The sequence below is a fragment of the Leptolyngbya boryana PCC 6306 genome (genome assembly GCF_000353285.1).
Lineage (GTDB): Bacteria > Cyanobacteriota > Cyanobacteriia > Leptolyngbyales > Leptolyngbyaceae > Leptolyngbya > Leptolyngbya boryana.
In genome coordinates, this window is the sequence record NZ_KB731324.1 from 5,447,200 (window position 1) to 5,504,040 (window position 56,841).

The following is a 56,841-nucleotide window of genomic DNA, read 5'->3' on the forward strand; positions in this document are numbered from 1 at the left end:
AAGGGGAGCGGTCTGGATGGGACGCAGGGAGTTGAAAACGGCTTGGGTTTGGGGGGAAGGAGTGCGAGCCGCTAGAGTAGGGCGGAGTATCCAGATTTTGTCTGAGCTTGGGGCTTGTTGAAGTTGGACTTGTTGGGTTGCCAAGGTTTGATTGGGCGCAAGTTCGAGGACAATCCGGGTGGTATCTGGCTGGAATTGGAAGACGCGAACTTGCCGAACTGCGCCCATAAAAGTCTGTTGGGGAGAAATCTGACCTACCTGGGTGTTGGGTAAATCAAGGACGATGCGATCGGGTTTTGAGAGAAGAGAATAGGTCGGTTTGATGCCTGCTGCAAGGGTAACTTCGAGTTGATTGATGTCGGGGTCGAACCGCAAGTTTTCAAGCGGGGCTGCGATCGCGGATACGCTGGTGAGGAGAACGATCGCGCTAATCAATTCGGAGAATGTGAGGGCTTTCTTCAGCATGGCAAGTCAGGAGAAAATTAGCGATCGAGTGGGGGACACTCGGAGAGGAAAGAATTGGGTGGATTATAGGCGAGTTTTTGGGAACTGTAACTGTTTTTGGACAAAAAGATTGCCTAAGCACGTGGCTTAAGCAATCTTCCTAGCAATGCATGAATGTTAGGTTAGAGCAGAACTTCTGTAGAGACGTGTCGCTGAAATGCCGCTACAGGAGTGATTTATTGCTTTTTCTCAGCGGGTTGGGTGATTTTTTCTTTGGCTGCATCACCTGCTTGCTTGGCAGCGACTCCAGCTTGCTTGGCTGCTTCACCGGCTTGTTTAGCTGCTTCGCCGGCTTGCTTTACGCCTTCGCCAGTCATCGTTTTTGCGGCTTCGCCTGCTTTGGTTGCAGCTTCACCCGCTTTGGTTGCGGCTTCGCCTGCTTTAGTTGCGGCTTCGCCTGCTTTGGCTTTTACAGATTCGCCTGCTTTCTTCGCTGCGTCACCCGTTTTCTTTACAGATTCCCCGGCTTTGTTCACTGTCCCGGCAGGTTTTGCAGCGGGCGCGGTTGGAGCAGCAGGAGGAGCAGCCTGCTCGGTTTCAGCACATGCAGTTAAGCCCATCATTAGAGCAAGTCCTGCAAAGACGCTAATTGCTTTGAGTCTCATCATCATGTCAACCTCAATAAATTAGTAGATGTTTCGTTTGGAGAAGCCATCACAATTTATCGCATCTTGGTTAATCCAATGCTTTTGTAATTAATTTTTTATTGTTTATAAAATTTATTCTTTTCAATGCCCGAGTGAGTTACGAGATTTTCTTATTAAACTTTATTGCGCCATAGCTTTTCGAGCATTTCAATTTGCTGTTTCAACGCTCGACGTTTGCGTTTTTTCTGCACAAAAATTGCAACACAAACACCGAGAGGAAGCGCGATCGCAAACAGTCCCTCTGAAATCAGAACGGCATCATTCTCAACGGACCATCCTGGAACTGTGGAGATAGAGCAAATGAGTCGAAAATGGGTTTGCATAATGAAGAGTGGCAGCAAGAAAAGATTGCGTCAATGCCTTCTGATCGGAGTAGATTTTATTTTGTCACTTGATGCTGGAACGCCTTGTATTTCTTATTTTTCTTTAATGTTGAATCTGAGTGTGACGATTGGCAACATCCCGGGCAATTGACCAATCGAATCGGGGAGACGAATATTTTTCAGGGTTTGCAGAATTTAATGTCTAAACATAGAGATTACTGATATTGATGACACAGAGGCATTAGAAAAAGGCGATGAGAATATGGGCGAAGATGCGAAGTCTGGTTTGGTTCCTAACCCACAACCAAGTCGGTTTCAAGCGTGGCAGCAAGTGATTGGGCTAGCAATTTTGCTCGCAGCAGTCATGTTTACTTGGATGATTTATGGAGTGTTTCAACCCAGGATTTTAAGCAGCTTAGGGTTTACAGCCTTGGCGAGTCAGTTGGGGATTTATCAAGGTTTATTGGGCGCGATCGTTGAACCTGTGGTGGGATGGAAATCGGATCAGATTTTTCGGCGGTTGAATACGCGATTTCCGATGGTGACGTTTGGGGTGACGTTGGCGGGATTGATCTGTGTTTCGGTTTCGGTTTTGTGGCAAGAGAAGGCAGTAATGCTGGCGATTCGGAATTTTGTGCCGATTCTGACGACGGTTTGGGTGATCGCAATGATTATTTTTCGCGGACCTGCGATCGCGCTGTTGCGGCAGTTTACTCCGGCTGACTTTCCCTTAGCAAATGCAATTTTGACGCTGGTGTTTGCTTTGATGGGGGCGATGTCTCCGTTGGTAGGTCGTTTGATTACTCAATGGGGGGCTTCGGCAACTTTTCTACTGGGAGCGCTATCGCTGGTGGTGGGGGGACTACTGTTCAAATGGTCGCAGCCGCCACTCCAACTTGCAGAAGTCACGAATGATCCGCCGATCCCGCTGAAGAAGGCGATCGCGATTTTTTGGGTTGGATTGGCAGCGGGAATTCAAAGCACGTTGTTATTTGGTTATTCGCCGCAACTGCTGCATCAGCAAATTCAATGGCTGGAGCCAGCTTATCTAACTTCGGCGATTTTGGTCATTTCTGCGGTGAGTGCTTTGCCGTTAGAACAGTTTGCATTGACTTGGGGGGTGCATCGATCGATGTTGATGAGTTTTTCGGTGATCGCGTTATTGTTAGGCGTGTTGAATGCGCCTGCTAATTGGCTGTTTCTGGTGCTTTTTGGCTTGGCATTTGGATTGTTGTTTATTAGTCAAATTCCTTATGCTTTGGGAGCGGTTCCGAGTAATCAAGCGGGGTTTGGAACGGGACTTTATTTTGGGGGAATTGGGGGTGGATCGGCGATCGTGAGTTGGGCGTTGGGAAGTCAACCTGTGTCAAGTAGCATCATACTCTGGGGATTTTTGGCGACGGTGATCGGAGGGATTGGGCTAATCGGTACGAGACGCGATCGCAACTTGCTCTAAAAAATTCTGAAAGTTCAAACTTGCTTGTGTAGATTAGACTGAGAACGAAGGTTTTCAAATCAGCCTACACAATCTTTATCTGTTTAAGGTGAAATGAATCGAGTGGATAACCCGGCTCCTAACAACAAAGTGCGTCAGAAAGACGAAAATCCCTGGCTAGAGGGACTCAAAACGATCGGTTTAAGTGCCGTTCTAGCGATCGGGATTCGGCAGTTTGTTGCGGAAGCCCGTTATATTCCATCTGGGTCGATGTTGCCGACGCTGCAAATTAACGATCGTTTGATCATTGATAAAATCAGCTATCGCTTCAATAACCCTCAACGCGGCGATATTGTAGTTTTCGCTCCGACTCCTGCTCTAGAGAAACAAAATTTTCACGATGCGTTTATTAAGCGTGTGATTGGGTTGCCGGGGGATAAGGTGCAGGTCAAGGGCAATCGAGTTTATGTGAATGACCAGCCGTTGCGCGAAAATTATATTGGAAAAGATGAAGCGCCCCAGTATGAATGGGGACCGCAAGTGATTCCGCCTGATTCTTATTTGGTGCTGGGCGACAATCGCAATAATAGCTATGACAGTCACTACTGGGGATTTGTCCCACGCGACAAGATTATTGGACGGGCAGTGGTGAGATTCTGGCCTCCGAATCGGGCAGGTGAGATTACGCCAGAGCCTCAGTATTAAAGATTTCTAGGACTCGACCTGTAATTGAGTGGTTGAGCCAAGAGGTATTTGTGGACAGCGATCGTAGATTTGAGTGATCGACTGTCCATTTTTCATTGGGAGCGAACAAGATCAAATCTTTGGACTGAAAAGATTGATTGAGGCACTGGGCTGAGCGTGTGGTTAAGCTTTGCCAGAGCGTTAGGGCAGACCAGCGACCGGATTCGACTAAATTTGACCAGAGTAGGGGTAGAGCGAGTTCTAAGCCGATCACTCCTGGAGGGGCTTCGCCAAATGCGACGGTTTTTTCTTCGTAGGTGTAGGGGCTGTGATCGACTGCGATCGCGTCGATAATGCCATCTTGAACGGCTTGGATTAAAGCGTCTCGATCGTGCTTGTTGCCTAAGGGTGGGTCGAGTCTCAGATTGGGATCATAGGTTCCGACGGCATCTGTATCTAAGAGTAAGTGGAGCCAAGTGGTGCTGGCTGTGACGGGTACGCCTCGTGATTTGGCATCGCGAATCAGTTCGACTCCTCGTGCTGTTGAAATTCGCATGAGATGAACGGGTGTGCCAATTTCTGCGACGCATTCGAGTAGGGCGGACAAGGGGGCTGATTCTGCCATTGTCGGGACTCCAGGCAGACCGAATCGCATTGAGTTTGCGCCTTGTCGGATTACGCCTTTCCCGGCTAGTCCTGGATCACAAGCCCAGAGTGCGACGGGTTTTTGAATGGGGTGGAGATATTCTAGAGCGCGACGAATCAGCGTTAAATTGGGAAGTGCTTTTCCGTCGGTGAATCCAATAATTCCGGCTGCGGCTAATTCTGCGAGTTCGGTCAGTTGTTGACCTTCTGTTCCGAGCGTGAGTGCGCCCCAGCAGTTGACTTTGGGGAATTTGGTGCGAATTTGGGTGACGCTTGCGGGATTGTCGATCGCGGGATGGGTATCGGGGAGGAGATTGAGTTGAGTGAAGCCTCCGGCGATCGCGGCTTGTTCGATCGAGGTGAGCGTTTCGCGTTCTTCAAATCCGGGTTCACCGCTGTGACTGTAGAGATCGATGAGTCCGGGGGCGAGAATTTTGCCAGCGCAGGGTTGAATTTGCGTGTCTGGGGGAATTTCAGAGGGTGCGAATGCGCGGATAATCCCGTCTTCAATTAAAACGTCGGTGATGCGATCGACATTTGCAACCGGATCAAGCGATCGAACTTGCTGGAGCAGAACAAACATAGTTTTGTGCAACGAATAAAACAGGAGAATGAGATCGAGTAGGATGCTTCCCGTTCAATATTTAAGTACGGTTTCGCATCCTATCTTGCACTCTCTACCTTTTTCTTGAGAGATTAAAGTGCGCCTGCGGCAGTCTTGTCTAAAACACCTCCTAAATGGGTTGTGATATTCATTGCCATTAGTAAGGGCGTTGCATCGTTGCCTTTGGGATAGTCGATGACGCTGACGGCACCGTTCCCTTGTTTGAAGTTCCAGAAAGAGGCTGTGGTTAAGCCGGAGATGTAGCAAAGAATTGCTTTATTGATGGCATCGTGTGCAACGACGAGGACGGTTTCTCCGGGTTGGGCATTCTTAACAATCTCGTTCCATCCAGCGATCGCTCGATCCCAAACTTGCTGCAAATTCTCGCCTTCTGGCATTTGGACGGTTTCAGGGCGACTTTGCCATTGCTCTAGCAAACCGGGATAGTCTGCTTCGATTTCAGATTCAAACTTCCCTTCCCAGAGTCCGTGACTAATTTCGCGCAGGTCGTCGCGCAGTTTTAAGTCAATGTCGGGATGATGTTTCAGAATGAGTTCTGCGGTTTCTTTGGGGCGTGCCATTGAACTGCTGACGGCGGAATCAATGGAGACAGATTTAAGGAATTCGCCAGCCTGGGAGGCTTGAACTCGTCCGTTGTCGTTGAGGGGAACATCGATTTGTCCTTGGAAGCGTCCTTGGCGGTTCCATTCGGTTTCACCATGTCGGACGAGTAAGAGGCGTGCGCCTTTGTGTTTGGGACGGAGTTTGGGGATGGTTTCGCCTAAATGAGAGGTGACGTTGAGGGATTCGATTTGAACGGTTTGTCCAAAATCGCCGGAGAAGTTGAGAACGGTGATGCCGCAGTTGGAGATGTGGAATCGTTGATAGTCAGCGGGTTCTAGTCCGATCGCGGTATTGATTAAGGCGCGATTAATGCCACTATGGGCGACGATCAAGAGGGTTTGATTGGCGTGGTGGGGAATGGTCGATCGCCAGAATCGTTCTGCTTGCTCGTATAAGTCTTGAACTGGAGCGAGTTCGCTGCCATCGGGTAGCGTCATTCTGACTTTATGTGGCTCGGTGTGCCAGTAGTCATACATTTCAGGATATTTTTCTTGGACTTCGCTGAAGAGCATTCCTTCCCAAAGAAAAACATTGATTTCTTTTAAATAGTCTGTGACTTGCAGAGCGGGGGGATTGTCTAATCCTTCAAAAATCACTTCGGCTGTGCGTTTTGCACGTTGGAGTGGGCTGGTATAGATGGCATCGAATTGCAAGTCTTTGAGGGCTTTTGCAACCTGGGTTGCCATGATTTCTCCTTTTTCGGTCAAGGTGGAGAGATCACAATGCCCCTGCGCTCTTTTTTCAACGTTGTAGCTGCTTTCACCGTGGCGGACGAGAATTACACGAGTCGTCATAGATTTTGGGGCAAAAAAGTCAGGATGATTCTATCGTGTTCGTGTGTCAAATGATGAGAAATCTAAAGTAGCGATCGAACATAATTGCAGTACCCTTGGATCTAGTCCATCCATCTTCACTAGAGCCATGCAAGTTTTCGTTCTGCTGTTCAATGCTGACACCGATAATCCGGGGATTCATACGATTAGCGTGGGAACTCAGAATTTGGTGTTGATGTTTGCGCAACAAGATGATGCGGAGCGGTACGCGATGATGCTGGAGGCGCAGGATTTTGCGGTTCCGACGGTGGAAAAGATTGATCAAGAAGAGATTGAAGAGTTTTGTCAGGATGCGGGCTATGAGGCGTATCTGATTCCTGAGAATTTTATGCCGCAAAATGAGTTTGAGCGGTTGTTGTTGGCTCCGCCTGAGGCGAATCGTGAAGAGACGGATTGGAGCAGTGAGGATAAGCCGGAACGTGAGGAGTCGGAACTGTCGAATGGGGAACTCGATCGCATTCGTCGCCAGTTAGAAGGGTTGCTTTGAGTTTTAGTCTCAATGTCTCAAACGGGTTTTATCAATAGACTCATTCTGAGTCTCAAGTGATTTGATTAAAGCGATCGTTAGGCTTCTGCGACATGGTATCGAACTCATTGCGTGCTCGAATCTTGACCAACATTGAAAAAGGGGAAGTTTTGAGAAGACGGAAACGATCGAGCACGGGGTAACGAAAGTGAGGCAGGCGATCGCGGCGCTCAACTCTACGATCGCCGTTGATGCTTGAAGCTGAAAGCTTACTGCATAGAATGTAAGCCGAACAGATTGCCTTCGGTATCAGCAACTAATGAGATGAAACCATACTCTCCGATCGACATCTTAGTTTTTTGAATTCGACCGCCGAATTCTTTGACTCTACTTTCTTCTACTGCACAGTCATCGCAACTGAAATAGATCAGAGTACTGTTACCTCCCGATGAAACTCCAGGCATTTTTACTAATGCACCCGCTGCACCTTCGCTTCCCATCTGCATCGGAAAGCTCCACATTTCTAAATCCGGGTTGTTCAGACTTTCTAGTTTGCGTTGAAAAACAGATTCGTAGAAGGCTTTAGCTCGATCCATGTCTTGCACATAGATTTCAAACCAGATGACGGGATTGCTATTCATCGTTGCCTCGCTGAATATAGTACAAGTATATTGTAGAGCGGGTCAGTTCAGCGATCGTCGATCTGTTGAGAATTGTAATACTCGATTTTGAGTCTCGTTTTCTCAAAACTGTTTTATTGCTGGACTTAAAACGAGTCTTGTTTAAGACTTTGCGCGACAAATATGTCTCGCCTGAGACTTACTTTAAGTCTCATAACGTGTCTTAAATAAGAAAAAGATGGTACGAGCCACGTGAACAATCACAATTGAGGCAACGATAGCGCTGTTTGCCTACCCTGGAAAGTTTGGAAAAAGACATCTGCTCTTGTTGGGATGAACTTCTGAAAACAAGCACAAAGTTTCTTTTAGTCTTCTCATCTGTCATCGGAAAACCGCTTAAAGTTAGAAATGGGACGATACACTTTATTCGCTTCAAGAGGTGTACATTATGAAACCTGCAACTTGGTTACCTGAAGAAAAAGACGAAAAAGTAAACCAGTATCTTGATCACATCAATCGTGCTCCATACGCTACGATCGCGGCTGTATCCGTTGGGCTGTTCTGTCTATTTACGGTCATCATTCTGCTAAGCAGTTTCTAGGACTTCAGTTCTGAGACCCGAAATGCTTCTCATCGACTTCTAAAACCACAGACTTAAGGAGGCTGAGATGGAAGCTTCTGAGTACCTGAAAATGATTAAAGAAAGACTCATTTCTGATTCAGCAAGTTGGGGAAGCTTATTCACTCTGGCGCTTGGCATTACTGTGCTTGTAACATTGATGATGTTTTATGCACAGGGATAACTTGTTTTCTTGAATCGCTGAGTCTTGGCATTCTAGGCCACTTCTTCACCTACTCCAATGGTTGAGATTGTTTAGAGTTGGAGTGAAATTATGTTGAGAAAGCTATCTTCGCTGAAAGCGCGATCGCACTTCGCATCGGTATTTACGATCAGTGCAGTGCTGCTCAGTCTCTTACCGTTGACTGCGAGAGCAGGGCAAATTGGAGGACGGAGCTACTTTGAACGTGCGCCTCATCTCGTTCGGACTGCTGCTAGTAACGTTTTAGCTCATACTCCATCGGCTTATGAGTTTACGATTCAAGTGCCATCGGATGCTGGAGCAGCTTTGCAAACGGTTAGAATTGCTCAGGAGGAAAACCTCGATCGTGTCAGCTTCGATCCTTCACAAAGTCGTGCATTTCTAGGAGATCACATGGCGAGAGGGCAATCGGTTTCACTCGCCGCGATCGGTGGTGAACGCCCCAACAATAAGAGTGAGACAACCGTCACATTTAACCCTCCGATTCAACCCGGACAAACTGTGACTGTTGTACTAGATGCAACAGCAAATCCTTGGCAGGGAGGCGTTTATTTGTTTGGAGTCACGGCTTATCCTGAAGGAGATCAAGCTTCTGGATTGTTCGGTAGTGTTCTAGATATGTGGATATATGGCAGAATGAAAACGATGTGTTAGAGGGCTGAGTCGAGATGGTCCTAGAACCTGTTCAATGTCCCGATTGCCAGAGTGTGGATGTCGTTAAGCATGGTCGCAGTGCTGCTGGAAAACAACGGTATTGTTGCCGTAACTTAGAGTGTTCGAGACGATCATTTATCTTGAACTTTAGCTATCGAGGACGACTGCCTGAAGTCAAAGCGCAAATCAGCGACATGGCAATCAACGGCAGTGGTATTCGTGATACCGCCAGAGTGTTGAAGATTAGCCCAACGACTGTGATTGAAACGCTGAAAAAAAGTCAAGTCAACTTGAACAAGTAAACATAAGTCTGCTCGAACAGCACCAACCGGATAACACGGCAGTCATGGTCGTCAGAGTCGAGGCGGCGGAGATGGACGAGATGTGGAGTTTTGTCGAGTCAAAGCAGCATCAACGATGGTTGTGGCACGCGATTGACCATCAAACTGGAAAAGTCCTTGCCTATGTGCTAGCCACCCATGAAGACTCAGCTCTTAAGCAACTTCAGCAACTGTTAGCTCCTTTTTCGATTCAACGGTTTTACACCGATAGTTGGGGAGCTTACTTGCGATTGCTAGATGAGCAGCACCATACGGTTGGCAAAGCCAACACACAGCGCATTGAGCGGAAACATCTAACTTTGAGAACTCGGATCAAGCGGCTTGCCAGAAAGACGATCTGTTTTTCCAAGACTGAGAAGATGCATGATACTGTGATTGGATTATTCATCAATCGTCATGAGTTCGGGCGAGCAGTATAACGTTATGCCCACACATCTAGAACACTACCGATTGTTCTTAGGCTATGGACGCATTCATTTGCAGTCTTACCAGTAGCTTTCTTTCAATCTGATTAGAAACAATGTAGACCCTTTGCCGTCGAGGGTCTTTTCTTTGGTTCATGAATCCATTGCTTGACCTTACCATTGAGATGCGATCGCGCTTGCCAGTAAACCACTGAGCAAAATGATGCTGAACACCTTGAGAATTTTGCTGCTCGATTGCTCCTGACTCCAAATCTCTTGATAAGACAATTCCTGATTCTGAAGCTGAAAGAATGCTGGAGGACTCATACCAGGAAGGAACCGACTGAGACCAAAATGGAGAAAAAACCGCATCATCCACAATCGCGCCTGCAAGCGATTCTGATTGTATTGCCAAGGGGCTGCGGTCTGAGCTAGTCGAACGACTGCCTGGACATCCATGGCTCGAATCGCCTCATACCGTGGAAGTGCCTGTAATAGATCATTTTGGCTTTGACACAGGATGTCATTTAAAACAGACACATCTTCTAATGCTGCATTCACACCTTGTCCGATATCCGGGGGAAAACAATGAATGGCATCTCCTAACAGCACGATGCCAGCCTGAATCGTTTCTGATGGTTCTTGCTTCAAGAGATAGTGTAATCCAGGGCAGAATTGAGGCATTGGAAAAACGCCACCGTTACTTTTAGCAAATCGATCAGCTTCTTCGATCGAGATCATTTGACGAATGGGCAGTTGTGGGAAGTCTTGCTCGAAAAACTGGAGGACTTGCTCACCCGTTTTCAAGCTCCAGATTTGATGATCTGGATGGGTGATGATATTGACGGTGCGCGGCGCGGTGTCATCTTTGAGGGGCAAAAGACCGAGCGTGAGAAACTGAGTGCGACTCCGCCATATTCCCCGAATGGCATAAGCTCTTGTAGAAACAGCCTGGTCTTGATGTTGAGCATCAAGCGGAAAGTTTGGAGGTAGACTCAATACTTTGTAGCGCAATCCAGAACTCGGAGAAGGAAATCGCTGCATCTCAAATCGATCCGTGCGATCCCACTGCTTCAATGTCGTGCGAACAATCGATTGGATTCCATCACAGCCAACTAACAGAAATGGTTCAAATCGCTCAATCTCATGGTTCGATTTCTGAGCGACTACTTCCAGCGTTTTGATGCCTTCCTCTGTGCTGATTTGATTAATCGCTGTGCATTGAGTGTCGAAGTGAACCGTAATGCGGTCTTGCCAGTTGCGTTCGATTTCTTCGTAGAGCAATTGGACAAAGACTCTTCGAGGAATCCAATACGCTATTTTTCGGTTGGAATTGACGATCGGTAATTTTGAGGTTTTGCGCTTACCGTTGGGCTGAATGCGGGTGATGTAGAACGCTGTAGTGGGAACACCGATTTTAGGTAACTGTTCAGTCAGTCCAAGTAAGTCTGTTAATTTTTGACCTCGACCATCAATGAGGTAGTTAAAGGACTTATCTGGCTCGTAGTAGTCGGCAGCCGTGCGCTTTTCTAGCACGGTAATATTTGTCCATCCTCGGTGTGCCAACATGAGTGCTGTCGCGAGTCCTGCGGGACCCCCTCCAATAATTAAGGCATTGGTGTGAGAAAGAACGAGTTCGCTTGGCGTAGGTTGAATCAACATAGAGCGTGTAGAACAAGTGCGCTTAGCTCTCATAACGATATCGCACTCAAAAAAACTAGAGCAGCAAAGCTCGATGGATCGTCTTTAGAAAAGATGAGTGCGGCAAGGAAGGGAGCAAATTCGTTAGAAATTTGCTTTGTTATGACTTGCTTCAGCAGGCGTTGCCGCCCTAGTTTTTGATGGATATGCTGAGTTCAATCACCAATGTCAGGCAGTTCATGAATCAGTCGTCCTGTTTTCCTGCGGTTGAAACACCTTCTAGTGATGCGATATTTTCTCCTTGTCAAAGATATCGCTATGTTCTTTGGCGAAGGTGGGCGAACGATTGGAGTTCTAATTACGCCATGTTTGTTGGCTTGAATCCATCTACGGCAGATGAAACACAGGATGATCCTACAATTCGCCGTTGCATCAAATTTGCGAAAGATTGGGGGTATTCGGGTCTTTGTATGACAAATTTGTTTGCGTATCGAGCAACAAACCCAAAAGATATGATTGCCTCAGTCGATCCAATCGGTTCAGACAATGACAAGTATTTACTGGAGTATTCGGCAAGGGCAAGGATTGTTGTGGCTGTCTGGGGCAATCATGGAACTCATCACGATCGACATCTTGACGTTAAAAAGATGCTTCCAAATCTTTATTGCTTAAGGCGAACTAAGCGAGGAATGCCTTGGCATCCACTGTACCTTCCACAAACACTCCACCCAATTCAGTTTTGATAGTGTGTGTGGATTCCGGAAACTATGGCAGTTGAAAGGAGAAAAGATTCCGGAAATTATGGCAGTCCATTTACTTATGCAATAGTAGGTTGAGAGTTGTCAAGGCTTTTGTCAGTACTATCAGTTTTTTTAGCTTTAGTGGTTGGTGCAGCATCAGGTAGATCGAGGTCAAGTTTACGCCCTTTCAAGCGATAGGAGGGACCAGAAAGCTTGAGATAGTCGCCATGATGGAGAGTGCGGTCGATGATGGCTCTGGCGAGTTCTTCATCATGCAAAACTCTTCCCCATTGAGCTAAAGGTTTATTGGTGGTGAACAAGGTGGGCTTACCTTGATGATAACGATGGTCTACAAGCTGAAACAAGACATCAGCCGCTCCTGCTCCATAGCCCAAGTAACCCATCTCATCAATGACCAGCACATGGGGCTGAAGGTAAGGTTTGAGAGCCGCATTGCGGTCAGGAGCAATCCGCAACTCGTTGATCAAGGTAGCAGCAGTGGCAAATCGAGCAATGAAGCCATTTTGAATGGCTTTGTAAGCAATGGCAATGCAGAGATGTGTTTTTCCAGTTCCGGGTGGACCTTCTAAAATCAAGCAACGATGTTCACTGACTAATTCAGGACCGAGAAAGCGACCGAGCATTTGCCGCTTGAGGTCACTGCGAAACGTAAAGTCAAAGGTTTCGATGGTGGCATGAAAGGGGAACTTCGCACGAGCGATTAAATTGGCAATCCGACCTTCCGTGCGTTGAGCAATTTCTTCACTCAAGAGGCGTTCTAGAAAGGCAGTATAAGACCACTGCTCCCGTTCAGCTGTCGGGATCAATTCGTCAAGAATGCGATGGATGGCATTTAGCCCCAATCGTTTACACAAAATATCTAAGGTCATTGGCTTGTGTTTATCCATGCTAGAGAACGATGAATCAGGCTAAAAAGCTTGACTCCGTTTTGATTGAGCAGAGCAGCGACCCATGAGCGGAAATCAGCCATCAAGCCTGATGGAGAAGCGATAAGAGATCGCAAACTGAAGCGCTTTCCTGAACTATCGCAATCAAGTACTCAGCGCCGAAGCATCGTTGTTCTGTAGCTAATGCAATCGCCGCTAATAAATCGACTCGCCCAATACACTGGTAGAGATCGTAAATCTGCTCAATGTCCTTCTCCCAACCTTGGGGGCGACGATGCACTAGCTCTGTGAAGTACGGTTCTACACTGGGGTCAAGGTCTAGTAGTAATTGACGTTGAGCATACGGCTTCCCGCGACGGAATCGAAATAGCTCTTGAGCATGGTCAAATTGTACACTGCTTTTGCCATTGTCTGGCATCCTCGGATGCTCGCACAGCTTGCGTTCTCCCAAGTAGATCACTATCGACGATTGTTGAAGATGCAACGTTACCGTCTGTCCAATCGTCTCGGCTGGAACAGAGTATTCAATCCCACGATAATGCACCCGTGCGGTCGGTCGAACGACCACACTCACTTTGAATGCATAAGTGTCAGCCGAATGCCCGCAGGGTTTGAGGGATTCTCTCACTAACCGAGCTTGTGGGATTTCTCCAGTTGCATCACAGACTCGCTCAGTGTTGACGTGCTCAACCCAGCTCCGTAACTGAGCTTCGAGGTCGGCGCGATCTACAAAGTTGCGCCCGCAAAAGAAGTTACTTTTGACAAACCCCACTAAGTTCTCCACGGACCCTTTTTGCTGCGGTCGGTAGGGATAGCAAGCCAGGGGAATAAAGCCACAGTCCATCGCAAGTTGCCCAAATCGTTGCGTCCAGTTGACCCGGATTGTGCCATCATCGAGTACCTCGCGCGACTGTACGACCGTACTCATGTTGTCAAACACGCTCATCAGTGGCACTCCACCGAAATGAGCATAGGCTCGTAGTAAGCTTCGGACGACGGTTTCTTGCTGCTCGTTATCAACCACTTGCACATCCACAAATCGCGAGTACTTCAATCGGGAAACAAAGAAGCGCACCACCGCTTGAGTCCCATCGCTATAGGTCACTCGTCGTTGTCCAAAGTCATGCTGGGAAAACTCCCCAGGTAGCCCCTCAAAGCGGACGATGGGAATCGGGGTCTCAGTCGGTCGTAACCGTCGCACCATTTCGTACACCGCACTCTTGCCACCCTTGTAGCCTTTCTGCCGCAGTCGGGCTAAGACTTCGGTGCCCTTCATTTCCCCATCTTCAGGCTTACGTGATTCTGCTAACCATTGGGCGATCTCTGCTTCAAATTCATCGACCCCGCTCGGTCTTCCCACCTTTCGGCTTTTCCGGAATTCCTCTTCGTCTACATCTTCAACTTCTGGCTCGTGTTGAATCCGATGAATTGTTCGCTCACTGGCTCCGGTGAGTTTGCTCACTTCTGCCACTGGCAGCTTTGCTTGCCGTAATTTCTGAACCATATAGCGCTCCAGGGGGCTGTACATCTGAGTTTTTCAAGGAGATCACATTCCCCTTCTTCTGGGTTTTTGCGATCGTCCCTGAGGAGAAACTCATCTGCCATAATTTCCGGAATTCCCTCTGCCATAATTTCCGGAATCCACAGTGTGGGTTTCACATGCAAGCCGATAACCTTTTAGCCCTGTAGATCTAAAACATTCCCAACTTCTGTATGATGAGCGTGTCTCGAATGAGACACAGATTAAGTCTCATATAGCGTCTTAAATGAGAAAAAGTATTATTGGTGAGAAGAGTAAGGTTGGATATAGCGGCGATTTGCTCTGACGTAGCATTTGTAATTTTGTCCAGATGCGCTTCTAACTCGCATCCAGGGATTGCCGTTTTTGTCTTTTGCATTGAGGAGAACTTCGTCTGCGCCGCCACGACCGACATCGGCTTGCAGTAATTCTGAGCGTTTGAACTGTCGGATAATCCGAGACTTTGCATCTGCATTGCTGCGACAGTTTAAGTATGAGACTGTCACTTGCCAGAGTGAGCCGCGCATCAGAGGAGATTGGACTGTGCCTTTGACTGGGGCTTCATTGCTGAAATAGTTACCTTGCCGATCGGGGTTGGAGTTGTACGGCTCGGAAAGGGTTGGAGTTGCAATCGTGATGGTAATGATTGTGAGAGTCAAAATAATGGAGTGTGGTTGTTTCATTGGCTTCCGCGATCGAATTTACAGTTTCAAATAAGACTTAATTTAGGACTCATTATAAGTCTCATATAAGACTAAAGAGGCGATTTACTGAAGAGATCGACGGGTATAATCAGGTCAAATTTGGCTTAAGGGGTGACGACACGACTGAACGGTAGAAAGGATGCCGGATAGCAGCATTGAGAGACAGAAAAAATGAGGTGATTCCACTTGTTTCACCCCATCAATCTAAAAGATGTTGCCCTCATTCTATCAAACCTGTTTACAATCGCAATTAACGGAAGCGCAATTTGTGACGCTAGAAATCTTGGTCGAACTGTTGCAAAAAGAGCGAAGAATTACGATTGAACGGATAGCGACCCTGTTTCCGCAACCGATTCTATTTGAGAGCAGACGGCGGAATATTCAGCGATTCTTGAGTCTGCCGCAACTGACTCCACAAGCGATCTGGTTTCCGATTGTCAAGCAGTGGATCAAACGACATTACTCAGGTAGAACTCCGCTTCACCTGGTGGTTGACCGGACGCAATGGCAAAACCATAACTTGATCATGGTGAGTCTTGTATACCAGAAGCGGGCAATCCCATTGCACTGGATGTGGCTGAACAAGCAAGGACAGAGTTCGCTGGCTGAACAACGAAAAGTGTTATGTCCGGTATTTCATCTGTTGAAAAAGTATCGCTTCATTTTGCTCGGAGACCGTGAGTTTCACAGTATCGAGCTTGCTGCTTGGTGTGTGGAAAAACAAGTCAAATTCGTGTTCCGTTTACCGAAAAGTACGACCATCAAACCGAATGACAGCGATGCGTTTACTCGCCTCGACGATTTGCCACAAACGCCCGGAATCACTGAGCAATATCTGCACATTCAAGTCACGCAAAATCGCGGGTTCGGCAAGCATAATTTAGTCTTGCGCCAAAAACGCGCCTACCGTCAATCGAATTCTGATGCTTGGTATCTGCTGACCAATCTCGTCGGTGCCGAACAAACTCTGAAAGCTTACTCTAATCGCTTCTCCATTGAGCCGCTGTTCAAAGACTACAAATCCGGTGGCTATCATCTCGAAGATTGCCATGCCGATTCACGCCGATTCAATGCACTACTGGTTCTGATTGCCATTGCTTATTCGCTCTCAACGCTTCAGGGACGACGCATTCGCCAAAAGCAAGTGCAATGCTACGTCGGTCGAGTCAAGGAGCCGAAGCGAACCCGAAACCGACATAGCAATTTCTGGATTGGCTTGTATGGCAGGTTGTGGATTGAACCCTTGCAATTGTGGTCAACTCTGGCGACCAAGTTGATGGCACTCAAGCCGCAAAAACGTCCCTTTTTTCAGCGAGGTCTCAATGCCATTTCCTTGATCCAGTCTGCTCTCTAGCTTCGTTGTCACCCCTTGAGCAAATTTGGATAAGCGAGCCGCGATCGAGTCGAAAAATAGAGGTGAAAATTTAGTCCATTTTCAGTCCAGTTAATTTTATAGTCCAAGATTATCGAACTGGAACTCCTGAAAAGTCTGGATTTGAGAAAGTAATTAAAATTTGAACTTCTGCGATAACCGCAGAAGTTCAAAGGGTTCTCAATCTCGATCGATGGTTTAGCTTTTTGATTTCCTGACAGCTTCACAACCGATCCAACATTGAAATCAGTCTTGTCTCAGATAGGCTAAGAAAATCAAGCTTCCCTATCTTTCCACATTAATCTATTTCCCTTTCATCGCTTTATATCCAGCAATCTCTTCAGCAGTCGGCATAAACAGATCTTTTTTGCTCATAAAAAGCTGCTTCTTCTGCTCTGGAGTCATCGACGCAAAAATTTCCTTTTTCGGAAGCGTCTTAAAAACACCTGCAAGTTTAGCCTTCTGATCTGGCGTGAGCATTAATGATTGCATCGCCTTAGGCAGATTCGGCGTTCCTTCTACGATCGCACTCTCAAGCTGCTGTTGCTGCTCTGGAGTCAAAATGCTCTGAAGCTGCGGCAAAATTTGTGTTTTCAGTTGCTCAATCACATCAACTGGAGCCGCTTCAGCCACAGATAAAATCGGAGGAGCAACCGACAAAGGTGTTGCCTGCACCCTTCCTGCAAAACCGAGTAAAACAACTAAACTTGCAAAAACGGACACAAACAATCTTTTCATATCAATCTCCTGCAATGATCCAATACAAACCGCGTGAAATCTGTCTCTGCGATCGAGGAATTTGACGCTCGATCGCACTACCAACCGTTAGATGTCGGCATCCAACGCTAAGAATCAGATTCAGTCACATCAGTAGACTTTTCAGCACCCTTTGCCTTCTCTGCCTTCGCAGCTTCCTTCGCCTTTTTCGCCTCTGCCTTCGCAGCTTCCTTCGCTTTTTTCGCTTCTGCCTTCGCAGCTTCCTTCACTTTCTTCTCTTCAGCCTTCGCTGCAGCTTTTGCCTCCTTCGCCGCCTTCTTCGCAGCTTTCTTCTCCGCTTTTGCTGCCTCTTCAGCCGCCTCTTCAGCCGCCTCTTCAGCGGCTTCAGAATCTACTTCTACACTAGGAGCAGCTTGCACTTCAGACATATCGTCTGCTTTTTGAGCATAATAGCCCTTCGTCTGTTCAAGATCAGTCGTTGCACTTGCCGCTTGAGCTGCACTCATCACTCCAAACGAAAGACTAAAAAATAATAAAAATGTAACTGCTACTGCACTCAACCGACGCGCAATGTGTTTGAGCATAAAACTCCAAATCTCCAATTTCTAACAAACATCAGCCCGAACAAATCAGAACGCTAACGAATCCGGTCGCACAAAAGGTTTACGGAACCAGATTCATCTTTACAAAATTTGCTTCATGCTACGTGAAGCGAATAACGTCCATTTATCACTGTATACCGGATACATTTAAAGACTGCAGCAGAGGCTACGATCGAAGGAAAAATTAGAATTACTTAAACAAGTAGAAATTTTCTATATGACACCTAGAGGAGCAAGCCTTTTGGTGTAGACATAAGGCCAACGAATTGCGCAATTGTGATTTGTTGTGGTTATCGGATGGATGACAAACATTAATCTGCTTTGAGCAGTTCCCCTTTTCAAAAGCCGGAAGTTCGCAACTTAATTCACAATCTTGAACTGTCCTTTCTAGAGCATAGTCGGCATAGAAATCCCGTTTCACTTTAATTCATAGAATCGTAAGGTGAGAATTCCTCCTTAAGGTAGATCTGATTTTTACCCGATTTTTATCGTGTTATGAGACGATCTAAGCCTTGAAGATTACGAACATTCGATGGTATTTCCATTTCGACCTAAACAATCTAAAGGCTCTCGCCAAAATCAAAATCAGAGAGGGAGCTGGCTCGTGAGCCTAGCCGAGCGAAATCCTTTCACGCTATCCCGCTGGATCATTTGTTGGGCGCTCATCGGCGTGGGCAGCGGTTTATTCGCCGGGCTGTACTGGAATCTACTAGAACTTCTGACCCATACTTTACGATCGTTCAGCGGTACTTCACTGCTCATCGTCATGCCCTTTGCGGGTTTCATAATCGGGCTAATCATCCACCTTCTAGGTCATCCGGGTGAAATTGGCTTGATTGTGGATAACATCCATTCTCGCGGTGGGCGAATTGACGTTCGTGAAAATCCTTCCATGATCCTGACCTCGTTAGTGAGCATTTCGGCAGGAGGGAGTTTAGGTCCCGAAGCTCCGATGGTTCAGGTCACAGGTTCTTTTGGAACTTGGGTTGCCGATCGCTTAAAGTTAACGGGAGAAAACCTGCGATCGCTGAGCCTAGCAGCAATGGCAGCAGGCTTTACAGCATTGTTTGGTGCGCCATTGGGGGGTGCGTTCTTTGCATTGGAGATTCTGCATCACCAGCATGTCGTGGAATATTACGAGGCGATTTTACCTGCGATCGTTTCTAGCTGTGCTAGCTACATTGTCTTTGCCTTAATTACGCATTTGGGGCTGAATCCAACTTGGCAATTTCCCCAATACACAATTAATAATGTGGATGATTTTGCTCTTTCTATTGCTTATGGAATTGTTGGAGCGATCGCGGCTTGGATATTTATTAGTATTTTTAGAGGTTGTGCTTGGCTGTTTGCAAAAATTCCGCAACCGATTTATATTCGGACGACCATCGCGGGATTAGTGTTAGGAATTATCGCCATGCTCGTTCCTCTGACACGCTACTTTGGTCATGAAGAATTAAATTCAGTCGTTGAACAAAATCTCGGTGCTTTCACTTTGCTAGGGATCGCGATCGCGAAAATGATTGCGATCGCGGTAACAGTAAATGGCGAATGGCGCGGGGGATTTATTATTCCGCTGTTTTTTACAGGAGCTTGTCTTGGTAAAGCGATCGCGCTACTGATTCCGGGTGTTAATCCTGTACTTCCGATGATTGCAATTATGGCGGCCATGAATGCGGCAGTAACTCGGACTCCGATTAGCACAACACTGCTCTTAACGAAGTTGACAGGCTTTACGCCCTTTGCCCCCATTCTCTTTGCAAGTTTAGTCGGGTTTTTCCTCTCTCCCAAGTTGCCTTTCATTCGCTCTCAGAGTCGAACTCAAAATCAATCGCCATTGTCCACTCTAGAAACAGGCGATTAGTGATCGATCGGTGCCTTTGCCCCGGCACCGCCTTTCCCTAGCAGTAAAAGCAACGGCAACGAACATAGAAAAACCACGCCCACAAACCGAAAAATATCGGCATAGGATAAAATTGCCGCTTGCAGATTGACCAATTGATCCAAAGAGGTAAGAGCTTGTTGTTGGGCGGTTGCTGCATCTGAGCCACGGTTTTGAAATGCACCTGCTAGAGCATTCAGGCGTTGAGTGGTTTCTGGATTGTAAGGAGATAGATTTGTCAACAACATCGCTTTGTGAAATGCTTCTCGTTGAGCCAATAGCGTCGTTAAGATAGCAATGCCAATGCTACCGCCAAGCTGACGAGTCAGGTTATAAAATCCCGATCCAGCCGAAATATCTTGCTTTGGTAGTGATCCGAGAGTTGCTAAACTCAGCGGTAAAAACATCAAAACTGTGGTCGCTCCCCGCCACAGCAAGGGATAAAATAAATCCTCTGTTCCAGTTTGCGGTGTGATATTGGAAAGTTGAAACATTACGAGAGCCGTTCCCACTGCACCGATCGCGATCAGAATTCGCGCATCAACTTTGGTCGAAATCTTACCAAGTAGAATCATCACGATCGCAGATGCCAACGCACCGGGAGCTAACAACCATCCCGTTTGTGTGGCCGTAAAGCGTAATACTCCCTGAGCAAATAATGGAACTGCAAACAAGGCTCCATAAAGTCCCATCCCCAAAATTCCAGAGTAGACACTGCCTGCTGCAAGCGATCGATGTCGTAAGACACGCAAATCCACGGCTGGATCTTTAGTACTGAGTTCGCGCCAGATAAACAATACCAATCCGACCACCGTCGTGATTGCCAACGTTGTGATGAATTGGGAATTAAACCAATCGTCCTGTTCTCCTTCCTCCAAAAAAGTCTGCAAACTTCCGACCGCAACGATTAACAAAATAATCCCAAGCCAATCGACCTTTTGATGATTTTTTTTCCCCTGAACGCGATCGGGCGGCAGAAAAAAGATTGCCATCAGAACTGCTGCAATCCCAACTGGCAAATTGATAAAGAAAATCCAGCGCCAACCCAAACTATCGGTAAGATACCCGCCCAAGGTTGGTCCGATCGCGGGACCAGCAATCACACCAACCCCAAAAACCGCTTGTGCTAGACCCTGTTCTGCGGGCGGAAAGGTTTCAAATAAGATCGCTTGAGCTTTCGCCAACAATCCGCCCCCAAATAGCCCTTGCAGAATCCGAGAAATGACGAGCATCGGCAAATTGAAGGCGAACCCACACATCACCGAGGCGAGAGTAAAGCCTACCATCGAGAACACAAAGTAAGTCTTCTTCCCAAACACATCACCGAGCCAAGCCGAGAGTGGAATCAGAACAACGTTCGCGATCGCATATCCAGTGACGACCCATCCCACTTCACTCACCGTTGCCCCTAGTGTTGCTTGAATATCCGTTAAGGCAACATTCACAATACTCGTATCAATGACTTCTAGAATTGCACCCAGCGATGCCGTGAATGCAATCGCCCATTTCAAGGGTCCTTGTACATAACTAGACTGAGCCTTGGTTGAGTTTGAGTTGTTTTGCATTTTTGAGCGATCGCGAGTAGTAGCCATTGAAGTTTGAATTGAAAACTTGAATCAATTGAAAAAATCCTGAGACAAAAGAAATCAGCAACGATTAGACAAGATCAGTTTGAGAAGCAGGTGAATGTTTCTTGCGCGATCGCAGCTTCGTTTGCCACGCTTCCATATAGGTGTAAAACACAGGCGTCAGATACAACGTGAGCAACTGCGAAAACACCAATCCACCGACAACAGCAAGCCCAAGCGGGCGACGAGCATCTGCACCCGCACCAAAGCCGAGTGCGATCGGTAACGTCCCCATCAATGCTGCCGTTGTTGTCATCATGATCGGGCGAAATCGAACCAGGCATGCTTGATAAATAGCTTGATAAGGACTTTTCCCATCTCTGCGAGCCTCGATCGCAAAGTCCACCATCATAATGCCGTTCTTTTTTACAATCCCGATGAGCAAGATAATGCCCACGAACGCATAAATATTGAGATCCACTTTGAACAATAGCAACGTTAACAATGCACCAAATCCAGCCGAAGGCAGGCTCGATAAAATTGTCAACGGATGGATGAAATCTTCGTACAGAATTCCTAACACAATATAGTGGAACTGCCAAACTTGGAATAATCGTCGCAGAAAGATTTCGCAGAAACAAAAAGATCACAAGCACAACCAGCGCGATCGTCAACATCAGCGTAAATTGCACATCCTCAATCGATTCCTTAATCGGCTGCGATCGATCAAACAAAACTTCCATCGAGATTGCAGCTGGAAGCTGTTTCTGAAAGTTCGGCAGATTTTTTTTAATTTGTGCAACAGTTTCTACGGTGTTCGTACCAGGTTGTTTCTGAATTGCTAATACGATCGCCCGTCTACCCGGAAACTCCCCTGCTTTTGCCTGCTCCGTTTCTCCAGAACCCAAACTGCGCGAGAAATACCAGCTTGCAACTTTATCATTCTCGACGCTATCAACCACCTGCCCCAAGTCACTCAAATGTACCGAAGAACCATTGCGGTAAGAGATCGTTAAATTGCGATAGGCATCTGCATTAGTGAGTTGTCCATTCGATTCGATCGTCAGGTTTTGCTGATTGCCATAGAGATTCCCGGTGGGAAGATTAGAATTGCCTTTGCTAATCGCATCTGCAACTTCATCAATCCCGATTCCTCTAGCACTTAAAGAGTTTGGATCAAGCAATGCTCGAACTGCATACTTCTGCGATCCAAACACGTTAACCTGAGCCACACCACTCACCATCGAAAGTCGCTGAGCTCACTGCGTTTCGGCGTATTTATTGATCGTAGAAAGTGGCAAGATTTCAGAACTCAACGAAAGATAGAGAACTGGCTGATCGGCAGGATTCACTTTCCGATAAGACGGTGGCGTTGTCATCGTCGAAGGCAACTGTTGGATAGCTTTCGCGATCGCGGCTTGTACATCTTGTGCAGCCCCATCAATATTGCGATTGAGATCAAATTGCAGCGTGATCTGAGAACTGCCCAAGGAACTACTCGAAGTCATCGAAGTAATGCCAGCAAAGCAAGAACAACAAACTCCAGAGCTTCCAGCGTTGCTGTCGATTTGCAGGATGGAACAAATTGACAGCGCTGTGAGATCGAGGAGAAGCATAAATAGGCATCATGCAAACCCAGTTTTTTTTGTATGTTAATAGTTAGCTTATCTAACTATTAATTTGACATATTTTTTCTGAGTGTCATACTTCTCAAGGAATAAAAAAATAATGAAACCAAAGATGATCGATCGAGCAATTGGTCTCTTCTCAAGCCGCCGCAGCGTTAATGGAAACCATGCCTGCGATTATGCAATTTGTCCGTAGTGAAATGCGGAATCAAATCAATTGAACTCAATTGAACGAACTCTAGTCGTTAGAGAGATGACTTGCCCAATTTAGTTTCTAGGATGAAGTTGTGAATTTGTTTTTCTTCAAGATTTAGTATTCATTACAGTGAAGTGTTATGGCTAGTATTATTAAACCCCCTCTAGTTTCATTGACCTTAATTCTTGCCAGTCTGAGTACAGGATGTGTTCGGAATCTTAGTGCTCCACAAGAACAAACGGTCACGCCCCAAGCTCAAAGTTCCAATACTCCAGTTCCTACCCCATCCAATCCTCCCGTTGCCAATTCAGGAGGGAATCCAAACTATGTGGCTCAAGTCGTAGAACAAGTTGGCCCTGCAGTGGTTCGCGTTAACTCAACTCGAACATTACAGCAGCCCACCAACGATCCGTACTTAAGACGGTTTTTTGGTGAGCAATCTCCCACTCAGCAGCGAGTGCAGCGAGGTACGGGTTCAGGATTTATTATTAGTCAGGATGGGCGAATTCTCACCAATGCACACGTTGTTGACAATGCAGATACGGTGAGTATTGTACTGAAGGACGGGCGACGATTTGATGCCAAAGTCTTAGGCAGCGATCGCGTGACAGATGTTGCAGTTCTAAAGATTGAAACAACAGGACTACCTACTGCTCGACTCGGCAATTCTGATAATTTGCAGCCTGGACAAGCCGCGATCGCGATCGGCAATCCATTAGGACTCGATAACACAGTGACAGAAGGAATTGTTAGTGCAACAGGTCGTTCTAGTTCGGATGTCGGGGTTCCGGCTGAACGGGTGAGATTTATTCAAACCGATGCAGCCATTAATCCAGGAAATTCGGGTGGCCCATTACTCAATGCCAATGGAGAAGTTATTGGCATCAATACTGCCATTATCCAAGGAGCACAGGGAATCGGTTTTGCCATTCCCATTAACACTGCCCAACAAGTTGCGGAGCAATTGATCACGAAAGGACAAGTTACTCACCCGTATTTAGGGGTGTTGATGACGGATCTCACGCCAGAACTGCGCGATCAAATTAACCGCAGTAATGTTGGCTTTCAAGTCAATCAGACGACTGGCGTACTCATTGTGAGAGTAGCAGAGAATTCTCCTGCGGCACGAGCAGGGCTACGTCCAGGAGATGTGCTTATAAGTATTAATGGCAATGCGGTTCAAAACACTGAACAAGTTCAGAAAACGATCGAAGGGGCACAGTTAAATAATCCACTTCCGATGACTGTCCAACGCAACGATCGTAGCGTTGCAGTTAATGTACGACCTACCCAACTTCCGCCACCCGATGCATCTTAATTCAAGAAGAGAGCTAAGAGAACAAAATCCCGAATCACATCGGATTGAGGTTAACCCTTAATCCGATGTGATGAGGTTGACTGTACTCTCTTCGGTAATGAGCGCTTAACCAAACACCATGAATCACTAAATTTGTTACTAAAAACGATGTTTGACACAACCAGAAACCGAGCGTCAGTTCTAGCTGGCATATACGATCGCAGGCACTCGTTTATAAGCGGGTGTCCCCGATCGCGTTTCGACCTTTGCACTAAAGATTCGATTCACTTCTGGATAAAACATCACTGCCGCTCCCGGACGCACAGCTCCATAAATCAATTCCACCTGTTCTAATTTGCCTGCATTGCCTTGTACAGTCACGCGCTGATGTTGCTTCAATCCTGCTTTCTCAGCATCAGTTGGGTGCATCAAAATACAATTACGATGCGGCATTCCGCGATACTTGTCGCCATCTTTGTACACGACCGTATTGTGCTGAGAATAGCTGCGCCCCGTCATGATCGCCACCACAACACTGGGGATCGAGTCATCAACACTGAACGAAGCGCGATCGGGCAATTCCAACCGAGGCAACGGGGTACTAAACATCTTTGCTTTTCCCGAAGGCGTGGGAAACTTCGGTTCTGTGATAATCCGACCCTCGATCGTAAACTCCTCGCGAGTGTCATCGATCGTTGCCATCTTCGAGAATCCAGGAACCATTTCTGCAATCAATTGCCGCACATACTTTGGATCGCGTAGGTTTCGCCACTCTACCGGATAAGAACCGTGAACTCGATGTGCGAGTTCGGTCAGAAAATCAATTTCAAGAATGACATCTGCGTCTTTCAAATGGGTTTTGCCAGGATCATTCAACCGCACAAAATTGTTGCCAGATTCAACCGTGGTTCGATAAGGGGTTTCAAACCGATTGAACACCGGAATGATAATCGTGTTGTGCTGAGCCAGCCCGTTGAAGTGCCCAATATTCGGCTTAGTTGCCAGATAAATCACCGTTTCGATTTGCGCGATCGCTCTCTTAGCTTGAGTCGAATCCGGATTCGCACCATAGAGATTGCCACCTAAGCAAATCAACGTATCCACCTTACCTTGATCGGCAGCTTCAATCAGAGCGCGAGTGTCATAGCCTTTCACGCTACTCAATGGCTTTCCGAGTAGTTTCTCTAGCGACTCTTGCAGCCCTTCTTTTAGCTTCTGAGTCGTCACCCCCATTGAGCCAAATCCTTGAACATTGGAATGTCCGCGAACAGGCATCACACCTGTTCCTTCTCGCCCAATATTGCCTGAAATTAGAGCCGTATTCGCAATGCTCAAAATGTTATCTACACCATTTTCATGTTGTGTGAGTCCCATTGCCCAAGCAAACACAACTGATTTCGAAGTTCCAATAATCGTTGCAGCAGCTTCTAGTTCTTCCTGAGTCACTCCACAAGTAGAAGTAATCGTTTCCCAGGATGTTGCACTTGCTTGCTCTAAGACCGCTTCTGCATTCTCGGTGTGAGCATCGAGAAAGGCGCGATCGACAGATCCCTGCTCAATCAGCGCCTTTTGAATCCCAAGAAAGACAGCGACATCACTGCCAGGAATCGGCTGTAAATACAACGAAGAAATCTCTGAACCTGGAATCAATGATTTCACTGGAAACGCAGGTGAGCCAAACTTGACCAATCCAATTTCCATCATTGGATTGATCACAATCACTCTGCCGCCTCGATCATCTCGGAGCTTGATCAACTCATTCATCAAGCGCGGATGATTGTAAGCAGAGTTTGCACCTGCTAGAACCACACAATCTGCTTTCTTGAGACTCTCCAATGACACGATTGAGGTCTTAGTTCCAAACATCTGCTGAAGTGCAAAAGTTGAAGGCGCATGGCAAAGATCCGAACAATCCGCGAGATTGTTCGATCCGAATGCCCGCATCATCAATTGCAACAGAAACGCCGCTTCATTCGACGATCGACCCGAACTATAAGAAGCCACTCGTTCTGGCGCTTTCCGAAATCCAGCTTCGGCAATGCTATAAATCTCCTCCCAACTAATCCGCTCGTAGTGGGAACTGCCTGCGCGAAGAATGACAGGATAGCTCAATCGCCCTAAACGATCAGCTTGCATCGAACTCAACTGCTGCAACTCAGTAATCGAATGCTGTTCAAAGAAATGAGGCTTAATCCCTGGCTTGATTTCTGCTGAGATTGCTTCAACACTCTTCATACAGCGCTGAAGCTTTTCTCCTTCCTCATCAGTAAAGCCTCCTTTCTGCCCGCCCGTTCCCCAAGAGCAGGAGAGGCAAGCGCTGTGGTGGAACAAGGTTTGCCAGATTTTCGCGCCTTCGGGCGAAAGCGTCTTTTCTGCCCAGAACTGAATAACAGGCAATCCACCGCCAATGTCCAATGCCTCTTCATTCTTTTCATTAAACGGGGGCACAGGTTGGATGTCTTGCGGATTGGCACTCATGGTTTAAGGGTGTTTAGCTACTTCCGCAAAGTATCCCGAATACGATCGCAGCAGAATGTGTCCACAGAGAGATCTGAGCTTCTATCGATCGAGGGATTTAGCTCAGGTTTAATTTCTGTTCTACGACGGGTTGTGATAACTGTGCGATCGCGTGATGAATATTTTTAATTTCATAAGCAATTTGATCTAGCCCCACAGAAACAGGGGCGCGTTCCCGGACGGCATGAAATATCTGAGTCGAAGTCCTTGAACCAGGCGTAACAGAAGTGTGAGCCGTTTGCAGTTGATTGAGGTGATGGTGAATTCCGTCGAGCACACGATCGAGATCAGGCAAAGACTGGAGAGTTTGCCGCTGTTGTAAAGAATCAGCCCCGTTCTCTAAAACCTGAACGACCATATCCGCAAATTGTGTGAACTCTGGACATTGATACTTCCCGCTTAATTCCTGACGATGGTCTGCAAGCGCTGTCACGGAATTGAACAAGCGGCGAATATAGAAAATCAAAGTTGTGATCGATTCAACATCACCTTGAACATTCCGAGGCTCACTAAATAACCGTTGTGCTGAAGCTGTAAGGTTCGTATTTTCTAACGCAGCTTGACGGCGTGGAAGCGCAATAGATTGAGCAGATCCAACTTTATCGGGATGAAGATAAGCTGCAATCACCTGCTGAAAGTAAATCAGATTAGCGCGGATCGTCGTTTCTAGCTGAGCAGGAAGCTGTTGCCGCTCCCATTGAGGAAACAATAGAAAGCTACCCAACAATGCGAGAACCCCACCTGCTAGACTATCCGCAATTCGTAAAACCCCGATTTCCCATCCCCCTTGACTTGTCGCATTCAAAAGCAAAATGATAGCAGGAGTCAGAAGCGTAATAAATAGAATAATACTGAGGGGCTGAACTGCCATTGCGCCCATAATGAGTAAGAGAAGACAGACACTAATCACCCAAGAGTTGTGAATTAAAGCAACGATCGCGATCCCAATCACACCCCCAATCACCGTTCCAATCACCCGTTGCAGGATCATCTGAGAGGTACCACCATAGTTCGGCTTGAGAGCAATCACAGCCGTAAGCGTCACCCAATAACCTTGAGGAATCTGAAGTTGAGCGGCAAGAACTTCCGCAATCGTAGCAACGATCGCTAACCGCAAAGCATGACGAAAAAAAATCGAATGAACCGTGAGATGGTCACGCAGAGGAGTGAAAACTTCAGCGAAATTAGCTGGCTTTGGAAAAGAGAGCCTAGAACGAGTTCTAGCTGACCTCACTCTTCTATGAACCGTTTCTTGTTCCAAGGCAGTCATCAACTCGACATCGGTATAAAGTTGGCCTGATAGTCGCGTCAGTATCGTGGAAATCTTATCCAAACTTGTTAATGCAGTCTGATGATCCGGCGGAGTCGAACCGAGGTTGGAATGGAATTGCGTGTGTAAGATTTGCTGTTGATGTCTGAGCGCTTCAATGGCGCGATCGAGATCACCTAAATGTATCGAGGATCGACCTTTCGCGATCGCAGTAGACATTTGTTGCAATACAACTGCTAACTGTTCGAGACTTTGCTGAATAGCGGGCTGTAAGGATTGAAATAAAGAATGATCAGAAACAACCACAACCTGTTCAACCAAAGTAACCGTGTAATTTGCAATCGTTGGAGTATCTTCGATCAAAATCAGCAATTGGTTGCCTGCAAGATTTCTCGCACCTTCTGTCCAAGCAGCTGACCAGCGATCGCGTGCTGCCGTGAGTGCTTGCGTAAAACTATCTTGAGCTTGAAGAAAACGAGTGAATTGAGCGCGGCGATCGTCAGGATAGGCAACTCGTCCCTTTGCAGCATCGATCAGTTGATTTAGAGCTTGATAACAGCTAGAAACAGATTGGATAACAGGTTTATAGGGATTGAGTTGCCAGATCCCTAAAGCAACAATAATTGACCATATTCCTCCCCCAAAACATAGAAGACACTGCTGAAGCACCGTAGACAAGTTGGGAAAGGTAGCAAATTTTGCCAGTGCTACGATAAACATAATCGAAGCAGTTAAGCTGATGGCAGAGGCTGTCGCGCCCCACAACCCGGCAAACCCAAGCAAAAACATCACGAGAAACGTCGTCAGTACTGATAGCCAGAGAATGCCATGCACCAGATTTGCCAGCAGCAGCATTGCAGTAATACTAATGATTGCGACAAATTTTGCGGTTGCCTGCTGTCGATACACCCCTTCTACATTCACGATCGCCACCATCCAAGCGCCCATAATTGCGATCGTGCTTTGTGCTGGTTGTCCGATCACGATTCCTACTATTAATGGACCTAGAACTGAGAGCAGCACTTGGAAGCTAACCGCGATCGCGGGCTGACCAGGCTTAAGCTGAAACTGCTGAAGAAACCCATTACTTAAGGCGAGAAGTGTAGAAAACATAATTCTGGCAGGAGCCGGGATTGTAGATGAAAATCCATCAGCCAGATGAATTTTATATAGAGTAAGAGCAACACTCAAACCGACTTAAGGCAGATTAATTTGTCCTCCAATACCAAGAATAGAATTAGACGATGTGCGACTTCGCCTTACCAAGCAAAAGCCACCCATCGTCTGCATTCTAAAAAAATATACTTGAGCAAAAACCGTATTTTGTCCGGTACTGAAGTTTTACTTCACTAAAGACAATTCTAAAACCAATGTTTTGGATAGGTTCTTTCTTCAGCTAAGTTATTAAAAACAACAGCACATAAAACTAAAATCAGTGACCCTTCCAAAGCAGGCGTTAACAAAAATTGCCAGTCCGGTTTCGTCATCATGACAACCAAAGCAACAGCTCCTGAGGGAGGGTGTACAGTACCAGTCATTTGCATAATCCCGATCGCAGTCGAAACAGCCATTCCCATTGCCACGGGAGAAGTCCCGAAAACATGCAAAATGATCAGACTGATGATCGCAGCTAACAGATTTCCACCAATGACATTACGCGGTTGAGCCAAAGGACTGTCCGGAACACCAAAGATCAAAACGCTGGTCGCACCAAAAGGAGCCATCAACAACGGGGAATTCGTTTTGACGGCAAGGTAAGAAGTAACCGAGATCGCAACAAAACTACCGAACCAACTCCAAAACACATGTCGATGATGGGGTCGATCAACTGGACAGGTTAGAGGGCAGGATTGCCATCTGCCAAGGGTTTTAAACCAATAACTTTCCCATTTCAACCGAGCTTTCTTATAGTGGAGCATGAACTACCCAATCACCTTTATTTCCTGAAATGAATGCTTCGTTAAAGTTAAAATATCATGACATTTCTCAAGAAAGCTACAGAAAAGTATCTAAAGGTACAGTTTTTTTGTTATCTCATTACAAGAATTTACAGCAAAAATCAGAAAATACTATTCCAGTTTTTCTCTGTTCAATCAATTGAAACCTCATTAGATACAGTGAAATTGCCCTGAAAACTTTCCTGCGGTAGAGAGCAAATTAAGCCATCCGATAGACGCGATCGCTATAGAGCCAATCCGGTCTGATCACAGCTATCTGCCGAAGGTAAGGTCGATCGTGACAGAACAATTCCAACCCGAATTAAATCTTGGAGCGAATAATTTACCCTATTCAGTTCCGATTCACCTGCAGTTTGTCCACATGACACTCGGCTTGTTTATTATTGCCATTATTTTTGATATTGCTGGAACACTATTTCCCTTAGAAAAACCGATCTTCAAATTTTTTGGTTTGACTGCTCTGCGATCGAGTTTATTCACCGTCGGTTGGTACAACTTATTCGCGGCTACAGTAATCACGTTTTTCACTGTTGCAGCAGGCTTTTTTGAGCTTTTCCTCGCAACGCCACCACCAGGAACCAGTGCTTGGGGCTTGAGTGCAGGCACAACGATGTTAATTCATGGAGTCGCGGGTGTCTTCATCTTGACGGCGATCGTTGGTATGACCCTATGGCGAGGACTCCAACGCTACCGTTGGCGCAGATCTGCCCGACGAGAAGTGCAATGGAGTTACTTGCTAGTCGGAATTGCCATGCTCGGAATCCTCTTCATTCACGGCACTTTAGGGGCACAGCTCGGTGATGAGTTTGACATTCACAACACTGCTGCAAACTTAGTCCGACAGGGACAAAATCCGAATCTAGTTTTGAAATAATCTGCAAGCTTATGTTTTCTAACGTATCGATCGCTAAAACACGATTACGATGGCAATCTTTGCAGCCATCTACTTCTGGTTTCCTAAAATTACTGGACATATGTATGCAGAGGGTTGGGGAAAGCTACATTTTTGGTTGACTTTCTTAGGTGCAAACTTAACCTTCTTGCCAATGCATCCTTTAGGTTTACAAGGAATGGTACGCCGAGTCGCAGCATATCCCCCCGAATATCAAAATTGGAATGTAATTGCCAGTTTAGGCGCATTCTTGCTCGGACTTTCGACGTTACTCTTCATTGCCAATGTGGTTGCATCTTTATTTTTAGGATCACGAGCCAGTGACAACCCTTGGGAAGCAACGGGACTAGAGTGGATGACTTCTTCTCCTCCGCCTAGAGAAAACTTTGAAGAGATTCCTCAGGTCATGTTTCCGCCCTATGACTACGGCAATCCTAGAGCCTATGGCGAGAACGATCCTCCTCAAGAGCCATCGTAATTTATTAGTTGAGCGGTGTTATGACTAGAACGATTCGTCCGCTTAGTTCGATCGTTTCGATCGGATAACTACAATCAAGGTCACTTTGGAGTGAGTGCAACGACATTGTTCTGGCATTTTGTCGATGGCATTTGGGTGATTCTGTTTTCGCTACTCTATTTGTGGAAAGCTTAGGGAGCGATGTAGATTCAAAAGCTTAGACAAGAAATCGAGAGTGAATAAGCGACCGTTCTAGATCTCAAGCTCTAAAGTATATCTGTGGGCAATCATCCTGTTGTTCTATCCAGCTTTAGCAGTAGATAGCAATATCTTCGCCGCACACGTCAGCTAAGTAACACAAAGCTTTGAACCGTAGTCCTACTAATTGTTCATAAAACGGATTGAGTTTGCACATTGGCGGAATGTGGAGCAGGACTCGACCAAAGAAACGGATATCACGTTCAAAAGGACATTGAGAAGGAATGAGGCGACAGAAGAAATGAGCCGCTTCTGGGCTACGGATTTCCACTGCGTCGAGTTTTGCAGCAATGGGTTGAAGGAGAGAAGTGATGAATCTGTGAGAGGTAAAGTTCAACATGGTCTGATCTCCTAGATGCCAGTAGTGTAGAGCGCTGTGGCTTTGTCTGATACTAATTAATACGGTTGAATTCAATCATTTATGCAACGAGTGTGATCTCGTGATGAATCAATCAACATGCTCAAGCAAAGGTATTCCGAGATGGGTCGTGACAGTCTGTAGATTGACTGATGCAGAACACTCACCCAATCACGAAAACCCCAACCAAAAGCCAGGGTTCGTTCTAATTCATCAAAGTGCTTCACGTCAATTTAGCGATCTAGAGACTGAGGAGAGACAGCCTCAGAAGCTTCTAGCTTGCAGCCAGCGCCATCAAGAATGTAAAAGTGATCAGTAAAACAGCGATCGCGCCTTGTGTGACGTAAGTTTGCTGCTGCTCAGAGGAAGGAAATTCAGCAAAGTACATCACAGGCTCCGAAGGGTAGTTATTCAGGATTCCGTCTTCATTCCGAGTCGTATACATTGCAATTGCCTCTAAAAAGGTAATTTGTTTCGTTCTGTAAACTAATGTAACAGTATTGTTACAAACAGTCAACAAAATTCAATTTTTCTGATATAGGGATTTACTCTTCCTCTGATAAGGCGTGCTGACCTATCCTTGGAGGGCGATTCCCGAATATGCAATATGTCCCTTGCGCTCGCACGCTCTCCAATGTGAAGGTGAGCGGCTCGACACAATTGAGTCAAGTGATTAGTCCTCGTGCCATACCTCGTCTTTAGCGCCAAGAACTGAGAATCTGAGTAACGCAGCTAAAGGCTTGAGGAGTACGGACAGAATAGAGTGTTGAAGCAATTTAGATTTTTGAATACGCTTCGCTACTCTTGGCGAGAATCGGTAATAAAGCTGAACCGCTTTCCTGCCGATAGAAGAATGCAACAGAATTTCGTCTCTGAACTTATAGAAGGTGTCCAAAGTTCCTGTATCGGCGTTACACGCAGTAGCGATGAAACATACGCCACTATTTCTTCTGTTCAAATCATAGATATTGTTATCCAAAGGTTGGGAACGGTTGATTCGTTGACCACATTGGGAACAAAACTCTCCTGACATCGCTATGTTTGAGAAATTCGCAGAACTTCCAATGGGCGAGTCTATATTGATCTTCGGCGGTTTTATATTGATTTTCGATGGGTCTATGTTGATGTTCGGCGGGCTGAAATAATCGCGATCTAGAGGAATTTTCACGCGATCGGCTGTGTAATTGGGAGCCGTTTGTTTTAGCGAAGCTCCACAGTTAGGACAATAGTTGCAGGTTGATGAGACTGTTTGCTGACATCGAGGGCAATTACTAAAGGTTGGGATTTGAAATCTGTCGGATGTATAGAACGACATGATGCACTCCTTTTCCCTATGTGTTGTCTCGATAATAAAAAACGAATTTGAGGAACTTGTGAGACAGTGCTGGTTCAACAGTCTTCACCATAGACCAGCATGCCGGAAGGGCACTCTAACCCAAAGTAATTGCCTCGATCTCAATGCAGATTAACGCGAACCGAGCCGAGCCGCTCGAAGTCGAGCATCAATCGCAGAATGACCTTGAGCTGTCGGAGAGGCAAGCTGTGTAATTTTTTCAGTTACCCACGGCATCAAGCGATTGCCCAAAACTGCAAGATAGCTTTGCCATCCCACCAAAATCTCGGTCGATCCTCTCTCTAGCCCTGAAACCAAAGTCTGCGCCACTTTTCGCGGCGTAGTAGGCATAATCCAGCGAAACCAGTGGAAGTTCTGCACCATCTCCGTATCAGTCAGCGATGGCAGTAAGGCGACCACCCGAATGTTATGTGCTGCCAGTTCTCCCCGCAGTGCTTGAGTAAATCCCAAAATTGCAAACTTCGTTGCAGAATAAGTTGCCATTGTGGGAGCCGCAATTTTCCCCATCAGGCTCGATACATTCACGATCGTTCCTTGTTGATGCACTGCCATTCTGCGAGCAATCAGGCGGGTAATGTTGTACATCCCCATTAGATTCAGTGACATCTCCTCTTGCATTTGAGACGACTGGGAGAGGAGAAACGGAGTTTGATAAGCAACGCCTGCACAGTTGATCAGAATGTGAATCGGAGCATAATCGCGCCATACTTGAGCGATCGCAATATTGACCGCCACACAGTCAATCAGATTGAGCGCAACTGGAACCGCTTCTACTCCGAATGCTCTGATTTCATTCGCAACTTCTACAAGTCGATCGTGCGATCGTGCGACTAAGATCAATCGTCGCGCGCCTTGTCGAGCAAATTCCAATGCAATTTCTCGCCCAATGCCACGAGAAGCCCCGGTAATTAGGGCAGTCTTTCCCTGAATATTCATCGTAAAATCTCCACGGTTAGGGTTCTATCAGGCTCTTTGTCTTTAACTAAACGGATACGGGACAAGAGCTGAAATAAATCTTTGAGTTGTGCTTTGAGAGAGGTACCTGATGTTCGATCAAGCGATATTTTGTTGTGCTTTGATGCCGCAGACTCATTTGATATTTACGAAAAATGGTCAGCAGTGAGATTGAAACAAAGCATAAGATACGTCACTCCGAACGATAGGAATCAGTCAACGCAAATTGACATGCACACCCTAGCAAGGGAATCAAGACACCGCAACTTTTATTAATAGAAACCTACGATCGTAACATTTCGAGATGAAGTACTCAGAAATAACGTGGATTCGGCAGCCGATTCATCATCGATCTAACTCGATGATCATTGTGATCCCCTTGAATCGTCGGGATGCCATCCTCATATGCTGAAAATGAGAAAACTTGAACTGCGGAAGCTGATCTGAGTGGAGCGAAATCTGCCAACCGCAATCTGAGTCATTTCGATTGACTCGTCATCCAATGATGCAGAAATGAGCAAATCGAATAAGCCTTAGAGGATGTTTTAAAAGCTATCCCACCCCAGAATTCTATTCTAGGCTAGTAAGGCGAAGCCTACTAAACCTTACTATGCAAGAGTTTGAGCAATTCAGTCCTCTTTAAAGGAGTTCGCACAGTTAGCCCGGAATTCTATTCCAGGGCGGGTGAATGCATCTCAACGAGCACCTTTAAATACACAAGGCAACACTAGACCTGATTTCGGAATAAAATCGGCGTAGGAATTTCATCAAAATCGCTCCTAAAAATAAAATCAGGATGAAAAAGAGCTTTGTGCCTGTTGCTAGTACGCTCACAGTGCGTCTTATAGGGTGCTCTCAAACGTTCTAGTTTCGTCGTTGCGAGTGCAGAATCCCAAACGCAATACCGTCTCGATCTCGCTCTGAGCCGCGTTATGCATTGTTGTGCAGTTCAGAGTTGTGCAGTGAAATCAAGCCTACCCTGACCCTAAATTGCTTTCACTCTATCGCATACAGAGGAATACACGATTTGTAAACTACGGTATCTCAATCGCTTAATCGTTATTTTTCAGAGCCATGGCCTTGTTTTTCTCTCAGAATTATGGCAATTTTATAAATGAAAAGTCCTTTATCTCGATCAGTTTGCCGTAGTATAAACGGCGGAGATTTTCCATGCGCCACACTTTCTTTTGGACAAGGCTGAGAAAGCCGAAATTTTTTGCACTCGCTGCAGCGATCGCGATCGCGTTTGCTGTCATTCCTGGGATGGCATCCTTTGCCGCAAGTCCGAAATCTACAATTCAGTTCGTATCACCGAGTTGGGTCAGTGCGAATGTGAACGATCCCAATTTACGCATTTTGGATGTGCGGACTAGCCCTCTGGATTATGTTGAAGGGCATCTTCCAAAGGCAGTCAACATCGCAGATAGCAATTTTCGCGGTCCGAATGGATTTCTGCCTGTGCAGTACTGGGATACCAGCAAGTTAGCTAATTTGTTTACGCAAGCAGGAGTGACCAATAAGAGTAAAGTTCTCGTTTATTCCGATGGGCGAGATGTCTTAGGTGCAACCATGGTTGCTTACTTGCTAGAGCGATCGGGCGTGCGAGATATTGCAGTGTTAGATGGAGGATACGCAGGCTATAAAGCCGCAAATCAGCCTGTTACCAAAGAGTTTCCTCGTTATCGCCCTAGTCAATTTGCATTGCGCGATAATCCATCGATTCGAGTAGATTTGAATGGTGTCAAGCAACTCATCAATAAGCCAGGTGTCGTCTTCATTGATCCCCGCCCCCCAGAATTGTTCCGAGGCGAGAAGAATATTTGGGTACGAAACGGGCATATTCCAGGTGCTCGGAACATTCCTTGGCCGACTTTCACAGAATCGAACAATGCACAAGACGCTTTGAAGAATCCCCACAAGCTGAAGTCATTAGATGAAATTCGCAAATTGCTTGCCGATCGCAATATCAAGCCGTCGGATAACATCATTGTCTCATGCAGTACTGGGCGAGAAGCAACTCTACAGTACGTTGTGCTGAAGCATTTGCTCGGCTATCCAAATGTGCGAATTTATGAAGGGTCTTGGACAGAGTACAGCACAACTGATTTACCCGTTGCCACAGGTCCAGAGCAAGCAGTTTAGCTTCAAGGTTTGATTGATCGCAACTGATATAGGCTTAGTAGTTCTATCAGAGTTAATTTTGATCAGGGCTACTAAGCCTAATCGACTCATTAGGAGAGAAAGTTTTATGTCTGATCAGTATCAGTTTGAAACACTACAGATTCATGCTGGACAAACGCCTGCTCCTGGAACGAATGCACGTGCAGTTCCAATCTATCAAACGACCTCTTATGTGTTTGACAACGCTGATCATGGAGCGAAGTTATTCGCGCTGCAAGAGTTTGGCAATATTTACACGCGGATCATGAATCCGACAACAGATGTGTTTGAAAAGCGAATTGCAGCACTAGAAGGAGGAGCCGCAGCACTCGCAACATCCAGTGGACAAGCTGCTCAGTTTTTAGCAATTAGTACGATCGCAGAAGCAGGCGATAACATTGTTTCAACGAGCTATCTGTACGGTGGAACTTACAATCAGTTCAAAGTTGCTTTGCCTCGGTTGGGTATTCAAGTCAAGTTTGTCGATGGCGATAATGTTGAGGATTTTCGACAAGCGATCGACGATCGTACCAAAGCACTCTATATCGAAACAATCGGAAACCCCCAGTACAATGTGCCTGATTTTGCAGCTTTGGCACACGTCGCTCATGAACATGGCATTCCATTAATCGTCGATAATACCTTCGGCTGTGCAGGATATTTGGCACGTCCAATCGAGCATGGCGCGGATATTGTTGTGCAGTCAGCAACCAAGTGGATTGGCGGACATGGCACTTCGATCGGGGGTGTGATCGTCGATTCTGGTCAGTTTGACTGGGGAAATGGGAAGTTTCCAGTGTTTACTGAGCCTTCGCCGGGGTATCACGGCTTGAATTTCTATGAAGGGTTTGGTCCTGAGAGTCCATTCGGCAATATTGCTTTTATTATTCGCGCACGGGTTGAGGGACTGCGAGATTTTGGGCCGAGCTTGAGTCCGTTTAATGCGTTTCTTCTTTTGCAAGGCTTAGAGACCCTATCCTTACGCGTCGATCGACATAGTAGTAATGCGTTGGAACTAGCTCAATGGTTGCAACAGCACCCGAAAGTTGAATGGGTGAACTATCTCGGTCTGCCGGAGCACCCGTATCATGAACGTGCAAAAAAATATCTTCGGCATGGTTTTAGTGGAATGCTCAGTTTTGGGATTCAAGGAGGTCAAGAAGCAGGACGGAAATTTATCAATAGCGTCAAACTTGCAAGCCATCTGGCGAACGTTGGAGATGCAAAAACGCTTGTCATTCATCCCAACTCAACCACACACCAACAGCTCAGCGATGCAGAACAGCGATCGGCAGGTGTCACTCCGGAGCTAATCCGAGTTTCAACAGGGCTTGAGCACATTGATGATATCAAAGCTGACTTTGAACAAGCGTTCCAGAACATTCCAGCATGAACTATTGCTCTATCATTTCGCCTCAAACGCAGTTCTATCAACTGTCTGACCCGTTCTTTCTAGAATCAGGACAAGTGTTGCATGGGGTGCAAGTTGCTTATCAAACCTGGGGAAAATTGAATGAATCGGGCAATAATGCAGTGCTTGTATGTCATGCCTTCACAGGCTGGGCAGATGTCGAGGCTTGGTGGCAACCCCTTTTTGGAAGTGGGAAAGCGCTAGATTTAGAAACGAATTTCGTCGTCTGTAGCAATATTTTAGGCAGTTGCTACGGAACAACCGGTGCCACGTCAATTAATCCGAGTACTGGAAAGCCTTACGGAGATAGTTTTCCAGCGATTACGATCCGAGATATGGTTCATCTGCAGGCTCGATTAGTCGAGGCACTGAAGATCCAATCGCTAAAATTAGTCATCGGCGGATCGCTCGGCGGAATGCAGGTTCTAGAGTGGGCATTGCTGTATCCAGAGAAAGTAGAATCAATCGCTGCGATCGCAGTTTCCGGTCGTCACTCGGCTTGGTGTATTGGACTCAGTGAAGCTCAGCGCCAAGCCATTTATGCTGATCCGAATTGGAACAATGGCAACTATGCTCCGGATCACCCCCCGGCTCACGGACTGGCTGTGGCACGAATGATGGCAATGAACACTTATCGATCGTGGGCAAGCTTTGATCAGCGCTTTGGGCGAAATGCTGAAACCGAAGAATTTACGATCGCTCGCTATTTGCAACGTCAGGGGCAAAAATTAGCCGATCGCTTTGACGCAAATACCTACATCACATTAAGTAAAGCAATGGATTCTCATGATCTAGCTCGCCCGGATCAAAGCTATCAAGCAACGTTACAAACAATTCAGCAACCTACCCTGATTGTCGGAATTCCGACAGATATTCTCTATCCACCTATCGAACAACAAGAACTCGCTGATTTCATTCCTAACTCATCCCTAAAATGGTTAGACTCTCCTCACGGTCATGATGCATTTCTGATAGACATGACTGTGCTGAATGATTTGATTGTGCAGTTTCGTCAGAGTTTAACCAGTCAGACTCTTTGTTCTCATCGAATGTAGGAGCCAGTTTGATGCAGTCAGTTTCTAGATACGATCGTCACATCAGAGTTCGCATTCATCTACAGATTCCGATGATCTATCGACATCAGCCTGTAATTTCTGATTTGATTTCAGTATCGGGTTTGGCTGTGAATATTACAGCGGCAATGCTCGGGAGCAATACAGACGACTGTGGTTACTTTGATTTAGAACTCAGAGGCACACCCCAGCAGATTAGTCATGGACTTGCACATCTAAAATCACTCGATCTAAAAGTCATTGGAAAGCCGAACTCGGATGGAGACGAATGGCACTATTGAAAGATGAATCAGTTAAGTTTGAGCTTTCAGTAAGCTGAGAAATGTGTGAGTCTTGTTTTCCCAGAGAATGTAAAATCCCAGTGCAATCAAAACAAAGGGGATAATCCGATGCCCATAATTCATCAGTGGACGAGCAATCAGACGATGCGTAGCGAGATACTGTGCGATCGCACACCAAATTGCAATCATGATGAGGAAAACGACCAAAATCACAATTAACTCAAGCCAAGTACTACTGGCAAATAGAGGAAGATAAATGCCAATATTGTCGCCGCCGTTTGCGATCGTGACTACAGCAACTTGATAAGTTTGAGGATTCAGAAATTGAGCAAAAACAGAGCGAGATGACTGAGAGACAGTTTGCACAGGTTCATCGTCCTCTTGCTGAAAAAAGCTAGAAATGCCGATTGCGATAGGAACTAAGCCCAGTAGCCCAATCCAAGGGCGAGGAATGAGCAATCCGCCGAAGAAACCCGGTAAGCTAATCAGCAACAGCACAGCAAAGCCAAGATATTGCCCTGTAATAATATGATGCCGTCGGAACGTGCGATCGATTTGAGAAAAGAACAGCATCAAAACCAGAATATCGTCCAGATTAGTTGCTGCAAATGCAGTGATTCCAGTAACTACGGCACGAATCAAAATTTCAGGCATAGGATTCGATAACTTTAATCGATTGAAATAGCATGATTGATAAACTGAGCTTTAAAAGAATACATTCAGATAGAGCCTTCTCAGCATTTGTTGTATATTAGCGGAAACTGCCTCAATCCTTGCTCATGACGAAATCTCTGGACTCTGAACCGTCAAGCATTGCGAATTCAACCCGAAAAATCAGTAAAAAAAGTGGTCGCGACGCGAGTATTGCTATTCAAGTCATTCTGGTCTTGCTTTGTTTAGCATTGATCTCCAGCTTTATCGTGATTGTGCGAGCAGGAGAACGCGGAGTCTTGATGAAATTTGGTGCAGTTCAAGACAGCGTGTTGGGAGAAGGCATCCATTTCATTGTGCCGATCGTTGAAACTGTAGAAAAGCTCAGCGTCCGCGTTCAGAGCCAGGAAATTTCAGCCGAAGCTTCTTCTAAAGATTTGCAGGATGTGTATGCAGATGTAGCGCTGAATTGGCATGTGCTTCCGCAAGAGGCGAATTTGATCTATCAGCAGATTGGGAATCAGCAAGCTGTCATCGATCGCATTATCAACCCGGCGATCGAAGAAGTGCTCAAAGCAGTCATGGCAAAGTACACGGCTGAGGAAATCATTACAAAGCGAGGAGAAGTCAAGACAGGCGTAGATCAGGCTCTAACAGAACGCTTGAAGCCGTATCATATTGCCGTCGATGATTTGTCATTAGTGCATATTCACTTCACACAGCGATTTAGCGATGCAGTTGAGGCAAAACAAGTTGCAGAGCAAGAAGTAAAACGGGCTGAATTTGTTGCATTAAAAGCAGTCAAAGAAGCAGAAGCGAGAGCCAATCTAGCACGAGGAGAAGCAGAAGCTCAGCGACTTCTGCAACAAACGCTCACACCGGAATTACTGCAAAGACAAGCGATCGAGAAATGGAATGGGAGCCTTCCACTAGTCGTTGGCGATGAAAGTTCTACAGTATTGGATCTAAAGAAATTGATGAAAACAAGCTTGCCTGGAAATGCTGCAACAAAATAGTTCAAAATGTATTCCAAGCGTTACTCAACTGATCAAAAAGTTAACGATTTCATCGGACTTTCAACGCCATTTCATCGCTAATATCAAGATATCCTGACATTAGCCGAGCGTTTTTTCTGGTCACTTTGGCGCTGAATCCAGTGTTCAAATATCACAGGTCAAATCTCTCCTAGTAAAGTCAAGATTACAAGCCTTAATGGATAGTAGTTCGAGCTAAAACTCCTGCGACGCATCGTGTTTTTGTTCAATTCCTCTATTTTTGAGAGAGTTACTGAACATTGTAAAAATCGAAGTACGATCGCGCTTGCATCTCCTAAAAACTCGGACTACGCTACAAATCAAAGAACCTCATATTCAGTCCGACGAACAAAGGAACGGTGACAGCTATGACACAATCAATGAGCCTTGAAATGCAACGGGGTCTACAAGCCCTCACCACGTGCAAAAAAACCTGCACGACAACGCTCTCGTACTACTTGCACAGCAACACGCAAGATCGCGATTTGTCATTGATGTGCTTGCTGCGAGACTGTGCAGAAATGTGTCTGATGAGTACTAACTTAATGATCGATGGATCTGAATTCATGGGACGCACATTCTTGATCTGCGCTGAAATGTGCGATCGCTGTGCAGCAGCTTGTGAAATTTACTCAGACGATCCGCAAATGATGGCATGTGCTGAAGCTTGCCACGCTTGCAGCCAGTACTGTAGTTCAATGGGTCGATTATCGAGCGCTTACTTCCGTCGCCCGAATTTCGACACCTTCGAGGCCTTAGTTGCAAGCTAAAAACCCAGGTTCAAATCACGCTATCCTGCAATTCAGGCATCAAAATTTTCTCAAAAGCACAGATCGATTGAGTGCGAAACCGCTTTTGATGCCTGAGTTTGAAAATTGGCTGAATAATTTCTAAAATCGCGCGATCGCATCTTTGGTCATCTTCGATCTCGATCGCCCTAAGCGTTTCCAATTTCAGTTCTTTCTCGACCATCAGTTCTGGTAAAGCTGCGGCTCCAACTCCTCGCTCGACCACAGCTTTGACCATTTCACTCGTACTGAGTACCAAAGCAATTTGCAGTTCAGATAATTCAACACCCCAATCATCCAGCGCTTGCTCGAACATCTTCTGTGCGCCTGAACCGGATTCGCGCATCACCCACGATGTTTTTAATAAGTCTTCTACAGCGATTTGAGGATGGGTAAACCAAGAATGCGATCGACCGACCACAATCCTCAGCCGATCTGTGCCGATCGCTTCTTGCTCTAATAGCTCTTTTAAGACAGGCTTCACATCGCCTGTGACTAATCCTAAGTCAAACCGCCCTAATGCAGTCCCTTCACAAATTTCTTCTGCATTTCCTAACTTACACTGCACCTGAATACCTGGATATTGCTGCTTGAATTGGCTAATTTTGTCAGGAAGCCAATAATTTCCGATCGTTAAACTCGCGCCGATTTTTAGCTCTCCACGCTGCAAATTGTTTAGCTCTCGCAATTGACGTTCTGCGAACTCGACTTGATCTAAGATTTTCTGCGCTTCCAACTGAAATAAACGCCCCGCATCTGCCATTTCAATGCGGCGACCAATGCGGTGAAATAACTTTACGCCATACTCCTGCTCTAAGCTCTGGATAGCTGCACTCACAGCAGGCTGTGTAATGTAGAGAGCTTCGGCTGCACGGGTAAAGTGCAATTGCTCAGCAACGGCTAAAAAAATTCGTAATTGTTCCAGGGTCATAGTCGTAATTGAGGTTGGATGCTTACGCCGTTGGAAATTTTTCAATCATTTTGCGTAATTTGAACGCAATTGTGAGCATAATGACAACAAAACCACATTAAATCGATCAAGATAGAGTAGTTGAATCGTGTTGGCATCTTATCACACCCAGACTTTTTCGAGAAAAAAGCTTCTGGAGTTGCTTACACCCCTCTCATCCATATTGAAAGTCACCATGAAACAGTCTAGTAATTCATTATCTGTGCCTGCCAAGATTGAGTATGCGTTACTGGCGCTCTTAGAATTGGCAAGCCAATTTGACAAAGCAACCCCGCTGAGAATTCACGATATCGCCGGTCGTCAGCCCATTCCAGAGCGGTACTTAGAACAGATTTTTAATCTGCTGCGACGTGGTGGACTGGTTCAAGGTCTACGCGGAGCAAAGGGAGGATATACGCTGACTCGCGAACCTCGATCGATCACGATCGCAGAAATTGTGACATTGATAACGGGAGAACCGATCGAGAATCGATCAAGCGTGAACTTGGAGCGAGAACTCTTATCAGAAGTGTGGAAACAGGCTCAAACCGCTTCTCATGAAGCGTTGCAGCGCTGCACGTTAGAAGATTTAGTCCAGCGCTGTGCTGCTCGCAAGCAGAAATCATCCATGTTTTATATCTAGCACTTGTGATCAGTGGGCTTGTATCTTAGTCTTTGCTTGCTAATAGGGGAATCTAATGAGCTACTGTCTTTGCTGCTCTGAGAAATTACTACGTCATGTGCGATCAACGGGTGTGTATTGGTTTTGCTCGAATTGTCGGCAAGAAATGCCAAATGTAGTTTGCTTATCTCCAAAATCTGCAATCAATTCTCGCGTCACGATCGGAGGGAATCGTGCTGAGATTTGATCCTTTACTTTTACTCACGCTGGTTTGTACAGCAAGTATTGTCATCCTGATTGGAATTGCTTTTATCCCAAAATGGTTCTATGACTTTTTGCTGTAGAATCCTCGATTCGCACCATAATAAAAATCCCCCAAATTCTCTAAATTTGGGGGAAAACAGATACCATCTCGAAATCTAAATCTAAAACTAGCTCACCGACGAAAGTGAGCGGCTTGCACCATTGAGCGGCGCAACTTCAATCTCGGTGAGATCTTTAAACAATGCAGTACTCAGATAGCGTTCGCCAAAGCTCGGTTGTACAAAGACAATCAGCTTTCCAGCATTCTCTGGACGCTTTCCGACCTGAATCGCAGCAGCAAGGGCAGCCCCCGATGAAATTCCAGATAGCAATCCTTCTTCTCTTGCTAAGCGACGACTATACGCGATCGCATCTTCACTGCTAACTTGAATCACTTCATCAATTAACTCAGTGCGCAAGACTTCCGGCACAAACCCTGCTCCAATCCCCTGAATCTTGTGCGCTCCAGGTTGCCCACCCGAAAGAACATGACTCTCAACAGGTTCAACTGCGATCGCTTGAAATCCAGGCTTACGCTGCTTCAAAACTTCTGCCACACCCGTAATCGTTCCGCCTGTGCCAACACCCGCGATCAAAATATCAATCTGTCCATCGGTGTCTGCCCAAAGCTCCTCAGCCGTAGTTTCGCGATGCACTTTAGGATTAGCTGGATTGCGAAACTGTTGCAGCATGTAAGCATTTGGGACTGAATTCACGATTTCCTCAGCCCGTCGAATCGCTCCTTTCATGCCTTCAGTTCCGGGCGTTAGCTCAAGTTGAGCGCCATAGCCTTTCAGCATAGCTCGACGCTCCAAGCTCATCGTATCTGGCATCGTCAAAATCAATCGATAGCCTTTCGCTGCCGCCACCATTGCGAGTGCAATTCCAGTATTGCCTGAAGTTGGCTCAACTAAAATCGTGCGACCTGGTTCGATCAGTCCCGCCTCTTCAGCAGTCTGAATCATACTTGCCCCAATCCGATCTTTCACGGAAGCTGCAGGGTTCATGCCTTCTAGTTTGGCGACGATTTGAGCAACAGCCCCTTCTGCCTGAGGGATATGATTGAGGCGAACTAATGGCGTTTTCCCAATTAACTCTGTAATATTTTTTGCAATTCGCATTGCGCTACTCCATGGTGATGAGGGAGATCAATTCAGTCCCAAACAAATTCAGTCCCAAACAAACGTGCATATCACCCGCCTCTATTTATCATACTCCGATAAATCGATGGGAATTATGGAATTTATGAAAACTTAAGACCGTTTAACGCGCAAAACGGCGAAGATAACGGGATTTCCAAAGAGAACGATAGCTCCAATGCAAAACGTGGAATGTAGAATCTCTCGGTGCTTCAGGAGGTTTGACTTCCCAAATATCTCGAACTCCCGACTCATATTTTTGCGATAATTTCGTTCCCCAAAATTCATCGACTGCAAGTTCTTGCTCGATGCGATCGTAAAATGCCATGAGTGTGTTTCCTTGAGTTCTAGAAAGGCAAACGCTTCTAATGCCAAATATTCCAAGTCTCAGCAAGCTCGATCATTTCCTCGCTGCTCAAGTTGAGAATGACTCCATCCGCAGTACAGATACAAATTCGTGTATTCCCGCATTGTTTTTGCAACAATTGCGCGATCGGCACAAATTCTAGACACAGCATCGGATCAAAGACTAGATCTTCTCTGTTCATCAACAGAAGATTTCCAGTTCTACAAAGGATCAAACTAACGCGAGATTTCCTAAAAAGCTCGGGTGAACATGCAACTAATTGTTGCATGACCTGTTGTTCGTAGAATCTATCTGTCATATTCAGACCTCAATCGACAGTCGCCGGTGTACTACTTTGCTTTGGAAATTTTTCGTTTGCAACAATCTCTCCGAATGGACTAAACATCACCTGCTGATCGATTGGCTGTGCATGACTGAGAGGAAGTCTAGGGAATAACAGTTCTGCAACTCGATAGGCTTCTTCTAAATGCGGATAGCCTGACAGAATAAAATGATCAATTCCTAGCGCTGAGTATTCTAGGATTCGAGCTGCAACGGTATCGGGATCGCCGACCAGTGCTGTTCCCGCTCCTCCTCGAACTAAACCTACACCAGCCCACAGATTCGGACTAATTTCTAAAGCTTCACGGCTACCATTGTGCAACTGAGTCATTTGACGCTGCCCTTGAGAATCCATGCGGGCATAGGCTTTTTGTGCTGCCGCGATCGCATCTTCATCCACATAGCGAATCAACTGATTTGCAGCATCCCAAGCTTCGCTCTCAGTTTCTCGCACAATCACGTGCAGGCGAATACCAAACTTCAGCGATCGTCCTTGTTGTTCTGCGAACTGACGCACAGATTTGATTTTTTCAGCAACCTGACTAGGAGGTTCACCCCAAGTCAAGTAAGCATCAACATGCTTTGCCGCAATTTCTTTCGCAACCGGAGACGATCCCCCAAACCACAGGGGCGGATAAGGCTTCTGAACCGTTGGAAAAAGAAGCTTTCCACCCTGAACGTCTAAATGATCGCCTTTGTGCGTGATTTCATTGCCTTGAGCAATTTCGCGCCAAACGGTAAGAAATTCATCCGTTAAATGATAGCGATCGTCGTGGCTCAAATGCAGTCCATCTCCTGCTAGTTCGACCGGATCGCCGCCAGTCACAACATTAATCAACAACCGACCATTTGAAAGTCGATCAAATGTTGCTGCCATCCGAGCCGCAACTCCAGGCGAAACTAATCCTGGACGCACTGCAACTAAAAACCGCATCCGCTGAGTGAGCGGCATCAATGTAGAGGCAACAATCCAAGCATCTTCACAAGATCGACCTGTCGGTAACAATGCTCCAAAGTAGCCTAAATGATCCACCGCTTGAGCGATCTGCTTCAAATAGTCATAGTTCGTCGATCGCCCTGCAATCGAAGTTGCCAGGTAACGACCATCCCCATGAGTTGGAATAAACCAAAGAACTTGCACGCTTTCTCTCTCCTAATCTACGGTATTGAATCGTATGTACCGGATTACTTAGATTTAAGCTGCTAGTATGTCACAGACATAATCGAGCAGAAAAGTACTTCTGATACAAATCTCTAGGGATTTAAAAATTTGCGCTTTGTGAATAAAAAAGTAACAATCGCCCCTTGCTTTCTTCAGGAAGTTCATGGCAGTATTATTTTGAATACGATAATTCGATCGACATTACGTAGATTATCTGAAGGTTTCGATAATTCAAAGCGTCTGCGGCACGATCTTATTTCTGATTGGTGTGAGGAATTTAACAATGCGGAAGAGCATTTCGAGCTTGCTTTGGGCATCGCCCATTGTGTTAGGAGTGAGCCTGTGGAGCCAAGCAAACGCGGCAGAAGTTAAAGAACTGCCTGCGAGTTCTGAGAACTCTCTCAGTCAGCTTGCAGCCTACGGCAGTGAAACCAGCGAAGTGAATGCTGCTGGACAAGTTACATCCGTTTCCCAACTGTCTGACGTGCGTCCAACAGATTGGGCATTTCAAGCCCTGCAATCTCTAGTTGAACGATATGGTTGCATTGCAGGCTATCCCGATCGTACCTATCGCGGCAATCGTGCATTAACCCGTTATGAGTTTGCAGCAGGTCTGAATGCTTGTCTCGATCGCGTCAATGAACTGATTGCAGCAGCAACGGCTGATTTGGTCAGAAAAGAAGACTTAGCAACCCTGCAACAACTCCAAGAACAATTTGCAGCAGAGCTGGCAACCTTACGCGGGCGAGTGGATTCTCTCGAAGCTCGAACCACGACACTAGAAAAGCAGCAATTCTCAACCACAACAAAACTCAGTGGAGAAGTTATCTTCGGTATTGCTGGTGTTGTGGGAGAAGATCGTGCGTTGAACTCTGATCAATGGCGAGTCATCAACGCGGCTCCCGCAGGTGCGGCGCGAGAAGCTGCTAGAACTGCCGCTTTTGGTGCAGCAGGGCGAGATGTGCAAGACAATACGGTATTGAGCAATCGGGTTCGATTGGATCTCAATACCAGCTTGACTGGCAAAGATCGACTCTTCACTCGTCTAGAGGCAAGCAATACAACTGCTTTTAACACTCCAGTCACCGGAACGAGCCAAACTCGTCTCGGTTACGATACAACGAACAATCCAGACAACAGTGTGCAACTGGGCAAACTCTTCTATCGCTTCCCTCTAGGCACGAATTTGAACGTGACTGTAGATGCGATCGGGGGTGAATTCTACGATAACTTCAACACCTTTAACCCCTTGTTTGCTTCTGCCTCCACTGGAAGTGTGTCTCGATTTGGTCGTTTTTCACCGATTTATCGAGCGAGTAACACTGGCTCAGGCAGCAATACCGGAGCAGGGGTCAGCGCAGTCTTAAAGCTGAGTGATTCTTTGAGCTTTTCTGCAGGTTACATTGCCAGAAGACCAAATGATCCAGCAGAATCGCGTGGATTGCTAGACGGAAGCTATGGCGCGATCGCACAGTTAGCTTTCCAACCGAATCGCGATTTCGCGCTTGGCTTATCTTATGCGCGATCGTACTTTAGCGGTGCGAACAATGATGTCTCTGTCTCTGGCGCTTATGGAAGTGCTTTTGCTAACCAACCATTTGGTAACGTTGCAACTTCCGCCAATCATTTTGGATTACAAGCGACCTATCGGTTTAGCCCTAAATTTACGGTTTCAGCATGGGGATTGTACACTCAAGCGATCGCTGAGAATGGTAAAGGACTCGCAACAGTCAATACTGGAGATAGAGCTGATATCTGGAGTTGGGCAGTGTCTCTCGGATTTCCAGATTTGGGTGGAAAAGGTAACTTAGCTGGCATCATCTTTGGTCAGCCACCTAAAGTCACGAACAGTGATTTTGGACCACCTGTATTAGGAGCAACAACAGCCCGCCGTCGGGATGAAGATACAACGCTGCATTTAGAAGGGCTGTATCGATTCCAACTTTCTGACAAGATCTCGATTACGCCCGGTCTAATCGTGATTTTTAATCCAGAAAACAACAGCAACAACGACACGCTTTATGTCGGTGTCATTCGGACAACATTCCGATTCTAGTTGCAGTTGAACTAAAGTTTCCGTGTTCACTCCAACCCTCTTGTCTCAAAGCAAGAGGGCTTTTTTTCATAGAACAAGTAGCAGTATTTCAATTGTTTCTTCGCTACTATTCTAGTAATCATTCACGCCAAGGTACTGCTCTGATGATTCTACAAAGCTTGCTAGTCATAACCGATAAAATGTTCATTCCTTCCAATGATTGGATGAACATTGCATTTCGTTTAACGCTATCGCTAATCGTAGGTTGCCTGATTGGAATCAATCGCCAAAAAGGAGGCAGACCCGCAGGAATGCGAACCTTTATGTTAGTGAGTATGGGGTCTGCTTTGTTCGTAATGCTTCCGTTGCAAGAAGGAGATAGTCCCTATGCTACCACGAATGCTCTGAGCCGTACCATTCAAGGCGTAACGACAGGCGTTGGCTTTCTGGGTGCAGGACTAATCTTGCAGCAGTCCTCGAAGAAGTCTGAACTCCCCAAAGTTCGAGGATTAACAACTGCGGCTTCAATTTGGATCGCAGCCGCATTAGGAGCCGCGATCGGGTGTGGTTTTTGGCAAACTGGACTGGTAGGTGCAGTTTTAACGTTGCTCACTTTAAGTGGAGTGAAGCGAGTTCAGAGATCGATTGTCATTCGATTGCCGCAAACTGGAAATTCTGCCCAGCAAGAGCGGGATAGAGATAGAGATCGCACCTAGCTTAATCGTTAAGTTCCTGCCAGCCTGTTTCGTCTTTAATCTGCGCTCCTGGAGGAACTGCCGATTTGCTCTCTGAAGTTGAAGAGGATGGAGTTGCAGCAGTAGTCGTAGTGTCTGGAGTTGCTGCTGGAGAAGGTAAAGCAGAGGTTGTCTTTTCTGAAACTGTCACTGTTCTGACTTCTTGCCAATTCACCTGTCCCTCGGGTTCAATTTTGACTAAGATTGCATCTGTCTTGTCCTTGCGAGTCAGTTGACACTCAAAACTATCACCAGGTTTTATGGCTCGATAGCTGCCGCCGCAAGTCACTCGCAATCCATTTTGTGGTGTAGCTTTGATCTTTTCTTGAAATTCAGCTTCTAGCTTTGCCAAATTGAGCAATCGCCAAGAATTGGGAATTTCCCATTTTGCTTTCCCTTCATTCTCTTGCTGAACGGTCACAAAGAAACCACCATCAGGATTTAGCTCGCCAGTACACTCAAACGTACTATCAGGTTGAATTTTGATGTTTGTCGGGCAATGGACAGATTTCACCGAAATGCCATTTTGCTGATTCAAGCTGGTTTTGATTTCTTCTTGTAGGCTAGTCACGTCAAACGTTTTTTCACACCCAGAAAGAATCGCTGTTCCAGCCAAGAGTAAGAGAAATTTTCGCATGGTTAATTACTTTCGATCGCAAGTGAAACTCGTTCTCCACCAATTTGCTGCATCGACCCTAAAACTTTCGCAAGCTGCTGATAAGAGACGGTGCGATCAGCTTTCAACAACACAGATCCTTGTGGACTTTTCGCGAGATAGCTCTGAATCTGCTGAGCCAGTTCGGTTTCAGAGACAAGTTTTTCCCGGATCGCAGTCTGCCCTTGTGCATTCAAGCCCACCACTAGAGATTCTGGAGTTCTTGCACTGGAGGGAGTTGACTTGGCATTGGGCAGATTGACGTTGAGCGTGCGTTGTTGATCGCTGAGCGTCATCGCCACAATAATAAAGAACGTGAGAATTGTCATAATCACGTCCATCATGGGAACTAAATTGACCTCTGGAATACCAGAATTTGACTTCGATTTAGAAAACATAAGCGCTATAGAAGAGATTGATTCGCGATCGCACGATTTTCCAACGACAGTTCCGATTCTGCTTTCAACCGCTTGTACCAAATGTGGCGGTAAATTAGCTCTAATCGGCACCCCACTTTAGAAAAGTAATCGACCTGTTTCGCTTGTAGTGTCACACACAGTCGAAAAATTAATAATGCAACGATCGCAACAATCATGCCTCCTGCCGTTGTGGTCAAAGCTTCCCCAATCCCTCCCGCAGCCTTAGAGGTATCGACAGATGAGCCGCCACCCCCAATTTTCAAGTTAATGAAAGTGATAATTAGACCCGTCACAGTTCCCAGCAGCCCAAGCAACGGCGCAACCGCAATCACTGTTTCCAATAACTTGTCCCCTTTTCGCATTAGGACAAACTCTTCTTCGCCTGCGGTTGCAAGTGCCAAATGAAATGTTTCCGGCTCTGGATAATCAAGTTGCAGTGCTGCGAGCAGAAAACGACCAATCGGCTGATCCGCTGCTCGAAGCGCGATCGCGGTTGCCTCATCTAAACTGTATTGTGCTGCATCCAAGACATCATGAGCGATCTTATCTTCGACTCGGAGGACTTGAACCCAAAAGATAGTTCGCTCAATCCCACAGGCGATCGTTGCCACTGACAACCCTGTTAGCGGAATCATCACCGGCCCACCTTTGGCAATCAAATCAAACAGAATAGACATAGGACATCCAAGATTAAGAGAACTAAACTGGCAAGTTTTTCCAAGCGACAACGAGCGTGTTTGCACCGTCTTTTGTTGGAACTAGATTGAGATAAAGTGTCACTGATCCTTTCTTAACTTGATAGAGGCTACCTCCCCCATACTGCTGCGGTAAATCTGTTACTTCATAGCCATTGTTCTGCAAGTTCGATCGAAAGTATTCATCCATCATCGTGTCTGCCTGGCTTGCGACTAAGCTAATGTTACGGATTCCGGCTTTCTGAACTTGCCCGTCATAAAACAAGGTCGGCTGTGCAAACAAAGTGGGATCAGCGGCTTGAGCATCTAGATTGCTCAAAATCTCGGATACTTCAGGCGGAACTTCTACCGCTTTTTTCAAATCTTCTAGTGTTCGAGGCGCATCTGCTAAAACATAAACCGTTCCTTTCTCACTTTGGAGAATACTCAGAAATTGCGCTTGCCCGTTGCGAGAAACTTGATAAACTGCGCGATCGACTGACTGGACTGTCAGCTTACTCTCATATTTCTTTTTCGCTAGCTCCTTAGTAAAGAAATCAGAGACCTTTGCGAGAGCATCGCTCGTTTGCAGACAAGACTGTAGCCCAAAACAACCCGGTTGAGCCGTTGGATAGATAGGGAAATCTGCCCAGTTGTTGCTGTCTGACTCAGCGGGTTTCGTCTCAGCAGGTTTCGTCGGTGATTGAGGGATCGGAGGTTTTGGACGATCGACAGGGCTTGCAACAGGCGGAATTGTTGTTTCTCGAACGGGTGTAATTCTTTGAGGTTGGGTTGGAGTTAAAGGCTTGGGCGGTGCTTTGGTCACTGCCGTCTTGTTCAAAGTCGGCAACTGAGTCACACGAACTTGTTTTTCTTGTTCTTTGGGAGGTGTGGGTTTTGGCTCATTCCCAGTTGGGATCAGCATCAATCCTACATGCAATCCTAGAGAAACTAGCACTGTTAACCAAACCCATTTAGCAGTACTACTCGGTTTAGCCACTTGAAACAGGGGTGAGATCTTCTCATCGGAGATCGCAACCTTATCCAGCACCGCGATCGCGCTACTATCATTCGGATTAACGCTCTTGTTTGCTGAAGACTCAAGCTGAGACTTGTGTGAATTTTGATCTGAAGTAAACAAAGCAACAACCCTACCTGTGATCATGAAGAAAAGGGGCAAAATGCCCCTAACTGTAGATACTGGAGAAACCGCGATCGAACTTTAGCGAGAAGCCTGAATCCGATCAAAGACTGCACCATCATCAAAAAATCGCTTCTGCGCTTCTGCCCAACCTCCAAAATCTTTGATCGTGTACAGCTTATTCACTTTTGGAAACTTCTTATCAAATTCCTTCGTAATGCTCGTATTGACGGGACGAAATCCGACTTTTGCAAATTCCCGTTGAGCTTCTGGGGTGTAAAGGAACTGAACAAATGCTTCTGCAACTTCCCGCGTCTTGCGTTTATTGACGACTTTATCCACGACTGCGATCGGGTTATCGATCGAGATATTATTCTGCGGGATCACGGTAAAGAACCCTGTTTCACCCTTTTGTGACGCTAAGATGACCTCGTTTTCGTAGTTAATCAGCACATCGCCCTGATTCTTCTTGAAGAAAATGTCACTCAGCTCCCGCGCATCTTTAGCAAGCACAGGAGCATTCTTAAACACTTGCGTCACATAGTCTTGAGCTTTCGCATCATCGCCACCTGTCTTACTGACTGCACCCCATAATGCCAGAAAGTTCCAACGGGCAACCCCAGAGGTTTTCGGGTTTGCTGTGACAACGCTAATTCCTGGCTTCGCTAGATCCGACCATCCTCGGACATTTTTAGGATTACCGGGACGGGTCACGAGTGCCACAACCGAACGACTCACCACTGCATCATTTGGAGCTTCTTTCTCCCAACCTGGATCAATCAATCCAGCTTTTTGAATGCGATCGACATCGAATCCAAGTGCAAGATGCACAATATCTGCTTCTAGTCCATCGATCACGGCTCTAGTCTGAGTGCCTGAACCGGCATAGCTTTCGACAAACTTAACCTCTTGGTTCCGTTCGCGCTTCCATTTCTGCTGAAACAATGGGATGACTTTTGAGTAAGCTTCTTTCGTCACCGCAAAGGATACTAGAGTAAGCTCAACAGTCTGCGGGTTTTGGCTGATCAACTGCTGCTTTGGCACAGGCGGCTGATCAGCAGTCTTGCCTTTATTCCGTAAAGTGTCGATCGCAGCAGAAGCAGGGATCGACAAACTGAAAGTGACTCCAGTAGCTACTAGAAGACTAGGAACTTTTAGGCTAGAAACTTGATGCTGAACCTTATCGAGCAGCGATTGGGCAAAAGAACGATTTTTCATAGATTGAGAATACTTTTAGAATAATCTACGATTGATTGATCGGCATTTAGTAGATTAGTTTGTATCAAGAGAATCTCACAAGTCGCATGAGAAAACAAGACCTGAAAAAATATTTTTTAGATGCGATTTGCCAATTTTTGAATGACTAGCAATTCATGCAATTTAAAGTATCGATACGAGTTCAATTGAGAAACAGTAATTTCTTACTCGCCTATAAGAGATTAGATATGGGGACTCATATTAAGAGGATGTTTGAAACGTATCGCTCATCGCATTCACCCGCCCCCGGAATTCCATTCCAGAGCGAGATAGAACGGAGTGAGGAAATTGTTGGTACGTTTCAAGGCTCCAAATAAATGACGAGATAAGTAACGAGCTTTACTTTTCATTGCTCCTAGGAGTATGACATACTTGGCAAATAATACGGTATTCCGACCGACTTAGTGTTATTTGTGATTCTCCATGATAATTGACGCTCAAGGACTTGCGGTGACAAGCACCCGACCTGATTTTTCTGTTCAACTCAGGACTGAACTCGATCGATTTATTGACCAAGCTCTTTACTACGGCAATCAAGCCGAAACAGCGATTCTGCAAGTGCTGGCACTCGATCCAACCTGCGCGATCGCTCAAGCATACGCTGCCGCTTACTACCTATCCCAGGAAACCGCGATCGCGCGTCAAACCGCGATGCATCACCTTAAAGTGGCTGAGCGTTATGCTGCAACGGCAACTGAACGAGAACAGTGGTACATTCGCGCGATTTCAGCTTGGGCAGGCGGCGCAATTTCTGAAGCCATCGACCTACATGAAGCGATCGCAGAGAACTATCCACAAGACCTGATTTCTGTGCAGCAAGGACAATATCACTACTTCTATCGAGGCGAATCTGATCCGTTACTCAAAATTGCCGAGAAAGTTCTTCCTGCCAATGCCGACAATCCCCATCTGCACTATTTATATGGAATGATTGCGTTTGGCTTGGAGCAATGCGGAGACTTAGATCGCGCTATGCAGACTGGACTGCAAGCGATCGCGCTGAATCGATTCGACCCGTGGGCGCAACATGCGATCGCGCATATCCTTGAAGAACAAAATCGCCCAGAAGATGGAATTCTCTGGATGGAAAGCCATTCAGACACTTGGGAGCAGTGCAATTCGATGCTGTATACCCACAATTGGTGGCATGTCGCACTTTACTACCTAGCACTGGGCAATCATCAGAAAGTCTTAGAGCTTTATGACCAAAAGGTTTGGGGACGGGCGAATCCGTCGTCGTCAAAAGATCAAGTCGGTGCGATCGCGACCTTACTGCGCTTAGAAGTGCAAGGCGTTGATGTGGGGAAACGCTGGCAGGCTCTTGCTCCTCATCTGGGTTCGCGTTTACACGAACATGCGCTACCTTTTCAAGATTTGCACTATATTTATGCACTCGCACGGGCTGGATACACAGACTGGGTGAATGAATTTCTTCAAAGTCTCACATCGCACGCACAGCAACTTCCGGCAACATCGCAATTCACCTGGCTGCAAATTGTCTTGCCTGTTGCCAAAGGCTTAATTGCATACACTCAACAAGATTGGTCAACGACAGTTTCGGCAATGCAGCCTCGACTCTCTTATCTACATACCGTCGGTGGGAGTCGGACTCAACAGAAAATGTTTGGTCAGATTTATCAACAAGCTGTTCTACGCAATCAGTCTGGCAAAGTGCGGCAGTTATGGCGAACGGTTAAAGCTGGCTAAAGCACGAATTCGTCACATCGTCATAGAGATCAGCGATCGCTGCATAATCTTCTGTAGTGACAGCCGCAAAGCGCTGAATCTGCATTGCAGTCATAGCTGCTGATAATTCTGAATCTGGATGCAGTAATGCTGATTGAATTTTCTCAATCACTGGATCGCCTAAATGTGTTGCCACCACAATCGGCGGCATCGGACAAGCCCGACTCGACTCGATGATTTTCACATGATGTGCCAGTTCGGGAAAGACGCGAAATTCCCGCTCCAGTACCGTACTATCAATCGCAGCACAATCTGCTTTGCGCTCAATTACCCAACGAATCGATCGCTGATGTGAGCCAGATTGAATCGCATGTTTGAAAAATTGTGGACGTTGTTCCTGAAGTAAGCGATCCCGAAGCAAGTAGTAGCCACTATTCGAGCCAGGATCGTTATAACAAACGGTTGAATTTGCTAAATCCGAGAACGTTTGAAACGAACTCTCCGCATGAACAATGATATCGGAGAAGTAAATCGGCGTATTTTGATACCGCTCAGCTTGCATCACTGGAGCCGCGATCGCGCTGAACTGCCGAGGTCGAATTCGCCCGTACCGAACAAACGGCAATCCACAAATAAAAGCTAGATCGATCGCGTCTTCATAAAGTCGCGAATCCTTCAACGGATCACATTCGCCGACCATCAAATCAGCCTGACAGCCCAAGACTCGCCCCAAATAAAGAGTCACAGCTTGATAAAACTCCAACCAATTTGGAGCCAAGTATGAAATCGCATGAAAAGACACAATCTGATTCCTCAGCAAGCATTAGAGTTATTGTAATCCCAAGTAAACCGATCAAATAATAGGAGTATTTTCTTGCGCTTTATCTCTTTCTCCGATACGATTGAAAACTGAGATAAGGACGGTAATCCTACAATATTACCGTAGATTAGGAGAACAATTCATGAAGTTGAAGCACCATCCACATGAGCTAGCACCACGCTTGGCTCAAACCTTCAAAACACTATTTAATCTGCACTCTGTCAGAAAATTCGTTTCACTCTTTGTGATCGGCACGACCTTGAGCCTCGCTATCGCCTCCTGCGGCGGCAACACCGCTTCAACTTCTTCTAGTCCCAATAGCGCTAGCCCCGTTGCCAATTCCGCTAAAGAGGTCGAACTCACCCTCGTCGGCTATGCCGTCCCCAAAGCCGCTCACGATGCCATCATTCCTAAGTTCGTCGAGAAGTGGCAAAAAGAAAAAGGGCAAACCGTCACCTTCAAACAAAGCTACGGTGGCTCAGGCTCTCAAACTCGCGCCATTATTGATGGTCTTGAAGCCGATGTCGCCAACTTAGCGATCGCCGCAGATACCGAAAAGCTCGTCAAAGCCGGATTTGTCAATTCTGACTGGACGACCAAAACCCCGAATAATGGCATTGTCGCCAAAACGGTCGCTGCGGTGATTGTCCGTCCCGGTAATCCCAAAAATATCAAAACCTTTGATGATTTGACCCGTCCCGATGTCAAATGGGTCACGGCAGACCCGAAAACCTCGGGGGGCGCTCGCTGGAACTTCCTCGCTCT

The 56,841-nt window shown here is 46.3% G+C and carries 57 protein-coding genes and 2 pseudogenes (2 of these 59 cut by a window edge); 25 read left to right on the plus strand and 34 right to left on the minus strand.

Annotated elements, in window-relative coordinates; translation table 11 throughout:
• From LEPBO_RS0127120 to LEPBO_RS0127130, 3 genes are all read right to left on the minus strand, one after another.
• Nucleotides 1-465: the beginning of an AMIN domain-containing protein gene (locus LEPBO_RS0127120; protein ID WP_017290739.1), read on the minus strand. 1,059 nt of this gene lie to the left of the window's left edge; only the first 465 of its 1,524 coding nucleotides appear in the window; its start codon is at nt 463-465; the stop codon falls past the left edge of the window.
• Nucleotides 466-680: 215 nt separating this feature from the next.
• On the minus strand, nt 681-1,115 hold the full coding sequence (locus tag LEPBO_RS0127125) for a hypothetical protein (RefSeq protein WP_017290740.1): 435 nt from the start codon (nt 1,113-1,115) through the stop codon (nt 681-683).
• Nucleotides 1,116-1,264: 149 nt separating this feature from the next.
• Nucleotides 1,265-1,474, minus strand: a complete 210-nt coding sequence (locus LEPBO_RS0127130) for a hypothetical protein (protein ID WP_017290741.1) — start codon at nt 1,472-1,474, stop codon at nt 1,265-1,267.
• Nucleotides 1,475-1,736: 262 nt separating this feature from the next.
• Between LEPBO_RS0127130 and LEPBO_RS38445 the strand changes: the two genes are divergently transcribed.
• Both LEPBO_RS38445 and lepB read left to right on the plus strand, forming a co-directional pair.
• Nucleotides 1,737-2,930: an MFS transporter gene (locus LEPBO_RS38445; RefSeq protein WP_017290743.1), complete on the plus strand. Its 1,194-nt coding sequence runs from the start codon at nt 1,737-1,739 to the stop codon at nt 2,928-2,930.
• A gap of 93 nt (nt 2,931-3,023) precedes the next feature.
• Nucleotides 3,024-3,614 (plus strand): signal peptidase I, encoded by a 591-nt coding sequence (gene lepB / locus LEPBO_RS0127145; RefSeq protein WP_017290744.1) that lies wholly within the window; start codon nt 3,024-3,026, stop codon nt 3,612-3,614.
• On the opposite strand, the gene LEPBO_RS0127150 is transcribed toward lepB, so the two are convergent.
• The gene (locus LEPBO_RS0127150; protein WP_017290745.1) at nt 3,592-4,821 is read right to left on the minus strand and encodes a dihydroorotase; all 1,230 of its coding nucleotides are present in this window, start codon (nt 4,819-4,821) and stop codon (nt 3,592-3,594) included. The genes lepB and LEPBO_RS0127150 overlap by 23 nt on opposite strands.
• Before the next feature lie 113 nt (nt 4,822-4,934).
• Nucleotides 4,935-6,260: a histidine phosphatase family protein gene (locus LEPBO_RS0127155; protein ID WP_017290746.1), complete on the minus strand. Its 1,326-nt coding sequence runs from the start codon at nt 6,258-6,260 to the stop codon at nt 4,935-4,937.
• Between the two features lie 127 nt (nt 6,261-6,387).
• Between LEPBO_RS0127155 and LEPBO_RS0127160 the strand changes: the two genes are divergently transcribed.
• Entirely contained in the window at nt 6,388-6,786 is a 399-nt protein-coding gene (locus tag LEPBO_RS0127160; RefSeq protein ID WP_017290747.1) for a DUF3110 domain-containing protein, read from the plus strand.
• A 248-nt stretch (nt 6,787-7,034) separates the two neighbouring features.
• Here the strand turns inward: LEPBO_RS0127160 and LEPBO_RS0127165 are convergent, their stop codons facing one another.
• Nucleotides 7,035-7,406 (minus strand): VOC family protein, encoded by a 372-nt coding sequence (locus LEPBO_RS0127165; RefSeq protein WP_017290748.1) that lies wholly within the window; start codon nt 7,404-7,406, stop codon nt 7,035-7,037.
• A gap of 427 nt (nt 7,407-7,833) precedes the next feature.
• Here LEPBO_RS0127165 and LEPBO_RS43460 point away from each other — a divergent pair, with 427 nt between their 5' ends.
• The 4 genes from LEPBO_RS43460 (at nt 7,834) to LEPBO_RS45650 (ending at nt 9,620) form a co-directional block, all read left to right on the plus strand.
• Entirely contained in the window at nt 7,834-7,986 is a 153-nt protein-coding gene (locus tag LEPBO_RS43460; RefSeq protein WP_172410449.1) for a hypothetical protein, read from the plus strand.
• Nucleotides 7,987-8,053: 67 nt separating this feature from the next.
• Nucleotides 8,054-8,188: a hypothetical protein gene (locus LEPBO_RS44595; protein ID WP_017290749.1), complete on the plus strand. Its 135-nt coding sequence runs from the start codon at nt 8,054-8,056 to the stop codon at nt 8,186-8,188.
• A gap of 90 nt (nt 8,189-8,278) precedes the next feature.
• A complete protein-coding gene (locus LEPBO_RS38450) occupies nt 8,279-8,860 on the plus strand; it encodes a DUF2808 domain-containing protein (RefSeq protein ID WP_017290750.1) in 582 nt (193 codons plus the stop codon).
• A 14-nt stretch (nt 8,861-8,874) separates the two neighbouring features.
• Nucleotides 8,875-9,620, plus strand: a protein-coding gene (locus LEPBO_RS45650) for an IS1 family transposase (RefSeq protein WP_455565126.1) whose coding sequence is annotated in 2 segments (ribosomal slippage) — nt 8,875-9,130 and nt 9,130-9,620 — 747 coding nt in all. Because the reading frame shifts where the segments join, the coding sequence is not laid out codon by codon here.
• A gap of 159 nt (nt 9,621-9,779) precedes the next feature.
• On the opposite strand, the gene LEPBO_RS0127195 is transcribed toward LEPBO_RS45650, so the two are convergent.
• Nucleotides 9,780-11,267 (minus strand): FAD-dependent oxidoreductase, encoded by a 1,488-nt coding sequence (locus LEPBO_RS0127195; RefSeq protein ID WP_017290751.1) that lies wholly within the window; start codon nt 11,265-11,267, stop codon nt 9,780-9,782.
• Nucleotides 11,268-11,611: 344 nt separating this feature from the next.
• Between LEPBO_RS0127195 and LEPBO_RS0127200 the strand changes: the two genes are divergently transcribed.
• On the plus strand, nt 11,612-11,989 hold the full coding sequence (locus LEPBO_RS0127200; RefSeq protein WP_017290752.1) for a DUF1643 domain-containing protein: 378 nt from the start codon (nt 11,612-11,614) through the stop codon (nt 11,987-11,989).
• 74 nt (nt 11,990-12,063) lie between these two features.
• On the opposite strand, the gene istB is transcribed toward LEPBO_RS0127200, so the two are convergent.
• The 3 genes from istB to LEPBO_RS0127215 form a co-directional block, all read right to left on the minus strand.
• The gene (gene istB, locus LEPBO_RS0127205) at nt 12,064-12,876 is read right to left on the minus strand and encodes an IS21-like element helper ATPase IstB (RefSeq protein ID WP_144056281.1); all 813 of its coding nucleotides are present in this window, start codon (nt 12,874-12,876) and stop codon (nt 12,064-12,066) included.
• A gap of 100 nt (nt 12,877-12,976) precedes the next feature.
• Nucleotides 12,977-14,422, minus strand: coding sequence for an IS21 family transposase (gene istA / locus LEPBO_RS0127210; protein WP_225903971.1), 1,446 nt, complete (start codon nt 14,420-14,422; stop codon nt 12,977-12,979).
• 251 nt (nt 14,423-14,673) lie between these two features.
• Nucleotides 14,674-15,096, minus strand: a complete 423-nt coding sequence (locus tag LEPBO_RS0127215) for a hypothetical protein (protein ID WP_017290755.1) — start codon at nt 15,094-15,096, stop codon at nt 14,674-14,676.
• 232 nt (nt 15,097-15,328) lie between these two features.
• Between LEPBO_RS0127215 and LEPBO_RS0127220 the strand changes: the two genes are divergently transcribed.
• Nucleotides 15,329-16,471, plus strand: coding sequence for an IS4 family transposase (locus tag LEPBO_RS0127220; RefSeq protein WP_017285525.1), 1,143 nt, complete (start codon nt 15,329-15,331; stop codon nt 16,469-16,471).
• Nucleotides 16,472-16,792: 321 nt separating this feature from the next.
• Here the strand turns inward: LEPBO_RS0127220 and LEPBO_RS0127225 are convergent, their stop codons facing one another.
• Nucleotides 16,793-17,227 carry a hypothetical protein gene (locus LEPBO_RS0127225; RefSeq protein ID WP_144056282.1) on the minus strand — a complete coding sequence of 145 codons (435 nt, stop codon included), beginning with the start codon at nt 17,225-17,227 and terminating at the stop codon, nt 16,793-16,795.
• Nucleotides 17,228-17,334: 107 nt separating this feature from the next.
• Nucleotides 17,335-17,790: a hypothetical protein gene (locus LEPBO_RS0127230; protein WP_017290757.1), complete on the minus strand. Its 456-nt coding sequence runs from the start codon at nt 17,788-17,790 to the stop codon at nt 17,335-17,337.
• 622 nt (nt 17,791-18,412) lie between these two features.
• Between LEPBO_RS0127230 and LEPBO_RS0127235 the strand changes: the two genes are divergently transcribed.
• A complete protein-coding gene (locus tag LEPBO_RS0127235) occupies nt 18,413-19,669 on the plus strand; it encodes a chloride channel protein (protein WP_225885670.1) in 1,257 nt (418 codons plus the stop codon).
• On the opposite strand, the gene LEPBO_RS0127240 is transcribed toward LEPBO_RS0127235, so the two are convergent.
• From LEPBO_RS0127240 to LEPBO_RS44895, 3 genes and pseudogenes are all read right to left on the minus strand, one after another.
• Nucleotides 19,666-21,279, minus strand: coding sequence for a DHA2 family efflux MFS transporter permease subunit (locus tag LEPBO_RS0127240; protein ID WP_017290759.1), 1,614 nt, complete (start codon nt 21,277-21,279; stop codon nt 19,666-19,668). The genes LEPBO_RS0127235 and LEPBO_RS0127240 overlap by 4 nt on opposite strands.
• Nucleotides 21,280-21,343: 64 nt before the next feature.
• Nucleotides 21,344-21,838 carry an efflux RND transporter permease subunit gene (locus LEPBO_RS45425; protein ID WP_239741361.1) on the minus strand — a complete coding sequence of 165 codons (495 nt, stop codon included), beginning with the start codon at nt 21,836-21,838 and terminating at the stop codon, nt 21,344-21,346.
• A 16-nt stretch (nt 21,839-21,854) separates the two neighbouring features.
• Nucleotides 21,855-22,871, minus strand: a pseudogene (locus LEPBO_RS44895) (efflux RND transporter permease subunit); the annotation flags it as partial.
• A 347-nt stretch (nt 22,872-23,218) separates the two neighbouring features.
• On the opposite strand from LEPBO_RS44895, the gene LEPBO_RS0127255 reads away from it, so the two are divergent.
• A complete protein-coding gene (locus LEPBO_RS0127255) occupies nt 23,219-24,397 on the plus strand; it encodes an HhoA/HhoB/HtrA family serine endopeptidase (RefSeq protein ID WP_017290761.1) in 1,179 nt (392 codons plus the stop codon).
• Between the two features lie 180 nt (nt 24,398-24,577).
• On the opposite strand, the gene LEPBO_RS0127260 is transcribed toward LEPBO_RS0127255, so the two are convergent.
• The 3 genes from LEPBO_RS0127260 to LEPBO_RS0127270 all read right to left on the minus strand — a co-directional run bounded on the left by LEPBO_RS0127260 (nt 24,578) and on the right by LEPBO_RS0127270 (nt 30,082).
• Complete coding sequence (locus LEPBO_RS0127260; protein WP_017290762.1) at nt 24,578-26,854, minus strand: FdhF/YdeP family oxidoreductase; 2,277 nt, start codon at nt 26,852-26,854, stop codon at nt 24,578-24,580.
• Nucleotides 26,855-26,951: 97 nt separating this feature from the next.
• Nucleotides 26,952-29,276, minus strand: coding sequence for an FUSC family protein (locus LEPBO_RS0127265; RefSeq protein WP_017290763.1), 2,325 nt, complete (start codon nt 29,274-29,276; stop codon nt 26,952-26,954).
• Nucleotides 29,277-29,524: 248 nt separating this feature from the next.
• On the minus strand, nt 29,525-30,082 hold the full coding sequence (locus LEPBO_RS0127270; RefSeq protein WP_017290764.1) for an HPP family protein: 558 nt from the start codon (nt 30,080-30,082) through the stop codon (nt 29,525-29,527).
• Between the two features lie 316 nt (nt 30,083-30,398).
• On the opposite strand from LEPBO_RS0127270, the gene LEPBO_RS0127280 reads away from it, so the two are divergent.
• From LEPBO_RS0127280 to LEPBO_RS44080, 3 genes and pseudogenes are all read left to right on the plus strand, one after another.
• Complete coding sequence (locus LEPBO_RS0127280) at nt 30,399-30,995, plus strand: DUF2231 domain-containing protein (RefSeq protein ID WP_017290765.1); 597 nt, start codon at nt 30,399-30,401, stop codon at nt 30,993-30,995.
• Nucleotides 30,996-31,044: 49 nt separating this feature from the next.
• Nucleotides 31,045-31,491, plus strand: a complete 447-nt coding sequence (locus LEPBO_RS0127285; protein WP_017290766.1) for a cbb3-type cytochrome c oxidase subunit I — start codon at nt 31,045-31,047, stop codon at nt 31,489-31,491.
• 57 nt (nt 31,492-31,548) lie between these two features.
• Nucleotides 31,549-31,665: pseudogene (locus tag LEPBO_RS44080) on the plus strand (cytochrome c oxidase subunit 3); the annotation flags it as partial.
• 115 nt (nt 31,666-31,780) lie between these two features.
• Here the strand turns inward: LEPBO_RS44080 and LEPBO_RS0127290 are convergent.
• The 4 genes from LEPBO_RS0127290 to LEPBO_RS0127310 form a co-directional block, all read right to left on the minus strand.
• Entirely contained in the window at nt 31,781-32,068 is a 288-nt protein-coding gene (locus tag LEPBO_RS0127290) for a Mo-dependent nitrogenase C-terminal domain-containing protein (protein WP_017290767.1), read from the minus strand.
• 292 nt (nt 32,069-32,360) lie between these two features.
• Nucleotides 32,361-32,531, minus strand: coding sequence for a photosystem II assembly protein Psb34 (gene psb34 / locus LEPBO_RS38455; protein ID WP_017290768.1), 171 nt, complete (start codon nt 32,529-32,531; stop codon nt 32,361-32,363).
• A gap of 228 nt (nt 32,532-32,759) precedes the next feature.
• Nucleotides 32,760-33,401, minus strand: coding sequence for a zinc ribbon domain-containing protein (locus LEPBO_RS45430; protein WP_394374096.1), 642 nt, complete (start codon nt 33,399-33,401; stop codon nt 32,760-32,762).
• Between the two features lie 150 nt (nt 33,402-33,551).
• On the minus strand, nt 33,552-34,376 hold the full coding sequence (locus tag LEPBO_RS0127310; RefSeq protein WP_017290771.1) for an SDR family NAD(P)-dependent oxidoreductase: 825 nt from the start codon (nt 34,374-34,376) through the stop codon (nt 33,552-33,554).
• Between the two features lie 1,188 nt (nt 34,377-35,564).
• On the opposite strand from LEPBO_RS0127310, the gene LEPBO_RS0127320 reads away from it, so the two are divergent.
• From LEPBO_RS0127320 to LEPBO_RS0127335, 4 genes are all read left to right on the plus strand, one after another.
• The gene (locus tag LEPBO_RS0127320) at nt 35,565-36,536 is read left to right on the plus strand and encodes a sulfurtransferase (protein WP_017290773.1); all 972 of its coding nucleotides are present in this window, start codon (nt 35,565-35,567) and stop codon (nt 36,534-36,536) included.
• A 106-nt stretch (nt 36,537-36,642) separates the two neighbouring features.
• The gene (locus LEPBO_RS0127325) at nt 36,643-37,947 is read left to right on the plus strand and encodes an O-acetylhomoserine aminocarboxypropyltransferase/cysteine synthase family protein (protein WP_017290774.1); all 1,305 of its coding nucleotides are present in this window, start codon (nt 36,643-36,645) and stop codon (nt 37,945-37,947) included.
• Nucleotides 37,944-39,020 carry a homoserine O-acetyltransferase MetX gene (gene metX / locus LEPBO_RS0127330; protein ID WP_017290775.1) on the plus strand — a complete coding sequence of 359 codons (1,077 nt, stop codon included), beginning with the start codon at nt 37,944-37,946 and terminating at the stop codon, nt 39,018-39,020. The genes LEPBO_RS0127325 and metX overlap by 4 nt, the downstream gene beginning before the upstream one ends.
• Nucleotides 39,021-39,031: 11 nt before the next feature.
• Nucleotides 39,032-39,319: an NIL domain-containing protein gene (locus LEPBO_RS0127335; protein WP_017290776.1), complete on the plus strand. Its 288-nt coding sequence runs from the start codon at nt 39,032-39,034 to the stop codon at nt 39,317-39,319.
• Nucleotides 39,320-39,331: 12 nt separating this feature from the next.
• Here LEPBO_RS0127335 and LEPBO_RS0127340 read toward each other — a convergent pair whose 3' ends face one another.
• Nucleotides 39,332-39,973 (minus strand): cadmium resistance transporter, encoded by a 642-nt coding sequence (locus tag LEPBO_RS0127340; RefSeq protein WP_017290777.1) that lies wholly within the window; start codon nt 39,971-39,973, stop codon nt 39,332-39,334.
• A gap of 125 nt (nt 39,974-40,098) precedes the next feature.
• On the opposite strand from LEPBO_RS0127340, the gene LEPBO_RS0127345 reads away from it, so the two are divergent.
• On the plus strand, nt 40,099-40,986 hold the full coding sequence (locus LEPBO_RS0127345) for a prohibitin family protein (protein ID WP_017290778.1): 888 nt from the start codon (nt 40,099-40,101) through the stop codon (nt 40,984-40,986).
• Nucleotides 40,987-41,372: 386 nt separating this feature from the next.
• Entirely contained in the window at nt 41,373-41,774 is a 402-nt protein-coding gene (locus LEPBO_RS43690; RefSeq protein WP_036044940.1) for a ferredoxin, read from the plus strand.
• A gap of 10 nt (nt 41,775-41,784) precedes the next feature.
• Here the strand turns inward: LEPBO_RS43690 and LEPBO_RS0127355 are convergent, their stop codons facing one another.
• A complete protein-coding gene (locus LEPBO_RS0127355) occupies nt 41,785-42,723 on the minus strand; it encodes a LysR substrate-binding domain-containing protein (RefSeq protein WP_017290780.1) in 939 nt (312 codons plus the stop codon).
• A 214-nt stretch (nt 42,724-42,937) separates the two neighbouring features.
• On the opposite strand from LEPBO_RS0127355, the gene LEPBO_RS0127360 reads away from it, so the two are divergent.
• The gene (locus LEPBO_RS0127360) at nt 42,938-43,384 is read left to right on the plus strand and encodes an RrF2 family transcriptional regulator (protein WP_017290781.1); all 447 of its coding nucleotides are present in this window, start codon (nt 42,938-42,940) and stop codon (nt 43,382-43,384) included.
• 410 nt (nt 43,385-43,794) lie between these two features.
• Here LEPBO_RS0127360 and cysK read toward each other — a convergent pair whose 3' ends face one another.
• From cysK to ssuD, 4 genes are all read right to left on the minus strand, one after another.
• The gene (gene cysK / locus LEPBO_RS0127370) at nt 43,795-44,787 is read right to left on the minus strand and encodes a cysteine synthase A (protein ID WP_017290783.1); all 993 of its coding nucleotides are present in this window, start codon (nt 44,785-44,787) and stop codon (nt 43,795-43,797) included.
• A 142-nt stretch (nt 44,788-44,929) separates the two neighbouring features.
• Nucleotides 44,930-45,133, minus strand: coding sequence for a hypothetical protein (locus LEPBO_RS0127375; protein ID WP_017290784.1), 204 nt, complete (start codon nt 45,131-45,133; stop codon nt 44,930-44,932).
• Between the two features lie 37 nt (nt 45,134-45,170).
• Complete coding sequence (locus LEPBO_RS42510) at nt 45,171-45,353, minus strand: hypothetical protein (protein WP_144056283.1); 183 nt, start codon at nt 45,351-45,353, stop codon at nt 45,171-45,173.
• A 126-nt stretch (nt 45,354-45,479) separates the two neighbouring features.
• Nucleotides 45,480-46,634 carry an FMNH2-dependent alkanesulfonate monooxygenase gene (gene ssuD, locus LEPBO_RS0127385; protein ID WP_017290786.1) on the minus strand — a complete coding sequence of 385 codons (1,155 nt, stop codon included), beginning with the start codon at nt 46,632-46,634 and terminating at the stop codon, nt 45,480-45,482.
• A gap of 304 nt (nt 46,635-46,938) precedes the next feature.
• Between ssuD and LEPBO_RS0127390 the strand changes: the two genes are divergently transcribed.
• Both LEPBO_RS0127390 and LEPBO_RS38460 read left to right on the plus strand, forming a co-directional pair.
• Nucleotides 46,939-48,711, plus strand: a complete 1,773-nt coding sequence (locus LEPBO_RS0127390) for an iron uptake porin (protein ID WP_017290787.1) — start codon at nt 46,939-46,941, stop codon at nt 48,709-48,711.
• Nucleotides 48,712-48,914: 203 nt separating this feature from the next.
• A complete protein-coding gene (locus LEPBO_RS38460; RefSeq protein WP_239741231.1) occupies nt 48,915-49,406 on the plus strand; it encodes an MgtC/SapB family protein in 492 nt (163 codons plus the stop codon).
• A 1-nt stretch (nt 49,407) separates the two neighbouring features.
• On the opposite strand, the gene LEPBO_RS0127400 is transcribed toward LEPBO_RS38460, so the two are convergent.
• From LEPBO_RS0127400 to LEPBO_RS0127420, 5 genes are all read right to left on the minus strand, one after another.
• A complete protein-coding gene (locus LEPBO_RS0127400; protein WP_017290789.1) occupies nt 49,408-50,061 on the minus strand; it encodes a DUF4333 domain-containing protein in 654 nt (217 codons plus the stop codon).
• Between the two features lie 2 nt (nt 50,062-50,063).
• A complete protein-coding gene (locus tag LEPBO_RS0127405) occupies nt 50,064-50,477 on the minus strand; it encodes an ExbD/TolR family protein (protein ID WP_017290790.1) in 414 nt (137 codons plus the stop codon).
• A gap of 5 nt (nt 50,478-50,482) precedes the next feature.
• Complete coding sequence (locus LEPBO_RS0127410; RefSeq protein WP_017290791.1) at nt 50,483-51,175, minus strand: MotA/TolQ/ExbB proton channel family protein; 693 nt, start codon at nt 51,173-51,175, stop codon at nt 50,483-50,485.
• Between the two features lie 22 nt (nt 51,176-51,197).
• Nucleotides 51,198-52,313: a hypothetical protein gene (locus LEPBO_RS0127415; RefSeq protein ID WP_144056284.1), complete on the minus strand. Its 1,116-nt coding sequence runs from the start codon at nt 52,311-52,313 to the stop codon at nt 51,198-51,200.
• A gap of 81 nt (nt 52,314-52,394) precedes the next feature.
• Nucleotides 52,395-53,531, minus strand: a complete 1,137-nt coding sequence (locus tag LEPBO_RS0127420) for a sulfate ABC transporter substrate-binding protein (RefSeq protein ID WP_017290793.1) — start codon at nt 53,529-53,531, stop codon at nt 52,395-52,397.
• Nucleotides 53,532-53,993: 462 nt separating this feature from the next.
• Between LEPBO_RS0127420 and LEPBO_RS0127425 the strand changes: the two genes are divergently transcribed.
• Complete coding sequence (locus tag LEPBO_RS0127425; RefSeq protein ID WP_017290794.1) at nt 53,994-55,277, plus strand: tetratricopeptide repeat protein; 1,284 nt, start codon at nt 53,994-53,996, stop codon at nt 55,275-55,277.
• Here the strand turns inward: LEPBO_RS0127425 and LEPBO_RS0127430 are convergent.
• Nucleotides 55,264-56,058: a phosphate/phosphite/phosphonate ABC transporter substrate-binding protein gene (locus tag LEPBO_RS0127430; protein WP_017290795.1), complete on the minus strand. Its 795-nt coding sequence runs from the start codon at nt 56,056-56,058 to the stop codon at nt 55,264-55,266. The genes LEPBO_RS0127425 and LEPBO_RS0127430 overlap by 14 nt on opposite strands.
• Nucleotides 56,059-56,218: 160 nt before the next feature.
• On the opposite strand from LEPBO_RS0127430, the gene LEPBO_RS0127435 reads away from it, so the two are divergent.
• Nucleotides 56,219-56,841: the 5' portion of a sulfate ABC transporter substrate-binding protein gene (locus LEPBO_RS0127435; RefSeq protein WP_017290796.1), read on the plus strand. The gene runs 523 nt beyond the window's last position; 623 of the gene's 1,146 nt are visible here — the first part of the coding sequence; the start codon lies at nt 56,219-56,221; its stop codon lies off the right edge, out of view.

Coding starts and splice junctions, on each gene's coding strand:
- LEPBO_RS0127125 (WP_017290740.1), bottom strand. CDS start 1,115: ATGATGATGAGACTCAAAGCAATTAGCGTCTTTGCAGGACTTGCTCTA.
- LEPBO_RS0127130 (WP_017290741.1), bottom strand. CDS start 1,474: ATGCAAACCCATTTTCGACTCATTTGCTCTATCTCCACAGTTCCAGGA.
- LEPBO_RS38445 (WP_017290743.1), top strand. CDS start 1,737: ATGGGCGAAGATGCGAAGTCTGGTTTGGTTCCTAACCCACAACCAAGT.
- lepB (WP_017290744.1), top strand. CDS start 3,024: ATGAATCGAGTGGATAACCCGGCTCCTAACAACAAAGTGCGTCAGAAA.
- LEPBO_RS0127150 (WP_017290745.1), bottom strand. CDS start 4,821: ATGTTTGTTCTGCTCCAGCAAGTTCGATCGCTTGATCCGGTTGCAAAT.
- LEPBO_RS0127155 (WP_017290746.1), bottom strand. CDS start 6,260: ATGACGACTCGTGTAATTCTCGTCCGCCACGGTGAAAGCAGCTACAAC.
- LEPBO_RS0127160 (WP_017290747.1), top strand. CDS start 6,388: ATGCAAGTTTTCGTTCTGCTGTTCAATGCTGACACCGATAATCCGGGG.
- LEPBO_RS0127165 (WP_017290748.1), bottom strand. CDS start 7,406: ATGAATAGCAATCCCGTCATCTGGTTTGAAATCTATGTGCAAGACATG.
- LEPBO_RS43460 (WP_172410449.1), top strand. CDS start 7,834: ATGAAACCTGCAACTTGGTTACCTGAAGAAAAAGACGAAAAAGTAAAC.
- LEPBO_RS44595 (WP_017290749.1), top strand. CDS start 8,054: ATGGAAGCTTCTGAGTACCTGAAAATGATTAAAGAAAGACTCATTTCT.
- LEPBO_RS38450 (WP_017290750.1), top strand. CDS start 8,279: ATGTTGAGAAAGCTATCTTCGCTGAAAGCGCGATCGCACTTCGCATCG.
- LEPBO_RS0127195 (WP_017290751.1), bottom strand. CDS start 11,267: ATGTTGATTCAACCTACGCCAAGCGAACTCGTTCTTTCTCACACCAAT.
- LEPBO_RS0127200 (WP_017290752.1), top strand. CDS start 11,612: ATGTTTGTTGGCTTGAATCCATCTACGGCAGATGAAACACAGGATGAT.
- istB (WP_144056281.1), bottom strand. CDS start 12,876: ATGACCTTAGATATTTTGTGTAAACGATTGGGGCTAAATGCCATCCAT.
- istA (WP_225903971.1), bottom strand. CDS start 14,422: ATGTACAGCCCCCTGGAGCGCTATATGGTTCAGAAATTACGGCAAGCA.
- LEPBO_RS0127215 (WP_017290755.1), bottom strand. CDS start 15,096: ATGAAACAACCACACTCCATTATTTTGACTCTCACAATCATTACCATC.
- LEPBO_RS0127220 (WP_017285525.1), top strand. CDS start 15,329: ATGTTGCCCTCATTCTATCAAACCTGTTTACAATCGCAATTAACGGAA.
- LEPBO_RS0127225 (WP_144056282.1), bottom strand. CDS start 17,227: ATGAAAAGATTGTTTGTGTCCGTTTTTGCAAGTTTAGTTGTTTTACTC.
- LEPBO_RS0127230 (WP_017290757.1), bottom strand. CDS start 17,790: ATGCTCAAACACATTGCGCGTCGGTTGAGTGCAGTAGCAGTTACATTT.
- LEPBO_RS0127240 (WP_017290759.1), bottom strand. CDS start 21,279: ATGGCTACTACTCGCGATCGCTCAAAAATGCAAAACAACTCAAACTCA.
- LEPBO_RS0127255 (WP_017290761.1), top strand. CDS start 23,219: ATGGCTAGTATTATTAAACCCCCTCTAGTTTCATTGACCTTAATTCTT.
- LEPBO_RS0127260 (WP_017290762.1), bottom strand. CDS start 26,854: ATGAGTGCCAATCCGCAAGACATCCAACCTGTGCCCCCGTTTAATGAA.
- LEPBO_RS0127265 (WP_017290763.1), bottom strand. CDS start 29,276: ATGTTTTCTACACTTCTCGCCTTAAGTAATGGGTTTCTTCAGCAGTTT.
- LEPBO_RS0127270 (WP_017290764.1), bottom strand. CDS start 30,082: ATGCTCCACTATAAGAAAGCTCGGTTGAAATGGGAAAGTTATTGGTTT.
- LEPBO_RS0127285 (WP_017290766.1), top strand. CDS start 31,045: ATGGCAATCTTTGCAGCCATCTACTTCTGGTTTCCTAAAATTACTGGA.
- LEPBO_RS0127290 (WP_017290767.1), bottom strand. CDS start 32,068: ATGTTGAACTTTACCTCTCACAGATTCATCACTTCTCTCCTTCAACCC.
- psb34 (WP_017290768.1), bottom strand. CDS start 32,531: ATGTATACGACTCGGAATGAAGACGGAATCCTGAATAACTACCCTTCG.
- LEPBO_RS45430 (WP_394374096.1), bottom strand. CDS start 33,401: ATGTCGTTCTATACATCCGACAGATTTCAAATCCCAACCTTTAGTAAT.
- LEPBO_RS0127310 (WP_017290771.1), bottom strand. CDS start 34,376: ATGAATATTCAGGGAAAGACTGCCCTAATTACCGGGGCTTCTCGTGGC.
- LEPBO_RS0127320 (WP_017290773.1), top strand. CDS start 35,565: ATGCGCCACACTTTCTTTTGGACAAGGCTGAGAAAGCCGAAATTTTTT.
- LEPBO_RS0127325 (WP_017290774.1), top strand. CDS start 36,643: ATGTCTGATCAGTATCAGTTTGAAACACTACAGATTCATGCTGGACAA.
- metX (WP_017290775.1), top strand. CDS start 37,944: ATGAACTATTGCTCTATCATTTCGCCTCAAACGCAGTTCTATCAACTG.
- LEPBO_RS0127335 (WP_017290776.1), top strand. CDS start 39,032: ATGCAGTCAGTTTCTAGATACGATCGTCACATCAGAGTTCGCATTCAT.
- LEPBO_RS0127340 (WP_017290777.1), bottom strand. CDS start 39,973: ATGCCTGAAATTTTGATTCGTGCCGTAGTTACTGGAATCACTGCATTT.
- LEPBO_RS0127345 (WP_017290778.1), top strand. CDS start 40,099: ATGACGAAATCTCTGGACTCTGAACCGTCAAGCATTGCGAATTCAACC.
- LEPBO_RS43690 (WP_036044940.1), top strand. CDS start 41,373: ATGACACAATCAATGAGCCTTGAAATGCAACGGGGTCTACAAGCCCTC.
- LEPBO_RS0127355 (WP_017290780.1), bottom strand. CDS start 42,723: ATGACCCTGGAACAATTACGAATTTTTTTAGCCGTTGCTGAGCAATTG.
- LEPBO_RS0127360 (WP_017290781.1), top strand. CDS start 42,938: ATGAAACAGTCTAGTAATTCATTATCTGTGCCTGCCAAGATTGAGTAT.
- cysK (WP_017290783.1), bottom strand. CDS start 44,787: ATGCGAATTGCAAAAAATATTACAGAGTTAATTGGGAAAACGCCATTA.
- LEPBO_RS0127375 (WP_017290784.1), bottom strand. CDS start 45,133: ATGGCATTTTACGATCGCATCGAGCAAGAACTTGCAGTCGATGAATTT.
- LEPBO_RS42510 (WP_144056283.1), bottom strand. CDS start 45,353: ATGAACAGAGAAGATCTAGTCTTTGATCCGATGCTGTGTCTAGAATTT.
- LEPBO_RS0127390 (WP_017290787.1), top strand. CDS start 46,939: ATGCGGAAGAGCATTTCGAGCTTGCTTTGGGCATCGCCCATTGTGTTA.
- LEPBO_RS38460 (WP_239741231.1), top strand. CDS start 48,915: ATGAACATTGCATTTCGTTTAACGCTATCGCTAATCGTAGGTTGCCTG.
- LEPBO_RS0127400 (WP_017290789.1), bottom strand. CDS start 50,061: ATGCGAAAATTTCTCTTACTCTTGGCTGGAACAGCGATTCTTTCTGGG.
- LEPBO_RS0127405 (WP_017290790.1), bottom strand. CDS start 50,477: ATGTTTTCTAAATCGAAGTCAAATTCTGGTATTCCAGAGGTCAATTTA.
- LEPBO_RS0127410 (WP_017290791.1), bottom strand. CDS start 51,175: ATGTCTATTCTGTTTGATTTGATTGCCAAAGGTGGGCCGGTGATGATT.
- LEPBO_RS0127420 (WP_017290793.1), bottom strand. CDS start 53,531: ATGAAAAATCGTTCTTTTGCCCAATCGCTGCTCGATAAGGTTCAGCAT.
- LEPBO_RS0127425 (WP_017290794.1), top strand. CDS start 53,994: ATGATAATTGACGCTCAAGGACTTGCGGTGACAAGCACCCGACCTGAT.